Origin of the sequence: Sinomonas terricola, from assembly GCF_034931225.1 — a bacterium.
In the GTDB taxonomy this organism is placed as follows: Bacteria; Actinomycetota; Actinomycetes; order Actinomycetales; family Micrococcaceae; genus Sinomonas; species Sinomonas terricola.
On the sequence record NZ_JAYGGQ010000005.1, the window covers coordinates 111,892 to 169,562 of the forward strand.

The 57,671-nt window shown below is 70.4% G+C and carries 23 protein-coding genes and 1 tRNA gene (1 of these 24 running past the window's edge); 12 read left to right on the forward strand and 12 right to left on the reverse strand.

Annotated features, from left to right (window positions below; translation table 11 throughout):
- Positions 1 to 377 precede the first annotated feature (377 nt).
- Positions 378 to 2,936 (forward strand): LuxR C-terminal-related transcriptional regulator, encoded by a 2,559-nt coding sequence (locus SPF06_RS08810; RefSeq protein WP_323278664.1) that lies wholly within the window; start codon positions 378 to 380, stop codon positions 2,934 to 2,936.
- 185 nt (positions 2,937 to 3,121) lie between these two features.
- Here the strand turns inward: SPF06_RS08810 and SPF06_RS08815 are convergent, their stop codons facing one another.
- The gene (locus SPF06_RS08815) at positions 3,122 to 3,769 is read right to left on the reverse strand and encodes a hypothetical protein (RefSeq protein ID WP_323278665.1); all 648 of its coding nucleotides are present in this window, start codon (positions 3,767 to 3,769) and stop codon (positions 3,122 to 3,124) included.
- A 158-nt stretch (positions 3,770 to 3,927) separates the two neighbouring features.
- Between SPF06_RS08815 and SPF06_RS08820 the strand changes: the two genes are divergently transcribed.
- The 3 genes from SPF06_RS08820 to SPF06_RS08830 all read left to right on the forward strand — a co-directional run bounded on the left by SPF06_RS08820 (position 3,928) and on the right by SPF06_RS08830 (position 5,074).
- Positions 3,928 to 4,000: transfer RNA gene (locus SPF06_RS08820), tRNA-Lys, on the forward strand.
- A gap of 4 nt (positions 4,001 to 4,004) precedes the next feature.
- Entirely contained in the window at positions 4,005 to 4,424 is a 420-nt protein-coding gene (locus SPF06_RS08825; protein ID WP_323278667.1) for a transcriptional regulator, read from the forward strand.
- On the forward strand, positions 4,421 to 5,074 hold the full coding sequence (locus tag SPF06_RS08830) for a nucleotidyl transferase AbiEii/AbiGii toxin family protein (RefSeq protein WP_323278668.1): 654 nt from the start codon (positions 4,421 to 4,423) through the stop codon (positions 5,072 to 5,074). Before SPF06_RS08825 ends, SPF06_RS08830 begins: the two co-directional genes overlap by 4 nt.
- Before the next feature lie 93 nt (positions 5,075 to 5,167).
- On the opposite strand, the gene SPF06_RS08835 is transcribed toward SPF06_RS08830, so the two are convergent.
- A complete protein-coding gene (locus SPF06_RS08835; protein ID WP_323278669.1) occupies positions 5,168 to 5,779 on the reverse strand; it encodes a TetR/AcrR family transcriptional regulator in 612 nt (203 codons plus the stop codon).
- An 86-nt stretch (positions 5,780 to 5,865) separates the two neighbouring features.
- Between SPF06_RS08835 and SPF06_RS08840 the strand changes: the two genes are divergently transcribed.
- The 3 genes from SPF06_RS08840 (at position 5,866) to SPF06_RS08850 (ending at position 9,344) form a co-directional block, all read left to right on the forward strand.
- A complete protein-coding gene (locus tag SPF06_RS08840) occupies positions 5,866 to 7,293 on the forward strand; it encodes a DHA2 family efflux MFS transporter permease subunit (RefSeq protein WP_323278670.1) in 1,428 nt (475 codons plus the stop codon).
- 356 nt (positions 7,294 to 7,649) lie between these two features.
- Positions 7,650 to 8,408, forward strand: a complete 759-nt coding sequence (locus SPF06_RS08845) for a DUF427 domain-containing protein (RefSeq protein ID WP_323278671.1) — start codon at positions 7,650 to 7,652, stop codon at positions 8,406 to 8,408.
- Positions 8,409 to 8,684: 276 nt separating this feature from the next.
- Positions 8,685 to 9,344 carry a ScbR family autoregulator-binding transcription factor gene (locus SPF06_RS08850; protein WP_323278672.1) on the forward strand — a complete coding sequence of 220 codons (660 nt, stop codon included), beginning with the start codon at positions 8,685 to 8,687 and terminating at the stop codon, positions 9,342 to 9,344.
- Between the two features lie 136 nt (positions 9,345 to 9,480).
- On the opposite strand, the gene SPF06_RS08855 is transcribed toward SPF06_RS08850, so the two are convergent.
- From SPF06_RS08855 to SPF06_RS08870, 4 genes are all read right to left on the reverse strand, one after another.
- Positions 9,481 to 10,368: an NAD-dependent epimerase/dehydratase family protein gene (locus tag SPF06_RS08855; RefSeq protein ID WP_323278673.1), complete on the reverse strand. Its 888-nt coding sequence runs from the start codon at positions 10,366 to 10,368 to the stop codon at positions 9,481 to 9,483.
- A complete protein-coding gene (locus SPF06_RS08860) occupies positions 10,365 to 11,237 on the reverse strand; it encodes an AfsA-related hotdog domain-containing protein (RefSeq protein ID WP_323278674.1) in 873 nt (290 codons plus the stop codon). Before SPF06_RS08860 ends, SPF06_RS08855 begins: the two co-directional genes overlap by 4 nt.
- Before the next feature lie 516 nt (positions 11,238 to 11,753).
- Positions 11,754 to 12,155: an ImmA/IrrE family metallo-endopeptidase gene (locus SPF06_RS08865; protein WP_323278675.1), complete on the reverse strand. Its 402-nt coding sequence runs from the start codon at positions 12,153 to 12,155 to the stop codon at positions 11,754 to 11,756.
- A 95-nt stretch (positions 12,156 to 12,250) separates the two neighbouring features.
- Positions 12,251 to 12,460 (reverse strand): dodecin, encoded by a 210-nt coding sequence (locus SPF06_RS08870; RefSeq protein ID WP_323278676.1) that lies wholly within the window; start codon positions 12,458 to 12,460, stop codon positions 12,251 to 12,253.
- A 58-nt stretch (positions 12,461 to 12,518) separates the two neighbouring features.
- Between SPF06_RS08870 and SPF06_RS08875 the strand changes: the two genes are divergently transcribed.
- Complete coding sequence (locus tag SPF06_RS08875) at positions 12,519 to 13,394, forward strand: putative protein N(5)-glutamine methyltransferase (protein ID WP_428985738.1); 876 nt, start codon at positions 12,519 to 12,521, stop codon at positions 13,392 to 13,394.
- A 351-nt stretch (positions 13,395 to 13,745) separates the two neighbouring features.
- Positions 13,746 to 47,993 (forward strand): hypothetical protein, encoded by a 34,248-nt coding sequence (locus SPF06_RS08880; RefSeq protein ID WP_323278677.1) that lies wholly within the window; start codon positions 13,746 to 13,748, stop codon positions 47,991 to 47,993.
- A 28-nt stretch (positions 47,994 to 48,021) separates the two neighbouring features.
- On the opposite strand, the gene SPF06_RS08885 is transcribed toward SPF06_RS08880, so the two are convergent.
- Positions 48,022 to 48,576 (reverse strand): TetR/AcrR family transcriptional regulator, encoded by a 555-nt coding sequence (locus SPF06_RS08885; RefSeq protein ID WP_323278678.1) that lies wholly within the window; start codon positions 48,574 to 48,576, stop codon positions 48,022 to 48,024.
- Positions 48,577 to 48,677: 101 nt separating this feature from the next.
- Here SPF06_RS08885 and SPF06_RS08890 point away from each other — a divergent pair, with 101 nt between their 5' ends.
- Positions 48,678 to 50,126 (forward strand): MFS transporter, encoded by a 1,449-nt coding sequence (locus tag SPF06_RS08890; protein WP_323278679.1) that lies wholly within the window; start codon positions 48,678 to 48,680, stop codon positions 50,124 to 50,126.
- A 3-nt stretch (positions 50,127 to 50,129) separates the two neighbouring features.
- Here SPF06_RS08890 and SPF06_RS08895 read toward each other — a convergent pair whose 3' ends face one another.
- Positions 50,130 to 51,335: a beta-ketoacyl-[acyl-carrier-protein] synthase family protein gene (locus SPF06_RS08895; RefSeq protein ID WP_323278680.1), complete on the reverse strand. Its 1,206-nt coding sequence runs from the start codon at positions 51,333 to 51,335 to the stop codon at positions 50,130 to 50,132.
- A 179-nt stretch (positions 51,336 to 51,514) separates the two neighbouring features.
- Between SPF06_RS08895 and SPF06_RS08900 the strand changes: the two genes are divergently transcribed.
- Positions 51,515 to 52,273, forward strand: a complete 759-nt coding sequence (locus SPF06_RS08900) for an SDR family NAD(P)-dependent oxidoreductase (RefSeq protein ID WP_323278681.1) — start codon at positions 51,515 to 51,517, stop codon at positions 52,271 to 52,273.
- Here the strand turns inward: SPF06_RS08900 and SPF06_RS08905 are convergent.
- A complete protein-coding gene (locus SPF06_RS08905; protein ID WP_323278682.1) occupies positions 52,239 to 53,231 on the reverse strand; it encodes a D-2-hydroxyacid dehydrogenase family protein in 993 nt (330 codons plus the stop codon). The genes SPF06_RS08900 and SPF06_RS08905 overlap by 35 nt on opposite strands.
- Positions 53,232 to 53,267: 36 nt before the next feature.
- On the opposite strand from SPF06_RS08905, the gene SPF06_RS08910 reads away from it, so the two are divergent.
- Complete coding sequence (locus SPF06_RS08910; RefSeq protein ID WP_323278683.1) at positions 53,268 to 53,930, forward strand: pentapeptide repeat-containing protein; 663 nt, start codon at positions 53,268 to 53,270, stop codon at positions 53,928 to 53,930.
- 186 nt (positions 53,931 to 54,116) lie between these two features.
- Here the strand turns inward: SPF06_RS08910 and SPF06_RS08915 are convergent, their stop codons facing one another.
- The 3 genes in view from SPF06_RS08915 to SPF06_RS08925 are tightly spaced (at most 51 nt apart) and all read right to left on the reverse strand, a layout consistent with a single transcriptional unit that may run on beyond the window.
- A complete protein-coding gene (locus SPF06_RS08915) occupies positions 54,117 to 54,395 on the reverse strand; it encodes an HPr family phosphocarrier protein (protein WP_323277429.1) in 279 nt (92 codons plus the stop codon).
- A 51-nt stretch (positions 54,396 to 54,446) separates the two neighbouring features.
- The gene (gene ptsP / locus SPF06_RS08920; RefSeq protein ID WP_323278684.1) at positions 54,447 to 56,159 is read right to left on the reverse strand and encodes a phosphoenolpyruvate--protein phosphotransferase; all 1,713 of its coding nucleotides are present in this window, start codon (positions 56,157 to 56,159) and stop codon (positions 54,447 to 54,449) included.
- Between the two features lie 25 nt (positions 56,160 to 56,184).
- On the reverse strand, positions 56,185 to 57,671 hold the 3' portion of the coding sequence (locus SPF06_RS08925) for a PTS fructose transporter subunit IIABC (RefSeq protein WP_323278685.1). The gene runs 541 nt beyond the window's last position; only the last 1,487 of its 2,028 coding nucleotides appear in the window; its start codon lies off the right edge, out of view; it ends in the stop codon at positions 56,185 to 56,187.

The window sequence follows — 57,671 nt, forward strand, 5'->3', positions numbered from 1 at the left end:
TGACGCGTCCTCTACGGGGAGCGGCACGGAATCTGGGTCATCGGCACGGAGATGAAACACCGCGAATGCGACGATTATGGGGAGGCACGGCGAGGTGGCCGTGCGTGTGGTGCTGAGACACCCTCGTCGGCCGACACTGAGATCAGGGAATTTCTCCACTGAGGCGCTGAATCGGAGTCATACCCTCAGTTGTTGGCTGGAGGAGCCAGCATGCCCGAATTCTGGGGCATGCACGGCTCCTCGCAGCGAAACGATCCTTGATACCGAAGTGAGACAGCACTACGGAGTCGCCGCGGTGGACCCCGCTGAGGCTCGTGGCGGTTTCGCGGAGGCCGAGGGCTGCATGGGGGCAAGCAACGCAAGAAAGGTCTTCGGAGTTGTTTGAGCATGAAATCGCCCGTGTTCTCGCGTATGCGGAACGCGGACTCGGTGTCCGAATCGTCGGCGCGCCCGGAAGCGGGCGCACGAGCGTGGCACGGAGGGTCATCGACGAGCTCGAGGATGCGGGTACCCGCGTCTACGGTATCTTCGGCGCGCCGTCGCTCCTGTCCGTGCCGTTCGCGGGGATCCTCTCGCTCGGGCTCGACCTGAGGTCGCGGGCCGTCGGGATCCTTGGTGTGTCCGACCTTCTCTCGGAGCAGCTCTCGCGACCGGGGCCGCGGGTGCTCGTGGTTGACGACGCCGAGAATGTCGACCGCGAATCGCTGTCCGTCATCGACGTCGTCCAGAGGCGCACGCAGGTGCCGCTCATCGTCACGATGGGCGAGTCGCCGCTCCAGCTGACGACGCCGGCACTCGCCTTGGGCCGCCTGCCCCAGGCGACCGTGCCGATCCCGCCGCTCCGCTACGACCAGATCAACGCGCTCGCCGCGACAATGCTCGGCGCGCCGGTCGACGTCGACGTCGCCGCGCGCATCCTCACGAAGTCCGGCGGCAATCTGCGGCTCGCGGTGCGCATCATCGACACGGCGGTGCTGAGCGAGCGGCTTGTGCTCCGCGACGGCAAGTGGCGCATGTCCGGCCAGACGCTCCTCAACGAGCACCTCTCGAGCACAGTCGAGGAGCTCCTGCAGGGCATCAGCCCCGAGGAGTTCACGGCACTCAGCACCATCTCCCTGCGCGGGCCGAGCGGCGTCGACCACCTCGTCCACTCGCTCGGCGCCGAGGTGCTCGACGGGCTTGAGCACCGCGGCCTCATCTCCGTCGTGCCGGGCCCGGACGGGACGCTGCTCGCCTCGGTGTTCCCGCCCGTCGTCGAGGACTACCTCAAGGGGCATATCGGGAACTCGCGCCAGATCCTCCGCAGCGCCATCACCGAGAACTTCCTCGCGCCGTCGCCCGCGCCCGAGCGCGCGGCGCCGGACGAGGCCTCGGCCGCGTCAGTGATCGCCGCGCTCAGGGCCGAGGCGAAAGGCAACGACTTCGCGACCACGCGGTACTTCCACCGCCGCCTCGAAGCCCTCGAGAAGCTGTTCTACGGGCGGTGGGAGTCCGAGCGCAGCATGGCGAACGCGGTCGCATTCCTGAGGGTCTATTGGGGCGCGCCCATCGACAAGTTCCGCATTCAGAACGTGTTCGAGCATACCGACCCCGCCTACCTCGATCCCGGGGACCTCCTGTTCTTCACGGTCACGCGGGCCCTGTGGGAAGTCGTGACCGGAGGCGACATCGACAACGCGCTCTCGCTCGTGCGGCAGGTGGCCGAAGCCGAACCGGAGTGGGCCGCGGAGGTCGAGGCGTCCGCGCTCTTCATCGAGGCCTCTTATCGGGGCATCCCCCGCAACGCCGACAAGATCCTCGCGCGCCTCACGAGCGGGCACGCGACGACCGGCATCGTCGAAGCGGTCAAGGGGATCGTCTCCGTCTATCGGTTCGACCCGGCGGCCGCGCTCGAAGCGCTCGACGCCGCGGAAGGCTTCGAGATGCTCCCGCGCGTCGAGCCCGTCATCCGCGGCCTCGCGCTCTTTGCCGCCGGCCGCGTGGACGAGGCGCTCGTCCATGCTCTCGAACGGCGCCGCGAAGCCCTCAAGACGACCGACCAGTTCGGCCTCGTCGCCCACAGCTACGTCGCCGCCCAAGCCCTCATCTACCGCGGGCTGTTCGACGAGGCCGAATACCTTATGGGGTGGGTCTTCTCCCTCCGCAGGCCGGGCTTCCTCGTCGACTCGCTGCACAACGCGATGCTGCGGCTCGCGTCCCTCCGCGACGGCCCCGGAGTTCCCCCACTCGCCTCGCAGGCAGACAAGGCATCGCCGGCCGTGGGGCCCCTCCCCGGGACGGGGACCGGGGTCTACGACCTTGTGTCGCGGCGACCCGTGAGCGCCGATTGGTTCGACGACGCCGCCAGCCGGCTCCTCGACGAACAGATCGAGCACGGCTATACCTTCGAGGCCGCGATGTCCGGGCTTTTCTTCCTGTGCCTCCTCCCGGGGCACCGGCTCCGGGAGCGGGTGGAGCGGCTGCACCGCTCCACGAAGGCGTGGCGGCACGATCAGCTCATGGCCATCGCGGACGCCGTCCTCTCGCGGGACATCCGCAGGCTCGAGGGCCTCCTGCTCGGCTATCGCCACGACGGCGACGCGTATCAGGCGACCATGCTCCTCCGTGGTGCGGTCAAGCGGTACCGGCTGGCGGGGGAGTCCGTTGTGGCGCTCGCGATCGAGCGGGCAACCGATTCCTTCGTGGCCCGGTTCCCGACCGATGCGCAGTTCTTGGCGTTCGAGCCCGAGGTCCTGGGGCTGACCCTCACCGGGCGCGAAGCCGAGGTGGCGCTGCTCGCGGGGTCGCGGAGCAACCAGGAGATTGCGGAGCAGCTCGGGCTGAGCATCCGGACGGTCGAGAGCCACATCTCGAACGCCCTGCGCAAGACGAATACGACGACGAGGCGTGCGCTCTACGAGGTGGTGCGGGACGCGCGGGACATGAATGCTCCGTGAGGAGCCGATTCATGGGGAGAAGCTTGGAGCGTCGAACCGGGACCGCCTCTCGGCGGAAGGCCGCTCTAGGCGGCTAAAAGTTGGAGCCCGGGGGTGCCGCGGTCCGACGCCACCTTCAGTCTTCTACGGGCTTCGCCTGTAGTCAATCTTGACGCGGTGGGGTTGGACGCGTTACGAGGGGCCGGTCAGTCGAGCTGCCCGCGCCGCCACGCGCTCGCAGAGGCCTCAAGATCCTCCGCGGTTTTGACGAGCTGGTGCGCGTTTCGCGTGAGTTTCGACGCGTGGGCCGAGTTCCCGAGCTCGGCACTGTCCGCGAGCGTCGCCTGGCCGAGTGCGATGACGCGGCAGAACGCCGCTGAGCGTTCAAGCGCAACGTCGAAGTCGCCGTCGAACGCGCCGGACAGGATCGCGTCCGCCATCGCGGTGAGCTCGTCCGCGCCGGGCGGCTCGGCGACGCCGGCGACGACGTGGGAGACCTGCGCCGTGTCCTTGCCCGCCTTGAAATAGACAGAGATGCGCTCGGGATCGCTGCGAGTGGCAGCGCGTAGCGCGTAGAGGCGCCACAGCGCGCCGGGCAGCGAGCGGGCCGGGCTCTCCGCCCACATCTCCGCGATCGCGTCGAGGCCCTGCTCGTCGGCGAGCCGGACAAGCCTCCGCGTGATCTCCGGGTCGTCGCTCTCGCGGCCGCGCCGCACGAGCGCCTGGGCCGCGAGGTGCGCGGCCTCCGAGACCCGGGCGGGGTCCGCTCCGCCGGCGAACGGCTCGAAGTCGATCGGCGCGAACGGCTTCGGCTTGTGCGGCCTGATCGGTCCGTTTCCTGACTGTTCGCTCATGCCTTGTACGGTACTCCTCCGGTCGGCTCGTGCCCATGCACTCGGGGGGCTTCCCGGGCGCCCTCGGGGCTGCCTCTTGGGCGGCCTCTCTGGCGGCCTCGAACGACGTGGCGGGGCCCGCTGCGCTAGAGTACTTGGTGACCGGTCAGGCCGGTTTGGGGCCTTTAGCTCAGTTGGTAGAGCAGCGGACTTTTAATCCGCGGGTCGTGGGTTCGAGACCCACAGGGCCCACCCAATGGCCGATGTTCTCGAGTGGCTCTCGGAACCTCTCGGTGGGCTGGCCGCGCTGGGAGCCACGCGCAGATCAGGAGGGTGGGACATGTCGGGTTCGGATCCTCGAGTCTTCCTGAGGGATGTGAAGCCCTATGAGGTGCCAGAGAGCCTTGAGTCGCTTCACGGTCCTGTGCACGGTGTCGTGGTCCTACGCCACTCGGTCCTTTGGTCACCTGGCGGAGGCGAAGTTGACCTTGACGAGGCCGGGGGCATCAACCTGGCCTACCGAGCCGTGATCGCTGAAGGCAAGGTGGCGGACCAGGTCGAGGTTCTGAACAGGGGGAGACTCATAGAGGTTTGGGGCGAACTCCTGCTCCCGCGGCGCGCACGTCTGATGTGGGAGCACCGGTTTCCGGAGCTGAAGACGTCGGCGGCTGCGTGAGCCGCGAACTCGACGTACAGCGCGAGGTTGCGCGCATAGCCTTGGCCAGCGCTGGAGATTGTGGCTTCGCCCTCGCAGGATCCGGCGCAATCCGGGAGCACGGGATTATTGACCGGCCCACCCAGGATGTGGACCTTTTCACTACGACGGCCCATGTCGAGCAGGTCGAGCGGGCGGCCGAGCGTGCCGCCGCGGAGCTCCGATCGGCCGGGTACCACGTCGAGGAGGTTACCAAGAGCCCTTCTTTCACCCGCCTGCAGGTGCGGAGCGGGGACGCGCACAGCCTCGAGGTCGACTTCGCGATCGACTGGCGCAAGAGTGACCCGGTAATGCTCAACGTCGGCCCCGTGCTCAGTCTGGAAGACGCGATCGCGAACAAGGTCAGTGCGCTCTACAGCCGCGGCGAGCCTCGCGACTACTTGGATGTCGATGCGATCCGGGGGACCGGCAGATTCACCGATGAGGAACTCCTGGGCGCCGCTGCCGAGCGTGACCCCGGTTTTGAGACGGGCATGTTCGCGGACCAGCTTGATGCGTCGCGCCACATCACGCCGCGCGACGTGCGCATGTACGGTGTCGACGACGATCAGCTCGAGCTGATCAAGGAACGCATGGGCCAGTGGGCCCGGCAAATCCGCACTCCCCGGTAGGCCACGGCGGCGTGCTGAGCCGGATCAAGGATGTTCAGCAACTTCGAGCAGCCGGGGCGGTAGCCCTCCGCGGGATCGGCAGCGCGAGCTGGCCTAGTACCGCTCGGCCGCCGTCGGCAGGCTGTCCTTGAAGACGTCGAAGCTGCAGGGGAACGCGACGGTGAACATGGCGTCGATGTCCGGGTCGGCGCCGTACGCGTCGCCGAGCCGAAGGGCGACGAGCGTGTTGATGAGCATGCCGTTCGCGATGAAGCTCCGCGCGTCCTCCTCGCTCATGCCGGCTTCGTCGATCGTGAGCCGCCAGATGCGCAGGAACGACGCGCGAGCCTCGGGGCCGACGACGGGATCGCCTCCGAGCAGGAACGCCTGCATGAGCACTTGGTGCAGCCCGCGCTCCGCGATGAGCCCCACGTAGGCCATGCCCATGCGCTCGCGCCGCTCGTGGCCGTCGGGCCCCGGGATCGCGGCCCGGAACGTCTCCGCGAGGATGCGCTCGGCGCGCTCGAGCACCGCGAGGAACAGCTTCTCCTTGGTGCCGAACATCCGCACGACGTAGGGCTGGCTCACGCCGGCCGCCTTGGCAACCAGGTCCGTCGTCGTCCCTCCGTAGCCGTTCGACGCGAAGACGGCGGTGGCGTCGCGCAGGATGAGCTCACGCCGCTCGGCGGCCGGCATCCGTGTCCGGGGAACCTCGTCGATCTCCATGCTTGACATGTTATCGGATGATTACTTAGCTTTGTAAGTAATCGATCGATTACTTACCCCCAAGCCTCCCGAGCCAAGGAGTCATTATGGCCCTTCTCGATTCCCGCACTACCAGGCCCACGCGTCCGACAGCGCGACCCGTCTGGGCCGTCGTCGCGGCCGCCTCCCTCCCGATGTTCATGGCGACGCTCGACAACCTCATCGTCACGAACGCCCTCCCCACGATCCGCACAAGCCTCGGCGCAACGATCGACGAGCTGCAATGGGTCGTCAACGCCTACACGCTCGCCTTCGCCGGGGCGATCCTCCTCGCGGCCGGCCTCGGCGACCGCATCGGCCGCCGCACGGTCTTCCTCGCGGGCACCGCGCTCTTCACGGTCGCGTCCGCGCTCGCCGCACTCAGCTCCGACCCGGGCCAGCTCATCGCGGCCCGCGCCGTCCAGGGCATCGGCGGGGCGGCCATCGTCCCGCTCTCGCTCGCGCTCATCACGGGGGCGGTGCCCGTCGAGAAGCGCGGGATCGCGATCGGCGTGTGGGGCGGGATCTCGGGCCTCGGCGTGGCCGTCGGCCCGCTCATCGGCGGGCTCGTCCTCGGGGCGTGGCCCTGGGAAGCGATCTTCTGGATCAACGTCCCGGTCGGCGTCGTCGCCGTCGCCTTCGCACGCTTCGTGTTCCCCAACGCGAAGGGCGCGAAGGAACCCCTCGACGTCGTCGGCGCAGCCCTCGGCAGCGGCGCGACGGTGGCGCTCGTCTACGGGATCATGCGCGGGGGATCAATCGGCTGGGGCGCGGGCGAGACCATCCTGTGGCTCGCTGCCGCGGCGCTCCTCCTCGTCCTCTTCCTCACGTGGCAGGCGCGGGCCCGCTACCCGCTGCTTCCCCTTGGCATGTTCCGCAACCGCCCGTTCACGGCGTCGAACGTCCTCGGCTTCGGCATGAGCTTCGGGATGTTCGGGGCGATCTTCATCCTCATCCAGTTCCTCCAGCTCGTGCAGGGGAACACGGCCCTCGAGGCGGCCTGGAAGACGGCCCCCTGGACTCTCGCGCCCATGGTCGTCGCGCCGACGGCCGGGCTGCTCGTGTCGCGGATCGGCGCGCGGCCGCCCATCGCCGTCGGCCTCGTCCTGCAAGCCGCCGGGCTCGCGTGGATCGCCGCGGTCCTGAGCCGCGGCGTGGACTACCCGGCACTCGTCCCGCCGTTCATCCTCGCGGGCGTCGGCATGGGCCTCGTGTTCGCGCCGCTCTCGACGGCGCTGCTCGCCACGCTGCCCGAGCTCGACCACGCGAAGGCGAGCGGAGCGAACACGACGCTCCGGGAAGTCGGCATCGCGCTCGGAATCGCCGTCTCGACGACCCTCTTCACGACGTGGGGCGGCACCCTCACGCCGACGGGATTCGTCGACGCGGCCCGCGGCGTCATCGTGGTCTCCGCCGTTGTGCTCGCGGCGACGGCGCTCGCTGCTGCCGCGGTTCCGGGGTCGGCGGGGAGGGTCGCCGCGGGGCGCGACGGGTAGCCCAGCCTGTTGGCGCCAACACCACCATCAGGCCGTACTGTCTCCCGCGCGAGGTTCCCCCGAGGCTGAAACCACGACGCCGAGCGCTCGACGGCGAACGCCGGGGGTTCCCCTACGACGCCCGCGAACGGGGGACCGAGCCCGGTGCGCGCGAGTTCCTCGGATCGCTTCGCATGCCCTCTCCCACGTGAGGCGGCACCTTCCGGACCTCGAATTCCTGTGCCCGCGGCCGCTCTGACGACGGTCCATTCCGGCCAGCCATGGCGTAGGAGCCCTGCTGCCCGGGAAGGAGGAGTGTCGGGACGTCTCGCTGACACGGCCGGACGGGCGCACGATAGTCATGGAAAGGACAATCCATGGCGCTTCGCATGCAGAACGAGATGCGCAGGCTTCTCGAAGAACTGCGCTACGAGCCGATCGCTAGCAGGATCCGCGCCGAGGCGGCAGGCCGGGTGGTCGTGGATTCCAGACGGGCGGTGCTCGTCTGGGAAGCTCAGCGGATCATTCCCGCTTACGGGGTTCCGCCAGAGGACATCGCGGCCGAACTCGTTCCCGCCGAGCCGATGGTCCACGAACCCAGTTCGGCGTTCGGCCGTCACCACGGGCCGGGGCAGGACTTCACGATCAGGCTGCCGGGACGTGAGCTGACCGAGGCCGCCTTCCGGCCGGACGACCCGGAGCTTTCCGAGTACCTCGTGCTCGACTTCGCCGCGTTCGACCGGTGGTGGGAAGACGAAGAAGCGGTCGAGGGCCACCCGCGGGACCCGTTCCACCGCGTTGACGCGCGGCTGGGCTCGCAGCGGGTCCGGGTCGAGTACGACGGCGTGATCCTGGCTGAGACCGTGAAGCCGGTTTTCGTCTACGAGACAATGATTCGAGTGCGCACGTACTTCCCGCGCGACGACGTCGACCTCGCGCTCCTCGAGCGCACCGACCATCAGACGATCTGCCCCTACAAGGGCCGCGCGTCCTACTGGTCTGTCCGCGGTGCGGGCGCCCAAGGGCAGAACATCGCCTGGAGCTACGAGGACCCCCTGCCCGATTCGAGCCAGATCAAGGGCCTCATCGCGTTCTACGACGAGCGCACGGACGTGCTGGTCGAGGAGCCCCATTAATGGGTGAGGACCCGCCTCTCCCCCCAGTTGGTAGAGGCGGGCCCTCGCCCGCACCGCCCGTCCCCCGACTTGCGATGCACCCCGTTGCGCAGTTCCATCCCCAGAGAGAACCATATACCGGATGTCCGGTATGTTACTACGATGTCTCGTGGTTGTATAGGGCTTAGGTCACATTTGTGGCGCAGGGGGTGCCAGGCGCCGCGGCGGGAGGGCTGAACCAAAGCCGCCAGTCCGATTAGCATGGCTCGTGGTCACGGGGAATGGAGGAGATCGAGGGTGTCGCTGCAGGAACGGGCAGTCATCACGAGGAATGCGATCGTCAGGGGCGCTGCGGAGGTCTTCGCCGAGCATAGTTACGCCCAGGCGGCGCTGAGTGACATCGTCGCGCGGGCCGATGTCACAAAGGGCGCTCTGTACTTCCACTTCAAGTCCAAGGAAGAGCTTGCGAGCGCTGTCATCGACGAGCAGCACAAGGCAGTCCTGGAGGGGGCCGTCATCGTGGCCGGCATGGGCCGGCCCGCTCTCGAAACCCTCGTGCTGCTCTCGGTGGACTTCTGCCGCCAGCTGCTTGACGACGTCATCGTCCGGGCGGGCATCCGCCTCACCCTCGAAGGGGTCGACGTGGGGCGCGACCTCCCGGCGCTGTATTCCGACTGGGTCGCCTCGACCGAAGGGATCATCGCGCGGGGGATCGACGACGGCGACCTCCGCCCAGGCCTGCCGGCCGCGGACCTCGCGCGCTTCATCGTGGGCGCCTTCACGGGCGTGCAGCTCGTCTCCGAGATGCTCGAGGGCCGCGCGGACCTGCTCCGGCGCGTCGAGCATCTGTGGACCTTCCTCGTGCCCGCGATGGTGACTCCCGACCTGGTCGACGCGGCCCGCTCCGTTCCCGCGGCGCTCTTCGCCGAGTTCGGCGTCGAAGGCATCCGGGACTAACAGCCGTCGATTCCGCAGGCCTGGCCGGCCAGCTCGTCGTCGGCCTGCGCGAGGGCCTAGCGCGGTGAGCGCCCAGCGGATTTCCGTTTCCTCGAGCGGAGCACCGCGAGAAGGGGCCGGGCGGGGAGAAGGTTCCCTAGCCGGGCTGGCCCGCGAGCGGCCAGATCGCCTCTGACGCGTACCAGTGGTCCCACGCGACCATCGAGATCTGGTGGCGTGTGAAGCCGAGCGGCCGCGCGAACTCGACAGCCTCCTCGAAGGGAACAGATCCTGCCCACGGCATGAGTTCCGGGTCCGGGGCGAGCTGGGCGAGCAGATCCCGGACTGTGATCGGCTCCCGGTACGCGGCGTGCAGGACGCTCCCCGCGGGAACGCCGCGGACGGCCAGCCCCGCGAGGAGACTCCCCAGGTCCGCGACGGAGATCGCGGAGATCCGTGCCGTTCCGCCCTCGATGAGCCCGCCAAGCCTGAGCACGAGGCTCACGAGGTGCGGTGCGAACCACCGGTCGCCCGGGCCGTGGACGATGTTGGGGCGGACGACCGCCCCGCCGGCTCCCAGGACAAGCTTCTCTGCGGCGAGCCGCGACGCACTCGCCGGGGATTCCGGGTGGTGCGGCACGCCGTCGACCGCTATGCCGCGATGAGGCCCGGTGCCGTACACCGCCGTCGTGCTGACATAGGCGACTTGCGCGACGCCGGCGCTCGCCGTCGCCTCGAGGAGCCGCCGCGTGCCGTCCACGTTGACCTGGACGCATTGCTCGGGATCCGAGCCCACGTAGCTCGCCGCGTGGATGACCGTGGCGACGCCCTCGCATGCGGCGCGGAGCGACGCCGCGTCGTCTAGGGAGCCGGCTACGAGCTCGACGCCGCCGCGGTCGCGGCCGGTGCCGTAGCTGTCGTCCGCCTCGGCGGGTTTGCGGACGAGTCCGCGGACGGGATGGCCGGCCTCGGCCAGCGCGCGGACCGCGGCCGAGCCGATGAACCCCGACGCCCCGACCACGAGCGTGTGCCCCGGGCCGATCACGAGGCGGCCCTCGGTGGGACGAGGTCGACTCGCGCGCGGTGCTCGCCCCGCTGGAAGAAGTCGACGGTCATCGACTCGCCGCCGTCCGCGAGGCGCACCTTGGTGGGCTCGGCGAGCTCGACGAAGCCCTGGAAGGAGGCGTCGATCGAGGTCGGCTCGGCCTCGGGGCGCCCGAGGGCGGCGCGCATCGCGGACCGGGCGGCGTCGAGGAGGAGGGACCCTGGAACATGGTCGAGCGGGTGGTCGAAATGCGACGGATGCGCAGTGTTGACCACGAGGCGCCACGTATTCGGCTCGCCGTTCCCGGAGGCGAGGACAGTGTTCGACGACGGCGCGCGGCCGGCGTGTGCGCCCGGGGCCGCGGCGGGGCCGCTTGGGGCGAGGCCACCGCGCACCCTCCGATAGATCCGCTCCGAGAGGATCGCGCCCGACGCCGTGAGCGACGCCCGGAACGCCCCGGGCAAGGCGATCTCTCCCGCGACGCGCACGGAGGCCGATTCGGACTCAACCCGCCCGAGTTCGACGATGTCGACGGTCACCGTCGGCGCGACGGGCACCCTCGGGCCGCCGAGGAGGGAGACTCCGGAGAGCGCCATGTGAGAGAGGAGGAATTTCCGCCCGAGCGGCACCCCGCGCTGCATGTGGCACACGACGTAGGAGGCCTGCCGGAACGTCTCGCACAGGAGCAGGGCGTCTGGGGGGTGAGCGCCCATGCGGTACGTCCCGTGCACGCGGGGCCACACGGCCGGCACGCTGAAGCGGTCCCGGCCAAGAGGCGAGGCCTCGCCGACAAACGTCTCCGACGCCGAGACCCGGTGAACGTACCTGCCATCGACAGGGCCGATCGACGGGTCATTTGTCTGGCGCATGTCATTTTTATCTCACGCGGGGCCCGGGACTGCATCTTGAGAGAGGCAGTTCCGGTTATTCCGCCGCCGCGGCACGGGAATGACACGAGAAACCGGACGACCCGTCTGGTTTCTGCCGCCTGATGGATCGATTTCGCTGGCGAATTTGCGGGTTGTGGTGCGCGCGGCGCGGGAGCTGGGCTATATTGGCTATTGCCCACACGGACGCAACCCCCCAAGTGTCCGTGTGGGCTTCTCTGTTCCCGGGAGCCGCCGACGGGCCCGTGCGCTCCACGTGACCTTGCGTGACGTCCTTGGGCGCCTCGCCGGGACGCGCCACTGAGTCCGCATCGTGGGCAATACGGAGATTGTCACAGCACCACCGAGACGAAGGTGTAGGCTAAACGAGGCGCGCCCGGGCTTGGTGCGAGTGAAAAGTGCCACGTCCCCCACGTGGCACCCCGGGCGCGTCTTAACGTCGAGAAGGTCCCCACCTCATGCTGAGGTCGGGGACCTTCTCGTCTCTTCCGAGTGGCGTCACGTCTGGCCCGCGACCACCGCGAGCCGCGCGCGCTCCTCGTCGGTGAGCGCCTCGAGCCGGTCGAGGACGACGCCGGAGGTCACCCAGAGCTCGTCCGCGAGTTCCGCAGGGTGCTGGGTCCAGCGGTAGGCATCCTCGAGATGCTCGAACCTGATGAGCCGTCGGGCCGCTTCCGCGCGGACTCGGCGCTCGACGCGCGGGCCCTGGCACCTCGTGTGGCCGTGCTCGAGGTGGACGAGCTCGTGCGTGAGCGCACAGCGCCGCTCCGCCTGCTGGAGGCGCTTGTCGAGCCAGATGCGGGCGACGCCGTCGGTGCGGCCCGCGGCACCGTCCGGCATGACGACGAAATGGAGCGTGACGTGCGTCAGTTCGCGCAATGCCCCCCAAGGACTGAACACGGGTTCAGGTTAGGGGGTGGGGCGGACATTTCGGGTGGTGGTGGGTGAGAGGGGGTGGGTGGGTGAGAGGGGGTGGGTCGGGCAGGTGAGAGAAGTCAGCGTTCGAGGCGGAAGCCGAACTTGAGCGTGACCTGCCAGTCCGCCACGTTGCCCTCGTCGATGTGCCCGCGGATCGACTGGACCTCGAACCAGTCGAGGTGGCGGATGGTCTGTGACGCGGTCGCGAGGCCGTTCCTGATGGCCTGGTCGATGCTCTCGGGGGAGGTGCCGACGATCTCCGAGACGCTGTAGGTGTGCCCTGCCATGGTTCCTCCTGAGAAGTCGGGGCCGCACTGGCCCGATGGGTGATGGCAGACTATCGCCGTGACCACCGATGGGCCAGAGTTCGGGCCGTCCTCGCGTGTGACAGATGAGGGCGATCCGCTCGTCGCACGGCTGCGCGCGGCGGGATGTGTTTTTGCCGAGGACGAGGCGCGGCTCCTTCGGGAGGCGGCTGGTTCGGGCCCGCAGCTGGAAGCGCTTGCTGATCGGCGGATGGCTGGGGAGCCGCTCGAGTACGTCCTGGGCTGGGCCGAGTTCCTGGGGCTCCGCATCGCCGTCGAGGCCGGCGTGTTCGTTCCGCGGCGACGCAGCGAGCTGCTCGCGCGCGAGGCCGCGGCTCTTGCGGCTGCCTCTCGGAGGGCCGACGACGCCGGCGCGCCGCCCGTCGTCGTCGACCTGTGCTGTGGGAGCGGTGCCGTCGGCGCGGCCGTGGCGAGCGCGGTGCCGGGCATCGAGCTCCACGCGGCCGACGTCGACCCGCTCGCCGTCGCCGTCGCGCGTCGCAACGTCGAGCCGTTCGGCGGCCGCGCCCACGAGGGCGACCTGTTCGCCGCGCTCCCCCAAAGCCTGCGCGGCCGCGTGGGCGTCATCGCGGCAAACGCCCCCTATGTGCCGAGCGCCGCGATCGCCCTCATGCCGCCCGAAGCGCGCGACTACGAGCCACTCGCGGCGCTCGACGGCGGCGCCGACGGCCTCGACATCCAGCGCCGCGTGGCGGCCGGTGCGGGGGAGTGGCTCGTGCCTCGCGGACACGTGCTCATCGAGACGAGCAAGCAGCAATCGGCGGTGACGGCGGCGCTCCTTGCCGAGGCGGGATTCCGCACGCGCATCGTGCGGGATCCCGAGATCGGCGGGACGGTCGTCATTGGAGAGTGGGAAGCGCTTTCAGACCCCACACCAACAATTCCGTTTTTATGACAAAACATTTGTTTGTATATAACTAAGATCGTCAATAGCAGTGATTTTCATGACTCGTTTTGACGACCCTTGACGAGCTGGCTCACGGGGGTTTAGCTTCATCGTCGGAATCGCCAAAAAGCGGTTCCAACCCGCAGCCGAGGAACTCACATGGGGGATCCGATCAGCGGGTGGTCTCGCAGGCCGCATGCCTTATGGGGGCGGGCGGTTGTCGTCGGAGTGCTGGCGGAATTCTTCCCTGCCGGCCGTCGACACACAGGTACGTAGTGGGGAATGTTCTGTGGTCGACGATGCGTCGCATCGTCTCGAGTGATCGGTGGCCGATCCGTGATTTCGTCTGCGCTCTGGAGGGTGGTTGAGCGGCTTGTGGCCGTCTCGGCGGCCTTTGCCATGGCGTTCGCGATGTCCACGCCGAACGGAACGTTCAACGTCAGCACGTTCAACGCCAGCGCGTTCAACCTCGCGGCCTTCCGATCCGGGCAGTGGTCGCTCAGCGGCCCAGAGCTCGAGAATCACCAGGACGCATCCTCGCTTCCAGCAACCCCCGTCACGACGGCGATCACGCTTGCGGACATCCAGGCCGTCTTCGGCGCCGCGTCGGCGTCGTGGTCCGGCCACGACGTGAGCGCCGCGACCTTCGCGATCGCCCCGCTCTCGGGAACGACCCTCGCCGTCACGAACGGGAACGCCATCACGGTGAGCCCGAACGCGGCGGGGTGGGGCTGGAGCATCGGCTCGGTCGTCTCGAACCGGATGGACCTCCAGACCGTCATCGCCCATGAGCTCGGGCACGTCCTGGGCCTCGGCGACATCGAAGGCGGCACGGACCTCATGAGCCGTGTGCTCAACCCCGGCGAGCGGCGGACGACGACGGTGCTCACCGTCCCGGCCCCGGCGCCTGCCCCTGCACCCGCCCCGGCGCCTGCTCCTGCACCCGCCCCGGCTCCTGCGCCGGCCCCGGACCCGAGCACGACGACCACGGACACGACGACGACCGGCTCGACGGCCACCGGCTCGACGGCCACCGATCCCGCCACCTCGTCCACGGCGGCGGGGTCCGCGGCACCGAGCACCACGACGGGCACAACGGGTTCGACGACGGGCACGACGGGATCGACCGACACTGCGTCGGCCGGCAGCACCTCGACTGGAACCCCGTCGACGGCAACCACCTCGACCGGATCGACCTCGGCGACAGGTACCACGGGCACCACGACCACGACGGCGACGACCGCTCCCACGGCGGGGTCGCCGTCGTCCGCGTCCGCGGGCACTGACCCGACGGCGGGCACGGGCACCGGCTTGATGGCCCCCGCTACGACGATGGCTCCCGCGAGCACGACCGCCACTGCCCCGACCGCGACGGCCCCGACCCCGTGGGCCCTCCAGATGACCTCGACCGCCTCGACCCTCGCGTTCCGCGCCGACGGCACGGTGACGTTCGAGGGGCAGAGCCGTGCGCTCGCGACGATCTCGAGCATCTCGGTCATGGGCACGAACGGGAACGACACGTTCACGGTCGATCGCGGGGCGGTCAACCCGGCGATCACGATCAGCTTCGACGGCGGCCCGGGCTTCGACACGCTCGCCACGGCGGGCACGGTCGTGAGCGCGCGGTCGACGGCGGTCAACGGCTCGACTGGGACGCTCTACCTCGACGCGACGACGATCGGCTACACGAACATCGAGCCGATCACGAACTCGGGCACGGCGGCGGACATGGTGTTCACGCTCAGCTCGGGCGACGATCAGGCCACCCTGACCCAGTCGGGCGGCCTCCTCACGCTCGCGAGCACCAACAGCAGCTTCGAGTCCACGACGTTCTCGGCCCCGACCACGTCCCTCACCATCGACGGCGGAACGGGCTGGGACGCGATCACGCTGAGCGGCCCGATCTCGCTCGGCACGGCGGCGTTCACGCTCAAGCTCGAGAAGATCACCCTCGCATCCGGGACTGTCCTCACGGCCGGGAACGTGACCCTCACCGCCGCGGACAACGTGACCGGCGGTCCGAGCAACCCGCTCTCCAACCCGCGGAGCTGCGCGACCCTCGCGACGCACTGCGGCGACGTCGAGATCACGCTCCAGGACACGCAGGTCACGTCGGGCGCCTTCGCGGCGCAGGCGACGGCGACCGTCACCCCGGACGCGACCGACACTCTCGCCTACGCGGTCAACGTCTCCTCGAAGGCCCTCGTCTCCCTCCTCGGCGCGACGCAGGTCACGGCGACGGGTGACGTCGTCCTCTCCTCGCAGTCGACCGTCGGACCCGTGACGCTCGTCAAGAAGTACGCGGACGCCGCGATCGTCTCCTCCGACGCGGAGGTCACGATCGGCGGGACCGCGGTCGTTACGGCGAGCGGCAAGACGACGGTGAGCTCGGCGTCGTCGGTCGACGCGGGCGCGACCCCCGGCTCGGACGCCGCGAAGAGCGAAGGCTCGGCCGACTCGAGCGGCGCGGCGTCGAACGACGCGTCGGTCGCCGTCATCACCGTGAGCACGACGGCGGTCAGCAAGGTCACGAACACGGCCCACCTCGTCGTGACCGGGGACCTGACGATCGGCGCGACGAACCACGCTGGCCTCAACGGCGTCGGCGACGCGAGCCAGGCCGCCTCTGGCGCGGGCATCGCCGTCGTCAGCCTGAGCCAGACGACCCAGGCGGTCATCGACTCGACGAGCGCGACCCCGACGAGCGCCGCGAGCATCACACTCACCGCGGTCGCCGACGGCGCGAACACCGCGAGCGCGAAGGCCGGCAAGGGCGGTTCGACGGCGAACGACAAGCCGGTCAACGATCCGTCCCGCGCGAACGGCCAGGCGAACACGGCCGACGGCGCGATCGGCCTCGCGGGCGCGCTCGCCGTGAGCGTCCTCAATGCCGTCACGACGGCTGCCATCGAGGCCGCCAACCTCGTGACGGCCGGGGCGCTGCTCCTCAAGTCCACGTCGCAGGCCGCGTCGACGGCGACGGGCGACGGCAGCACAACCGATGGAAGCGGTGGCAGCAGCGGAAGCGGCATCGGGGTGGGCGTCGGCATCGGCGTCGCGACCCTCGTGACGGAGGCGTTCATCGCGGGCGGCGCCCAGATCCAGGCCGGCTCCGTCACCGTCGAATCGGACGAGACCCGCACGGGCGGCTCGAACTTCTCGTCGAGCGCGACCTCGGGCCGCGCGTCGTCGGGCAGCTCGGGCGTCGGCGCCGCCGGCTCGTTCGCCCTCACGCTCGTGAACGGCAAGACCCTCGCGGAGATCCGGGGCACGGGCAACGCCGTTGCCGGTTTCGGCGGGGTCGCGGCACCCGCCGTCGCCCTCAAGGCCACCGGCGCCCACGTCGACTCCGCGACCGCGAATGCGGCCGAGTCGGGCGGCTCCGTGGGCATCGGCGCCTCGATCGCGCTCGGCATCATCGACGCGGTGGTCGCGGCACGCGTCGCGAAGGACGCCGAACTTGCCGGCGCCGGGGCCCTCACCCTCAGCGCGACGGGCAGCGATACGACGACGACCTCCGCGACGGGCGGCGCCCAGGGCGGCAGCAACGCGTCCCTCATGGGGGTCGTCGCCATCACGATCTCGAACGTCCAGACAATCGCCTCGATCCTCTCCGGCCCCGCGCTCGCCATCGCGGGCGCGCTCACCGCGACGGCTGTCCAGACCGCGGCGGCGACGACGACGGCGACCGGCAGCACGACGGCGGGCAGCGGGGCGGGCCTCGCAGCGGGCATCAGCTTCGCGCTCACTTCGGCCACGCACACCGTCGACTCGACGCTCTACCGGAACCTGACTGTCACCGCACCTGCGGGCGCAGCCGACGTGAGCCTGAGCGCCGACGGGACGTCGACGACGTCGACGACGGCGAACGCCTCCGCGGCGGGCGCCGAGGGCGGCTCGTCGAGCAGCCCGACGAGTACGGACAGCACGGGCAAGACCGCGAACCAGAAGGCCGATTCGCAGCTCGGGTTCGCGGGCGGCAAGTCGTCCGCGAACGGCGGAAGCGGCTCGGGCGCGGGGAGCACGCCCGCGGCGAGCGACAGCAGCGGAACCCCGATCACGGTCGCCGCGGCCATGGCCTTCAATCTCGTGAACTCGTCCTCGACCTCCGAGCAGGCCCCCGCGACCACGACGAGCACGCCCGGGAAGGCCTCGTTCGCCTCGGCCAACACGACGACCGCGCAGGCCAGCGCGGACGGCTCCGCCACGACCACCGCGAGCGGCAACGTGATCGGCGCCGCAATCGCGGTCAACCGCGCGACGGTCGTCAACGAGGCGTCGATCGGCGCGGGCGCGAGCCTCACCGCGACGGGCCTCACCCTCTCGGCCGTCAACCACGCCGACCCCTCGGCCCCGAGCACCCCGCTCGCGGGCGCCACGGGTGCGACCGCGAAGTCCGGCGCGAGCAGCGCGGGCGGCAGCCTCGGCATCGCAGGCTCGCTCGCGCTCAACATCGCAAACCTTTCGACGATCGCCGCGATTCACGCCGCGACCGCGACGCCGAGCGACCCGCTCGGCGGGGTCAACCTCGGCGGCTCGGGCAACGCGGCCGCGACGGCGTCGTCGTCGTCCGCCAACGGCGCCTCGGCGACGTCGGCGCAGTCGACCGGCGGAAGCGGCGGGACGTTCGGCATGGGCGCCTCGATCGGCCTCAACCTCGTGACGGACCAGGTGTTCGCGGGCGTCGACGAGCTCGCGCTCGGCACGCGCGGGCCCCCACTCGCGGGCATCAAGGACTTCACCATCCAGGCGACCAACAGCGATACGCTGACGACTGCGATTGACGGTGGAGCGGGCGGAGCGAACATCTCGCTCGCGCCGGCCATCGGGATCACGCTCGCGAACGTATCGACCATCGCCGGAATCGGCGGAGCAGATCCGAGCCTCGGCACCACGACGTTCTCCGGTGCCGTCCACGCGACGGCAGACCAGACGACGAAGGCGACCACGACCGCGAAGGGCGCCGCGACCGCGGCCTCGGGCGGCACGCTTGCCCTCGGCATAGCCCTAGCGCTCGCGGTCATCGACTCGACGGCCTCGGCCCCGCTCGACCGCACGCTCTCCGCGGCGTCCGCGAGCTTCACGGCGCACCACACCGAGTCCACGACGACGACCGGCACGGCGAGCGCCGCGGGCGCCCAGGGCGAAGGCAGCGACACGTCCGGCCAGGACGTCAACGGCAAGGCCGATTCGGCCCTCGGCGACGCGAAGACCAAGCAGACCGCGAACGGCGGCAAGGCCACGTCCACGAGCGCGACGCCCAAGACGACGGTCGACAAGTCCTCGGGCGGCTCGGGCAGCATCAGCGTCGCCGCGGCGATCGCGATCAGCATCGTGGGCGTGACGACGACGGCGCAGCTCGCCGCGGGCGCGACGCTCACGACGACGGGTGCGGCCTCCTTCGCCGCCGACACGAACGCCGACTCGATGACCACGGCGAAGGGCGACGCGACGTCGCCGTCGTCCGCTGGCATCGGGGCTGCCGTCGCGATCAACAAGGCGACCATCACGACCCTCGCGCTCGTCCCGGTAGGGGCGACCGTCGCAGCGGGCTCGCTCGCCCTGTCCGCGACGGAACGCGCGGTGGGCGCCGATTCGGTCAACACCCTCTCCGCGTCGGCGACCTCGGGCGCGACGGCCGGGGGCGACATCGGGCTCGCGGGCTCGTTCGCGCTCAACCTCGTCAACGTCACGGCCACGGCGTCGCTCGCGGGCACTGCGGTGCTGCCGACTGTGTTCGGATCCGCCACAGGCGATCTCACGCTCACCGCGGGCTCGAGCACCGCGAACACGGCGGCGGCGACCGCGGCCGCGAATATCTCGGGCGGAACGCTCGGCCTCGGCGCGTCGGTCGCACTCAATCTCATCACCGACTCCGTGGCGGCCATCGTCGCGGCGGGCGCGACGCTCACGAACGGGCACGCCGCGGCCCTCACGGCCACCAACCACGACGCCGCGACGACCACCGCGGAGGGCGGCGCGAAGGCGACCGGGCAGACGACGCTCTCGCTCGCGGCGTCGCTCGCGCTCACCATCAGCGAGGTCTCGACGACGGCGAGCATCCTCGCCGGCCCGGCGCTGAGCCTTGCGGGCGGCATCGCGGCCCACGCCGACCAGACCGCGACCGTCACCGCGACGGGCAAGGGCGCGTCCTCGGGCGGCTCGACGCTCGGCCTCGGCCTCTCGCTCGCCCTGACCATCGCGGACCACGTCGTCGACTCCTCGCTGTACCGGAACGCGACCGCGGGCGCGAACGTCTCGTTCGCCGCGGACGGAACCTCGCAGGTGACCTCGACGGCGACGGCGAGCGCCGCGGGCGCCGAGGGCCAAGGCGCGTCTGGCAAGGACTCGACGGGCAAGGACGTCAACGAGAAGGGCGACGCGACCCTCGGGACCGCGAAGAACCTCCAGTCGACGAACAGCGGCGGCAAGACGACGTCGAGCTCGTCGACGCCGAGCACGAAGCAGGATTCGGGCGGCTCGAACGTCTCGGTCGCGGCCGCCGTCGCGATCAACCTCGTGACGTCGACGACGACGGCGCTGCTCGCGCCCGCGGTCTCCCTGACCGTGACGGGCGGGACGGCGAGCTTCACGACGACGAACAACACCGACGCGAGCGCGACGGCGAGCGGCACCGCGAGCAACAGCACGACCGTGGGCATCGGGGCGGCCGTCGCGATCAACCTCGTGACGATCCGCAACGAGGCGAGCATCGGCGCGGGCGCCCAGCTCTCCGCGATGGGCCTCACACTTTCGGCGACAATGCGGACCCTCGGCGCGGACGCGACCCACACCATCACGGCCGACGCGACCGCGGGCGCGACCAACACCTCGGGCACGCTCGGCCTCGCGGGCGCGTTCGCGCTCAACATCGTCAATGCGACGACGCTTGCGACGATCCACGCGAGCACGACCGGGCCGGTGGGCAGCGTGCAGCTCATGGGCGGCGCGACGGGCATGACGGCGGCGTCGGGCTTGAACAGCATGACGAAGGCCAAGGCCAAGCAGGAGGGCACGGGAACGGTCGGCATCGGCGCGTCGGTGGGCATCAACCTCGTCAACGACACCGTGTACGCGGGCATCGACCAGGTCTCCGATCCGAGCCGCGGGCCCCCGCTCACGGGCGCGGGAACCGTGACGCTCACCGCGACGACGACGAGCACGATCGACAACGAGGTCGATGCGGGCGGCAAGGGCGGCAGCGTCACCGTCACGCCGGCTGTCGCCGTCACGATCGCGACCCTCCGCACGAGCGCATCCCTCGGCTCCAGTGCAACTGCCCTCACCGCGCGCGGCGCCGTCCAGGCGACCGCGACCCAGAACGCGACGACCACGACCATCGCGAAGGGCGATACGACGGTCGGCTCGTCGGCAGGCTTCGGCATTTCCCTCGCGCTCGCGATTGTCGACGACGGCGTCGACTCGGGGACGGCGCGCAGCATTACCTCTTCCGGCGCTGTGTCCTTCCAGGCGCTCGGCACTTCGGCGACGACGACGACGTCGGACGCCGCCGCCGAGGGCGCGGAGGGCCAGACGACGAGCGACGCGAGCGGCAAGGACTCGTCCGGCACCGACGTCAACGGCAAGGCCGATTCCAAGCTCGGCGCCGCGAAGCAGACCCAGAGCGACAACAGCAACGGCCAGACGACGAGCACGTCCTCGACCCCGAAGGCCGCGAGCAACGACAACGGCGGTGCGTCCGTCTCCGTCGCGGCGGCCGTCGCGATCAACGTCGTGACCACCGCGTCCCGCGCGTGGTTCGCGAACGGCGTGGTGATCTCGGCGGGCGGGGTTGTGACGCTCAAGAGCACCGCGGACACGGACGCCCGCGCGACCGCTCACGGCGACTCGACCGCGGACGCGAGCGTCGGCATCGGGGCGGGCGTCTCGGTCAACAAGGTCGACATCACGAACACGGCCCTCACCGGGACCGCAACGATCACGGGCACGGGCCTCGTGCTCTCGGCCGGCATGACGCCTGGCGGCACTGGTGACGTGCTCCGGGTGTGGAACGCGGCCGACGGCGCGTGGAAGACGATCGATTCGGGCGCGCAGCTCCCTGGCCCTTCCGACGGCGACCTCGCGGCGGCGAAGGCGAAGACCTCCAGCAACAACGCGGGCATCTACAAGTACGACGGCGCGAGCGCGAAGTGGGTCCTCCAGACGGATGCGGGCGCGTCGATCGCCTCGGGCACCGACTTCCCGACCTCGCCGGCCGACGGCACGCTCTTCGTCCTCCAGGCCCCCAAGGACGGCCACCCGACCGGAAGCGTGTGGAAGTGGGATGCGGGCAGCTCGGCGTGGGTCTTCGTCACGAAGCTCGCGTACGACGACTTCGACTCGCTCCCCTCGGACAGCATCGAGAAGGACACGCTCTTCAACCTCACGGCGCAGGACGGCTCGAACGCGCCCGGCATCTACAAGCGCACCGCGAGCCACACGTGGACCGCGACGTCGATCACGGTCACCGACGGCGACCACCTCCCCGAGAGCCCTGCGGACGGCCAGGTCTTCCGGCTCTGGGAGCACGAGGCTGCGGCCACGGCCTATGCGGGCGTCGGCAAGGCAACGTCGGTCGGCGTCGCGGGCGCGCTCGCGATCAACATCGTCACCGAGCACACCGCGGCGCTTCTGCAGGCCGGCGCCTCCGCGACCCTCTCGAGCGCGGGCAACTCCCTCACCGCGCTCGAGAACTCGTTCGACCTCGCGAAGGCCACCTCGAAGGCCGAGGTCGGCTCCGCGACGGGCGTCGGCGCGTCCGTGGCCCTCACGGTCCTCCCGGACAACACCGTCCGGGCCGGCGCTGAGGACGGCGCGACCCTCACGGGCGGGACGTCGCTCACGATCGACGCGATGGGCTTCCGCGAGCTGCAGACGACGGCGGAGGGCGGCACCTCGGGCGGCACGGCGGTCACGCCGGTCGTGGCGCTCGTCGTGAGCGTCGGGGACACGGTCGAGGCCCGCCTGGGTATCCCAGCCTCCGGCAGGCCCGGCTACTCTGCCTCTGCCGGTGGCACGCGCGCCGTCGTCGTCCACGCCACGCACGTCAACCGCATCGCGACGGAAGGCAACGCCGAGGCCGCAGGCAAGAGCACTGCGGTGGGCATCGACGTCGCGGTCAACGCGGTCGTGGGTTGGGGTACGACCGCGACGATCGCGCGGGACGTGAGCGCGGGCTCGGTCGACGTGCTCGCCTCGTCGGAGCTCACGAGCGAGGCCAAGTCGGTCGCGAGCGCGAAGGGCTCGAGCGACTCCGACAGCCAGAGCGGCGACTCGAAGGCCAACGAGCAGGCCAACGGCAGCAACCCGAACACGCAGTCCACGAAGTCCTCGACCGCAGGCATGCCCTCCTCCTCGGGCGGGACGAACGGCTCGAACGGCGCGACGGGCGCGAACTCGCAGTCCGGCAGCCAGTCCGGCAGCTCGGGCGGCGGCACGGGCGTGGCCGCGGCGATTGGCGTCAACTGGGTCGTCGCGACGACGTCGGGCAGCATCGCGGCGGGCGTGACCGTCACCGCGACGAGCGGCGCGGTGTCCGTCCAGGGCCTCATGCTCGCCGAGGCGACGGCGCGCGGCATGGGCAGCGCGATCGACTTGGAGAAAGATACAGGCGTGGGCGCGGCGATCGGCCTCAACGTCCAGGTCCTCACGACGACGGCGACGATCGGCGCGGGCGCGCACGTCACCGGCCAGACCGGCGTGAGCGTCGTGGCCGGGACGCCGGACTCGAAGCACAACACGTTCGTCATCTGGGGCATCTCCGCCGGTGCGGGCAACAACTCGGCGGGCGTCGCGGCGTCGGCCGCCGTCCAGATCCTGCTGCTCACGACGACGGCGTCGGTCGGGCTCGGCGCGGTCGTGTCGGCCCCAGCGGGCGGCATCACGGTCTCCGCGACGGACGCCGTGATCTTCCAGAACATCGCGCTCTCGGGCGGCTTCTCGAAGGGCAACGGCACCGCGATCGGCGGCGCGATCTCAGTCAACTACTTCGAGATCACGACGAAGGCGTTCGTCGACTCCTCCGCTGGTACGCCGACGTCCCTCGACGCGTCCGGCGTGATCTCGGTGACGGCCGCCGCGAGCCTCGCGGGCCAGGAGCCCGAGACCCCGCTCAAGGGCAAGATCACCCTCCCGAACGTCACGAATGTCGCCGCGGGCGGCGGGGCGAGCAGCGGCGGGGCCGCCGTGAGCGGCTCGTTCGTCATCCAGATCTTCTCGATCGACACGCAGGCCTACCTCGCGGCCGGAACCAAGGTCAACCAGACCATCGGCCTCGGCGGCGCCGGGCAGTCGCTCACGGTCAAGGCCACGAACAGCCTGACCCTCATCGACTTCGCGGGAGCCCTTTCCCTTTCCAAGAGCTCCGCGGCCGTGGGCCTCACGGTCATCGTCGACGTGTTCAACCTCAATGCCGCGGCCTCGATCGGCGCGGGCGCACTCGTCACGGCGGGCGGGACGGTCACGGTCGACGCCGAGTCGGCGGAGAACCTGACCGAGGTCTCGGTGGCCGGCGGCGTGTCGGGCAGCTCGGCCGCCGTGACGGGCGCGGTCGTCGTCCTCGTGCTCAACCAGGGCGGGTCCTCGCCCAAGGTGTCCGCGGCCATCGGCTCGGGCGCCTCGGTGACGGCCTCGGGCGGGGTGGCCGTGACGGCGTCGAAGACGGGCACCGTCGACCTCGCGGCGGGCAACCTCGCGATCGGCGGCGGCTCGGCCGGGGTCGGCGCATCCGCGGTCGTCGTCGTGCGCGACTCGACCGTCGAGGCGTCCGTCGGGTCCGGCGCGACCGTCCACGCTGGCGGGACGGGCCTCGTCGTCTCGGCGACGCAGGATGCGCACTACCTCTTCCTCGCGGTCGGCGGGGCGGGAGGCAACTCGGCCGGCGTCGCGGGCTCCGTCGTCGTCAACGTCACGAGCGACACGACCAAGGCGCACCTCGACGCCTCGTCCACCATCACGCAGGGAACCTCGACCGCGCTCCTCGCGCAGGACACGACGACGGTGTTCAGCCTCGCGGGCGTCCTCACGGTGGGCGGCACGGCCGGCGTCGGCGCGGGCGTCGACGTCGAGGTGCTCACGAAGGACACCGAGGCCTGGACCGGCCACGCGACGACGATCAGCGGGTCCGGCAACCTGAGCGTCGACGCGATCTCGAGCGAGAAGATCACCTCGATCTCGGTGGGTGGCGGCTTCGCGGGCACCGCGGCGGTCAACGTCAACGCGGCCGTCCCCGCGATCAGCATCAGGACGAAGGCCTACCTCGAGGACGGCTCGGCAGTGGGCGACGGCGTGAGCGCGACCATGGGCGGGTCCGTGCGCGTCAACGCGAACGAGACCCTCACCGTGAATGTCATCGCGGGCAACATCTCGGCGAGCGGGACCGCCGCGGTCGGTGCCGCCGTCGCCGTCCCCGTCATCACGAAGGAGACCCACGCCTGGATCGGCAACTATGCGGTGGTGAGCGGCGCGGGCGCGACGGGCCTCGACGTCGCGAGCGGCTCGTACACCGTGACCCCCCACGATCCGCGCTTCGCGCCGAGCGACATCGCGGGCGGCACGACGATCCACGTGGACAACCACGGCTTCGCGAACGGCGACCAAGTCCAGTACGACGCGGGCTACGGCACGGCGATCTCCCCGCTGACCCAGGGCGGCCAGTATTACGTCAAGGTCATTGACCCCAACCACTTCCAGCTCTTCTCGACGCCGGACCTCAGCGGCTCGCCCATCAGCCTCTCGGGCGGCACGGGGGAGAGCCACCGCCTCTTCAAGACGACCGAGGCCAACGTCACCCAGGACACGACGCCGCGCTTCAACCCGGACAACGCCGTGGACCTCGTGGGCAACCGGATTCAGCTCCCGTACTCGCTCGGCTCGATCAGCGACAACGACGCGGTCGTGTACTCGTCCGGCGGCGGCGCTCCCATCGGTGGCCTCGTCGACGGCGGCACGTACTACTACAAGGGCCTCGGCGGCGGCTGGTTCCAGCTCCTCGACAAGCCCTCGGACAAGGGCGGCCACGTCATCACGCTCGGCTCCGGCTGGACGGGCAAGTCCCACAGCCTCGTCCGGCAGGGCGACGCCCCCGCGGGCGACGCGAGCGCGATGGGCCCGCGCGACATCTCGCAGGGCACGACGACGGGCTTCCGCGGCGTCGCGGTGACCGCCAACAACTCGGACAGCGTCGGAGCGTTCGGCATCGGCCTCGGCTTCTCGGGCACGGCCGCCGTGACGCTCGCGGGCGCCGTCGCCGTCGTCACCGTCCACACGTCGGCGCACGTCGGCGCGAACGCCGAGGTCAACTGCGGCGCGACGTGCGCGAGCAACGTCGCGGGCGCCGACGCGGGCCAGTCGGTCCAGGTCTCCGCGGCCAACCAGTTCTACCAGCTCGGCATCGCGTTCACGGTCGCGATCGCGGGCACGGCCGGGGTCTCGATCCCCGTGGCCGTCCGCGTCGTGCACCTCGACACGTACGCGTATATCGGCACGGGCTCGGCAGTGAACGCGCGCAACTCGATTTCGGTGACCGCCGACGGCAAGGACGCGGTCCTCTCGTTCGCGCTCGGCGCGGGCGGCGGAACCGTCGGCGTCGCGGGCACCGTGGCCGTCACGGTCCTCACGGTCCACACGTTCGCGTGCACCGGAACGCCGGGCGGCTCAGACCCGTTCGCGTGCACGGGCAACGGCGCCGCGCTCTTCGCGGGCAACAACGTCGTCGTGACCGCGACGGACGCAACGAAGCTCCTCCTCATCACGGTCGCGCTCGCGGGCGGGTACGTGGGCGTCGGTGCCGCCGTCGGCGTCGCGACGCTCGACAAGCAGGTCCGCGCGTACCTCGGCGCGGGCAGCACGGTCGACGCGCTCGCGCAGGGCGCGCCGGTTGCGGGCATCCCGAATGGGACGCTCGGAGGATCGCAGAGCTTCTCCGGCGTGATCGTGCACGCGGGCTCGAGCGAGGACGTCTTCGGCCTCGTCCCCGCGATCGGCGGCGGCTTCGTGGGCGTCGCGGGCGGCGTGCAGGTGACGCTCCTGACGACGTCGACGGTCGCGTCGATCGGCGGGTACAGCTCTGTCAACACAGCCGGCGGGGCGGCTGGCGCCCAGGGCGTGAGCGTCACCGCGACGGACGACTTCACGTCGCTCACGATCGCGGGCGGCGCGGCCGGCGGCTTCGTGGGCGTCTCGGGCGGCATCGACGTCGGCACGGCGAACAGCTCGGTGCTCGCCCACATCGACGGCCCGTCCACGGTCAAGGCGCGCGGCAACGTCGAGGTCTACGCCCTCTCGACGAAGCACGTCAGCACGTTCGCCGTGAGCCTCTCGGGCGGTGCGGTGGGCGTCGCGGCCTCCGTCTCGGTCTGGAGCGTCGGCACGACCCCGACCACGACGTACCAGGACAGCAACGGCGGCAACTTCCGCGACGCGTGGAGCTCGTCCAACTCGTACAACAAGGGCGACGTCGTGACGTTCGGCGGGACGCAGTACACCGCGACGTCTGACATCGCCGCGGGCGGCTCGAACCCGACCATCGACACCGCGAACTGGCGCGGTCCGTCCGACGCGATGAGCGGCGACGCCGGCAACAGCGTCACGTCCGCGGGCAGCACGGCGCAGGGCGACGGCTCGGGCGGCTATGGCAGCCACACGCTCGACGGCACGACGGCGGGTACGGCCACGGCGTGGGACTCTGGGACGAGCTATTCGAGCGGCCAGCTCGTGACGTACAACGGCAACACGTACTCGGCGACGACGAATATCTCCTCGGGCGGCGCCGACCCTGAGCACAACAGCGCGTGGCGCCTCAACTCCGGCACCGAATCCTCGACGAACGCGCGCCTCGCCGCCCGGCTCTCCGCGGCGAGCGCCGCGATCGCCGCGGCAGCGCCGACGTCGAACCTCGGAAGCCAGGCGCTCAGCACGGCGCCGACGGGCGGAACGGGCGCGACGATCGACGCGACGGTCATCGCGGGCGGCCACGTGCACGTGTGGGCCATCGACCAGCTCCACGTCCTCGGCGTTGCCGGGGCCGGCGCGGCCGGGCTCGGCGGGCTCGGCGTCTCCGTCCTCGTCCTGAACGTCGACAGCGCGACGAACGCGGGCATCGGCGGCACCGCGACGATCCAGGCGGGATCCGGCGCGGGCGGCCAGGTGAGCGTCAAGGCGCGCATGGACGACGAGACCGTCACGGGTGTCGCGTTTGTCGGCGCCGCGGGCGCGGTCGCGATCGGCGCGCAGGTCGTCGTGATCAACGACAGCAGCCAGCAGAACGCGCACATCGACTCGAGCACGAGCGCCTCGACCCTTATCGGCACCGTCACGGGCCAGGGCGTCACGCAGGCGGGCGGCGGCATCGACGTCGCGGCGTATGCGAAGCGCACCGCGAACAGCTACGCGATCGGCGTTGGCCTCGGCGCCGTCGCAGTCGGCGTCTCGGCCGCCGTTGTCAACGTCACGGGCGGCGCGAGCGCGACGGTCGGCAACATCGCCGTCGGCGCCGCGGGTCCCGTGGACCACCTCAACGTCTCAGTCGTCGACAACGCGACGAACGACCTCCTCGCGATCGCGTTCGAGGCCGGCGCGGGCGGCGGCTTCGCGGGCGACCTCGCGTTCGTGACGCTCGGCGGCACGGCGAGCGCGTCGAGCGGCGCGCACGGAACCCTCGGCGCGGGCGGCCTGAGCGTCACGGCCGACGGCGTCCACACGGCGACGGCGAAGACGCTCAACGTCGCGACGGGCGCGCTCGCGATCTCCGTGACCGTGGCCCGCGTGACGAACTCCCGCGCGACCGAGGCCCTCGTCGGCCCGACCTCGGCGATCACCTTCAGCACGCCGGCCCCGTTCCTCGTCAAGGCGACCGCGAGCAACACCGCGACCGCGACGGCGCCAGGCGGGGGCGGGGGCGGCGTTCAAGTGACGGTCCTCCTCGCGTTCGCGACGGTTTCGGGCCACACGACCGCGGAAGCCGACGGCTCGGCGTCGAACGCCAGCACGATCACGGTCCAGGCCTTCGCGGACAACACCGCGACCGCGAGCTCGACGACGGTCGGCGTCTCCGTCGTCGGCCTGAGCGGCGGTGTTGCGACCGCGGACGTCACGCAGGACGCGAAGATCGAGGCGACGATCGGCGCGGGCGCCTCGCTCAGCGGCGCCGGCCTCGTGCTCGTCCAGGCCGGCACGCGCAACGCGGGGAACCAGGCCGTCGCGACGGCGACGCTCGGCCAGTTCGGCGGCATTGCGGCCCTGAGCATCATGGTCGCCGCCGCGCATGACAACTCCGCGGCCCGCGTCCGCATCTACGGCGCGGTCACGACGACGTCGACGGCGACGACGCCGGGCGCCGCCGCGATCGAGGTCAACGCGAACGGCACCAACCTCGCGACCGCGGACATCCTGGGCGTGGCGGCAGGGGCCTTCGCCGGCAACGGCAGCATGGCCTTCGCCGAGGTTGGCTCGAACGCGGACGTCGAGGTCCTCGGCCAGTCTGGCGGCGCGCTCCACGCGGGCGGCCTCGTCGAGGTCACGGCGACGTCGAACAACCACGCCGAGGCGAGCACGGTGCTCGGCGCGGGCGGCGTCGCGGCGCTCGGCGTCTCGGTCCCGACGGCGAAGGTCGACGGCGGCACGGACATCGGGCTCGGCGGCACCTCGATCTCGGGCTCGGCCCTGACCGCGAAGGCCCAGAGCTCGAACCTCGCCGAGGCGACGACGAAGGCCCTCACGATGGGCGCGATCGCGGCGCAGATCGCGTCCGCGAAGGCCGAGGTGGGATCCAATGCGACCACCGAGGCGGGCATCGGCTCGGCGAACGTCGGCTCGGGCGCGATCACGCTCACCGCGACGTCCTCGGACACCGCCACGGCCGAGTCCGGCGGCGCCTCGGGCGCGGGCCTCTCCGTCCAGGTCTTCACGCCGGACGCCGAGGTCCACGGCTCGACACGCGCGTACATCGCGGCGGGCAGCACCGTCGTCGCGGGCTCACTCACAGTCACGGCGACCGCAACGCCGAATGCGACCGGCACGGCCAAGATGCTCGGCCTCGCGCTCATCAGCGGAACCGGCGTGACCCCGACCGCGACGATCGACGGCACGACCGAGGTCTACGTCGGCGCGGCCAGCACGGTCTCGCTCGGCACCGGCGCCGCGGACCTCGAGGCGAGCCGCACCGCGAACGCGACGGTCACGAACACGGACATCGCGGTCGCCGCGGTCTCGATCGCCGTCGTCGACCTCGAGGCCACGACCGCCGGCACGATCGCCGCGCACGTCGACGACGGCGCGACCATCACCGCGGGCTCCCTCACCCTCCACGCGGGCGGCACGAGCACGCCGACGGCGACGAACGCCCCGCCGTCGGGCTCGAACATCACGGTCGGCCTCGCCTCGGGCGCGTTCATCACGACCCACGCGACGGATTCGACGACGGTCAAGGCGTACGTCGGGCCCGAGGGCGCCGCGGCGGACGCGAGCCACCCCACAACCGTCACAGTGAGCGGGACCGGGACCGCGGCGTCGGTCACCGCGAGCCTCACGTCCGCGCCCAAGGCGCTCACGGACATGATCAGCGTGGGCCTCGGCTTCGACCTCGTGATCGTGACCGAGACGACGACGTCGGCCCCGACCGTCAAGGCCTTCCTGGGCGGCTCGGCCAAGGTGCTCGCGACGGCGGGCGCGGTCGAGTTCATCGCCTCGTCGACCGCGACGGCCATCGCGGACGGCCGCGGCATCGGCATCGGCGGCGCGTTCAGCGCCGGGGCGACGACGACGACGTCGGACTTCCGCCCGACGCTCCAGGCGTTCACGATCGGCGGCGGCGAGCTCCACGGCACGGGCGTCACGGTCTCGGCACGGCTCAACGTCGACTCCGGCGGGACCCCGATCCGGCCGACGGTGACCCTCGCGGGCGACTCCACGCCGTCGACCGTGGACCCGGCCTACGCCCGGGTGCGGCTCACGGGCATCGCGATCGGCGGCTCCGTCACGGCCGCGAGCGCGACCGCGACGAGCAAGCCCGAGGTCTCGACGACCGTCGCGAGCGGAACGCTCCTGAGCGGGCCGGGCTGGGTCACCGTCATGAGCGTCGCGCTCAACGCGGCGACCGCCGCGGCCGACAGCCTCGCAGTCGGCGTCGCCGCGGGCATCGGACTCGCGCAGCCGACGGCAGAGGCGGGCGGCCACGTCACCGCGGACTTCAACGGCACCGCGAGCGGCGTCACCAGCGTGACGGTAGGCTCGACGGCCGATTCGTCGGCGGTCGTCCACGGCCACGCGGCTGGCGGCGGCGTCGGGGCCGGCGTCACGGATGGGACCTACTCGGCGACGACGGACATGGGCGTCTCGGCCGGCGTGGGCGGCAGCATCAGCGGCACGGGCGATGTCACGATCCAGGCCGTCGAGCGCAACTCGACGATCGCGGACTACTCGGCGGTCACGTTCGGCGTCGGCGGTGCGGTGGGCGTCTCGACGGTGTACGCGACCGACTCCTCGAGCGTCGCGACGACCGTCACGGGCTCAGTCACGAGCGGCGGCACGCTCTCGGTCCTCGCCTACCACAACTTCGACGGCAGCAACTTCCTCACGGACCACGTCGTGGACGCCTCGGGCAGCGCGCTCACCGCTGCGCTCGGCCTCGCGATCTCCTCCAACAACCTCTATGCGAAGGCCGCCTCGACGACGACGGCGACGCTCGCCGCGGGCGGCACGCTCGCCGCGCCGGGCGGGGTCGTCATGGTCCGGGCCATGAGCGGCAACTTCGCGCACTCGAAGCTCAAGAACGCGAACGGCGCGATCCTCAACGTCTCCGTCGACTCGAACCCGGACGCCGAGGCTTCGGGCACGACGACGGCGTCCGTCCTGGGCAACGTGCGGGTCCTCTCCGGATCGACGAGCAACCCCGGCGCCGCGACCCTCACGGTCCTCGCGAAGGGCAACGACACCGCCGTCGCGGGCATGGACGAGACGGGCGGCGGCCTCCTCTCGGTCACGAACTCGACGTCGTCGAGCCACGGCACGCCGACGGTCGGCGTCGTCCTCGGCGGATCGACGTCCGTCATCCGGGTGACCGGGGACATCAGCGCCCAGTCGATCGGCCTGAGCGACTCCGACGCGAGCACGTCGAGCGCGACGGGCGGCGCGATCAACGTCGGCTCGTTCAGCGCGACGGCGACGATGTCCCCGACGTCGACGGCGTCGGTGACGGGCGGCGCGAGCATCAAGGCCGCGGGCTCGATCACCGTCGACGCATCGGCGAACCCGCCGCTCCCGCCGGCCTCGGACGGGACATTCGACGGCGTGGGCGGCGTCTCGGACGCGGCGAACACGATCACGTTCACCGCGAACCACAACGCCAACACGGGCGACGTCGTGACGTACGACGCCCAAGGCCACCCCGTCGTCGCGGGCCTCACCGACGGCGCGCAGTACTCGGTCATCGTCACGAGCCCCACGAGCCTCGAGCTCGGCGCGGTGTTCACAGGAACGAACGTCGACGCCGCGAACGACGTCATCGACTTCGGCCTCCGCCAGCACCACCTCCACGAGGGCGACGTCGTGTGGTACTCGGCGATCCCGCTCGGCGCGGGCGGCGTGACCTCGGACGTCGGCGGCCTCACGAACGGCACGCGCTACCGGGTCCACGTGCTTGACGCGTACCGCATCAAGCTCCAGCCCATCGGCTTCACGTCGACGAGCGTGTCCGTCAACGCGGGCAGCATCAACGGCGGCACCGGCGTCATCACGGCCACGAACACGTTCCACGACGGCGACTTCGTGACGTACTACCAGCCCACGCCGGCCGCGACGTTCAGCTCAGGCCAGGTCAACGTCCTGTGGGACAGCAGCCAGAAGAAGTGGGTCGCCGCGACGGGCAGCGACGCGAATGACGTCTTCTTCGCGGTCGAGGACCCGTCCAACCCCGGCAACTTCCTCGACATGGGCTTCTCGACCGGCACGCGTGTCTACTACGCGCCGAAGTCGGGCAGCACGATCGGCATCGCGGCCGGCTACTACTACCTCATCCGCATCAACGGCCAGGAGTACAAGTTCGCCGACTCGCTGTGCCACGCGACGGGCCTCAAGGCGGACTGCGGCACCTCGACGAACCAGCCGCAGGTCGCGCTCACGCTCACGCCGAACACGACGACAGCGGGCAAGGCCGTCGTCCAGCAGCTGTGGTACGCCGCCAACGCGCCGATCCAGGGCCTCACGGACGGCCACGGCTACTACGTCGTCGGCTGCGGCGGCGCGTGCTCGTCGTCGTTCTCGCTCTCGGACACGCCGGGCGGCGCGGCCAAACCCTACACGATCGTCCCGGGCCAGACGGGCGGGCTTCACACGTTCGCCCGCGACGGCATCAACCTCTCGACGCCGACGCTCCCCTCGGGCGTCTCGGGCCTCGGGAGCCTCGTCTACACGCTCGTCGAGGACATCGCCCCCGCGAGCGGCGCGGGCACGCAGCGGCTCCACGGCATCGGGGACAACATCCCATTCGGCGCGACGAGCGGCGACCTCGTCGTCTCGGCGTCCGCGACAGGCGGGGGAGGCGGCGCGATCTCGGTCTCGACGGCGGCCTCCCTCGTCCAGGTCACGTCGACCCTGAGCACGACCGTGGGCAATGGCGCAACGCTCGACGGCGGGTCGGTCACCGTGACGACGCACGGCATCGTCTCGGGCAAGACGGTCTCGTCCAACGACAGCGGCGGGCTCATCTCGGTCAACTCGGCGAGCGCGGACACGCACCTCTACATGGGCAACACGATCCTCGTCGACACGAACGCGGCTCTGAGCGCGGCGCAGGGCGTGACGGTCTCGGCGAACTCCGAGCTGCACCCGACGATGATCGCGTCCTCGAGCTCGGGCGGCCTCTTCGCGGGCGGCGGGTCCGGCGAGACGATCCTCACGGACTACTCGACCACGGTGACGATCAAGGGAACGGTAACGGCCGGCACGGCCGCAACGATCGAATCCCACACCGCGGTGTACGCGTACGGCCAGGGCACGGCCGATGTCGGCGGCCTCGGCGTCGACGGCACGACGAACCTCGCGATCCGCGTGGGCCGCGGCGACGCCTCGTGGGTCCCCGGCTCGGGGGCGGTCGCGACGACGCAGACGACGGTCGCGGGCAGCGTGAGCGGCAACTCGATCGCCGTCGGCTCCTACGTCGACGCGCTCCACCTCGTCGGCACCTCGAGCTCGCGGGCCACGGCATTCGGCGCGAACTCCGAGGCGACGACGGCCGTGGACGTGAGCGGCCTCACCCAGACGGTCCTCGCGGGCAGCGCGAACCTCACGGGCAACGTCTCGACCGCGCTCAACGCCGAGTACCGCGGCATCAACATCGACAGCTACGCGTCCTCGACGTGCCACTGCTTCGGCGGCCGCACGTCCCCGACGGCGAGCTCCGACGTCAGCACGACGGCCCAGGTCGCGGGAATGAGCGGCTCGACGATCACGACCTCGGACCTCACGGTCACGGTCAACCAGCTCGTTGACCACTACCTGCGCCACACGGACCGCAGCGGCGGCTTCCTCGACTTCGGCGGCTCGGACAGCAGCGGCGGCGGCCAGAACCTGAGACGCTGGATCTTCTGGGAATCGACCGTCATCATGCTCGGCGAACCGAATCCGTGGGTCGAAGTGGACGCGGCGGGCAACGTCACGAAGCTCGTCAACGCGACCGTGCGCGACCTCAACGGCCACGTCTTCACGGACGATCCGTTCAACGGCATCCACACGGTCGGCCAGCTCACGGGCACGCAGTTCAGCGTCGACGACATCCTCTACAACCACGGCGCAAACGCGCGGTTCCTCGCGAACGTCCCGACGTTCACGGACGGCTCGTCGGCACCCCAGGGCGAGATCTGGGGCGGCTTGGGCCAGTTCCAGTTCCAGCAGACGTGGAACTACGTCAAGCTCCTCAACGCCTCGAACCTGAGCATGATCGTCAACAAGATCGACGTCGTGAATACCGTCAACTCGCCGGTCATCGAGGTTCGCGTCCAGGACATCAAGCCCGGCACGGGCCACAGCGTGAGCGGCCTGAGCCCCCCATCGGTCGGCGCGAGCTTCGACTTCGACATCAAGTACACGTTCCCGCCGACCCTTGTCCTCATCAAGAACACGTGCGCGTACACGTGCCCCGTCCGGAACCCGTTCATCCGGCTCGACAACTTCATCGAGAACCCGATCGGCACGACCGACATCGAGAACGCGAGTGGAGACATCCTCGCCGGACCGTTGGGTGCCGTCGCCACCAAGGTCATCCGCACCAACATCCTCACGCTGTCCGCCCCGCACGGGAACGTGGGCCACCAGGCCGCCCAGCACCCGGTGCCCGGGACGCAGGACGCGGAGCGCAACCCGATCGCCGTCGAACTCGTCCGCTACCAGAGCGTGGACGGCGCCTACCACGACTTCTCCATCACCGCCGACGCCGGCGCTGACCTCGTGCTCGACCTCACCGCGAACCGCCGCACCGATGAAGCCCTCGGCTCCGCGCTCACCGTCACCGTCACGCGGCTCACCGCGGGCGACGACCTCGACGTCGTCGTCAACGACAGCAAGAACGGCAACGACCTCGCGAGCAACGTCCTCGTGACCGTGAACGCGTACCACGCCGCGACGAGCAACTACCACTACGTCTTCCCGACGGGCTACAACCCCGGCGTCGGCGCCGACGGCGGCCCGTACGGCTCGACGGCCACGAACCCGGGCAGCGGCCAGTACCAGACGCACTACGAGCCGGACACCGCCGACCCGAACCTCGCGCGCATCCTCCGGGCGTTCGGGACCGCGACGTCGACGCTCGACTCTGCGTACGTCTTCGCCGAGGCCCGCTCGGGTGACGAACTCGACATCTGCCACGTCTCGACGTCGTCCGCGTACGCCGCCCAGGAGCCCAAGTACTGCGCGACGACGGCGATCGACGACGGAACGCACGTCGTGAGCGCGGCGACGCCGACGACGACGGTGACGTTCACCATCAACACGGACGTCGCGTGGACCGGCGGCTCGCCGAGCCACAGCCCCGTGGACGATCCGAGCATGGCCGGCGGCTACCTCGCGGCCGACGTCGCGCAGATCTTCCTCACCACGAACGGCAAGATCACCGCGACCGAGCTCGCGGGCGACATGCTCGTGGGCCACATCGACTCGACGCAGAACGACGTCGTTCTGACCTCGCCGCAGCGCATCCTCGATGCGAACCACGAAACGTCGGTGGACGTCTCGGGCGTCAACATCAAGCTCACGGCCGGAACCGGCGGGGCCCTTGGCGGCATCGGCCTCCCGAGCGACTTCCTCGAGATCAACGTCGACGCGCTCCGGACCAACACCGGCGTCCTCACGGCCATCGACACGGCGTCCGCGAACACGCTCGGCGTCTTCGTGACCGAAATCGGCAACAGCAACCCGGCCAACACCGACGATCTGAGGATCCACCTCGTGCGGACGCGCGGCGACGTCTCGCTCGTGAGCGTCAAGGGCTCCGTGATCGACGCCAACGGTCCCACCGGGGACACCGCCGCCGACGTCATCGGCAACACGATCGACATCAAGGCCGTAGGCGGATCGATCGGCGCGGCCGATGGCACGAACGACCTCGACATCTCCTCGGGCCGCTTCACGACCCCGTGGAGCGCGTCCTCGACCTCGCCTGCCGCGACGGTCGCGTTCGAGGCCGACACAGGCATCTTCGTCACCGAGATCCCGGACTCCGCAGACCCGAGCGACTTCGGCACACCGGCCCCGATGAACGTCGTCCTCGCGCGGACGTTCGCGGGCAACGTCCGGCTCACCGTGGCGGAGACCGCGGCGCAGGGCGAGGACCTCAACCTCCTCCCGTGCGCGAGCACGACGGCGGGCGGCCGCCAATTCTGCAGCCTCCTCTTCGTCGAGAACGCCCCGCGCACGACGGCGAACGGCCAGATCCAGCGCGGGCTCATCCAGGCGGACCAGGGCTGGGTGCTCCTGCGGGTGGGCGACAACATCACGACGGACGGCTACAACGCCGCCGGCGGAGGCTGGGTCGCGACGGACGCGAACCCGTCGCTCGTCGCGAGCATCCGCGCCGCCCAGTGGATCGACATCTACGGCGACTTCTCCAACACGGCCGCGGGCTCCGCCGTCGGCGTCCCCGACCCGGGCTGGGGCACGGTCATGCACCTGCACGGCGAGCTGTGGTCCGGCACGGCCCAGACCACGAACGGAACCGTCAACTTCGGCGGGACGCAGACGAACGCGTGCGTGAGCCAGCTCGACAAGGATGGGCACGCGTGCCACCTCACGCGCATCTTCGGCAACGCCGACGCCGACATCGTCAGCCTCGACCAGACGTACCTGCGCAACATCACGCGGGTCTATGGCTCCAACACCCCGACGGCGGGCGGCTCGTACGCCCCGGCCGGCGACGGCGAAGACTTCATCTTCGTCAACCAGCTCCAGACCATGGACGTCGCGGACGGCATGACGCTCACGCTCGACGGCCAGGGCGGAACCGACACGTACGTCATCACCACGACAGGCAGCCAGCCGTGCTTCGCGGGCGACCCGACCGGCTCGACGTGCCACAACTACGTCATCAACGTCCTCGACACCGGCGCGCCCGCCGACGGCACGGACTACCTGACCGTCAACGGCTACGACAGCGCGCTCTCGGGCTACGACGCCCAGGGCAACCCGTACCCGACGGACGACATCTTCCTCCTGCGCCGCTCGCGCTTCATCGCCTCGACGCCGACGTCGAACACGGCCGGCGAGCGCTCGGACGATCCGGGCTTCGTGGCCCTCCTGCACGGCCAGTTCGGCGCGCGGACGCCGCTCTTCACGGGCAACCTGAGCCTGTGCTTCACCTCGACGGGCTGCGGTGCTGGCACCGCGCCGGGCCGCACCCTGATGGGAGCCCCTGTGGGCACGTTCGCGGCCAGCCTCGTGGGCCTCCGCGTCCACCTCGGCGGCTCGACCGCGGGCGTGTGGGCAGGCGATTACACGGTCTCGAGCGTCGACCCCAACGGCACGTGGATCACGTTCGCCGAGACCCTCCCCGTGGGCGTCTCCCTGACCACCGAGCAGGTGCCGACGTCGAACGTCGCCCTCGCCAACGTCACGGTGAGCCTCCTCACGAACGACGTCACGACATCGGACCCGACCGGCAACCCGGCCCTCCGCCCCCAGTCCTACGAGCGCATCAACTACGACACGGGCATCAACGGACGGCTCACCGTCAACGGCCTAGGCGGCAACGACGTCTTCGCGTCCGACGACGTCACCGTGACGACGACGCTCGACGGCGGCGCGGGCAACGACTCGTTCCAGATCGGCCAGATCTACGGCCGCCAGCGCGACGCGAACGCGTTCTCCTCGAACCTGGGCGTCTCGGCGGACGGCATCACGCGCGACACGAGCGGAGGCGACCTCAACCCGCAGGACGTGTTCGGCACCGTCGCGACGACGCGCGGCTGGGTCTCCGCGGGCGCCTCGGCCCCGCTCGTCGCGGTCGGCGACGCGGGCGACGACACGTTCTCCGTCTACTCGAACCAGGCCCCGCTGCGCCTCGAGGGCGACGATGGCAACGACCTCTTCGTGGTCCGCGCCTTCGCGCTCGCCGAGGTCCGCACGGGCCACGGCCTCCCGGCCTCGATAGGGGGCAAGAGCTGCACCGACCCGAGCGTCTCGCTGACCGACGCCGAGCGCGCGACGTGCGACATCGTGTGGATCAACGCGCAGGACCAGATCGCGATGCCGCGCCTCACGAGCGGCTTCTCGACCGCGGCCGAGAGCGACATCCGCACGGGCGCGGGCCAGAACCAGGTCGAGTACAACCTCAACGCGCCCGTCTCGATTGACGGCGGCACGGGCTTCAACAAGGTCGTCATCCTCGGCACTGAGTTTGCGGACCACATCGTCGTGACCGCGCACGCGATCTACGGCGCGGGCCTGTCGGTCTCGTACGTCAACATCCAGATCCTCGAGATCGACGCGCTCGAAGGCGACGACACCATTGATGTCCTTTCCACCGCGCCCGGCATGGCCACGCGCGTCATCGGCGGCCTCGGGAGCGACACGATCAACGTCGCGGGCGACGTGGCCGGGGACGTGTTCGCCCTCAACATCCAGGGCACGAGCAGCACCGTCAACCACGGCGTCGTCTCGACGGACCCGGGCTACAACGGGCTCGTGGCCGACGGCGTGCCGGTCACCGTCGCGCGGCCGGGCCAGGGCCAAGTGGTCATCACCGAGAGCGGCGGCTTCACGGCCGTGTACGAGGGCGGCTGCTATCTCCTGAGCCCGACCTCGTCGCTCTGTGGCGGCACGCCGCCGCTCCCGTCGCTCGACTCGTACACCGTCCACCTCGCGGCGCACCCGGTCTGCGCGGGCCTCACCGACGCCCAGTGCAAGGTGTACGTGACCGTCTCGGCCGCCTACCCACCGTCGACCGAGCACCCGCAGCTCACGGTCGGCACCCTGCCCGACGGCGCCCCGACGGGCAACGCCGGGGACACGATCCTCCTCGCCGCGAACCTCACGGGCAGCGCGCTCGCGGACTTCTACCGCCAGATCCTCCTCGGCGGCGCGTCGAAGAGCGTCTCGGACCGCTCGCTCGTCCTCGTCTTCGACGGCACGAACTGGAACAGCGACCAGACCGTGTACCTCTACGCGGTCGACGACACGCGGCCCGAAGGAACGCGCATTGTCACGGTCAACCACTCGGTCATCAGTGCCGACCCGAACTTCGACGGCGCGATCGTGCGCAACGTCGAGGCGGCGATCTACGACAACGACCAAGCGGACGTCCTCGTCGGCCAGACTGACCCGACCACGGGCCACCTCGACAACGACACGACGGTCCTCGCGGGCACCGCCACGACCGAGGTCTCGGACCAGCTGACGGTCCAGCTCGCGAAGGCTCCCGCCGCCGGGAAGACCGTCGTCGTCCGGATCGTGCCGAGTGACAACATGGTCTGCCTCGCGAGCGCCGACGGCCGCTTCGCGATCGCCCAGGGCGCCGCGTTCAGCGACCCGACCGCGTGCGGTGCGACCCCGTACGTCTACACGGTGACGTTCACGAGCGCGAACTGGTACGTTCCGGTGATCGTGACGGTCCACGCGCGGAACATCATCGCGGCGATGGACCCGCACAACACGGCGATCATCATGACGATCGACCCGTCCACGACCGACGCCGCGTACCTCGCCGCCGCGTCGCGCATCAGCTCGCGCGTCGACGTCCAGGTCATCAGCGACAAGACGCCGGGCGTGTTCGTCGAGCAGAGCGACGGCTCGACGGTTGTCCAGGCGTGCGGCAACGCCGCGTGCACGGTCCCCGGCACGGGCGACTCGTACACCCTGCGGCTCAACTCCGCGCCCGCGGCGCCCGTGACGGTCTTCGTCCTCACCGACGGCCAGGTGGACGTGGCGCCGTTCGGCGGCGCGTCGTACCAGCCGTACGGAGGCCAGCGCGCGGCGCAGGCGTTCAAGGGCTTCCTGAATGTCTCCGGCTCGACGGTCACCCGCGGCAACGGCTCCGACCTCGGCAGCTTCCTCGACGAGGGCTTCCGGATCGGCCAGAAGATCCGGATCAGCGGCACGGGAACGGCCGACGACGGCGACTACCAGGTCCTCGGCCTCACCGCCGGGTCCCTCACCCTCGACCGCCCGCTCCCCGTGGCGCGTGCAGACTGGGCGAACCCGTTCGCGGGCGTCATCATCAGCCAGCTCCAGGACGCCGGCATCTTCACAGGCACGGCCGGCCACACGCTCTCCTACAACGCCGCAACCGGCGCGCTGACCCGCGACGACGGCTCGAGCTGGCTCGACAGCGGCTTCACCGAGGGCATGGTCGTCAAGATCTCGGGGGACGCGACCTTCTACAAGATCCAGGCCTTCGGCTCGGCGAACGGCGGGACGCTCAACGTCCTGTACTTCACGAGCGCGGCCAAGCCCGCCGCCGTCGGCCAGCTCGCGACCGTCACGCAGTGGGCCGCGTCAGTGACGTTCACGCCGTCGAACTGGTGGATCCAGCAGACCGTGAACCTCGTCGCGGACGTCAACTGGGTGGTCCCCGCAGGCCGCTCGAACCTCGTGACGTTCCCGAAGCAGGCCCATCGCCTCGACCAGATCCGGGGCCCGCTCTCGGTCGAGGGCGGCACGACGGCCTCCGACCGTTCGCTCAAGGCCGCGATCCTCCTGCCCTGCGAGGGCAACACGCCGCCGTTCCGCGTCGCCGCGCAGGTGCCCGAGTGGCAGCAGATTGACACGCTCAACATCTATGACGACGGCAGCCACCAGAACCTCACGGGCAACCTCACGTCGACGGCCGTCACGGGCCTCAACATGGGCCCAGGCCTCGACTTCAGCAACCTCGCCGACCCCGTGACCCACCGCCTCCCGTGGGGCGAGCCCCTCACGTTCCCGGGCGGCATCAGCTACGGCTCGCTCAGCGTGGACCCGAACACGGGCCAGTACTCGACCGACGGCGCCGTCTCGACGATCGAGATCCTCAACATCATGCTCGGCCAGGGCAACGACCAGTTCACGGTCCAGAGCACGCTTGTCCAGGGCGGCGACTTCAACCCGATCACGGGCCAGCGCGGCGAGCTCGCGCACCACGGCGGCATCACGGCGGTCCACGGCGGCGGCAACAGCCCGCTGCTCGTCACGGGTACCTTCGCGGTGCTCACGGTCGGCGGCAGCCAGGGCCTCGTCCGCGCCGACGGCCTCGCGTGGGCGGACCTCGGCTTCCGCGCGGGCCAGCTCGTCGAGGCCCCGGACGGCCGCCTCTACACCGTGACGGGCTTCGCGAACAGCGGCAACGCGGGCAGCCTGCCCGGCGACGTCATGCTCCTCGCGGGCGCGACTGCGCTGGCCGCAGGCCCGCTCACGGGCCAGGTCTCCGTTGTCGACGAGCTCGCGGCGGGCAACGGCGCCGTCCGCACGCCGCTCCCGGCGGGCTGGGCCCCGACGCACAGCATGCTGAGCATCGTCTCCGGCAACGGCGTCCTGATCTCGAACGGCCAAGCGTGGCAGGCCCTCGGCTTCCGCGCGGGCCAGCGCGTCTACATCCCGGGCGTCGGGATCCGCACGATTGTCGCCTTCGCGAACAGCAGCGCGCTCAACGCCGACGGCAACCCGTCCGACGGCGCCGTCATGATCGTCGACGGCGCGGCCCTCACGCCGGGTGCGCTGACCGGCGTCGTGAGCGCCGTGAGCCGGCTCTGGGTCGCCGGAAGCGGCTCGATCACGCCGACGTCCGACGGCGGCGTCGTCGCCTTCACGGGCCTGCCCGCTGGAACACTCGCGGGCTCCGGCCTCGCCGTCGGCATGCTCGTCCGCATCGACGGAGTGACGGGCTACCGCATCATCACAGCCATCGACCCGGCCGCGGGCACCATCACCGTCAACGGCGGCGCGCTCGCCGCAGCAAGCTCGTGGACCGGCCTCGTGAGCGCCGTCCGTCTGGGCGGCGACACGATCACCGTGACGGGCGGCGGCGGGCCGGCCTCGCCGCTCGTCCTCTACGGCGACACGTCGCAGGACGGCGTCTGGTACGGCGGCGACCCGACGCACCTCACGCTCCACAACTTCGGCCCGAAGCCCATGCCGCACATCGAGGGCGCGAACGTCACGCTCGCCCTCTCGAGCGACGGCCACACGGGCACGATCACGCTCAACTCCTGCACGGGGGCGTGCACGGGCAGCGGCTCGTTCCTCCACGACGGCTTCGCCGTGGGCCAGGAACTCGCGCTGAGCCTCGCGACGCCGATCGTCCAGACCGGCTCGATCCTCCTCGGCACGGACCGCATCACGCTCGCGAGCGGCACGTGGAGCTCCGCGTTCGCGACCGGCATGCAGGTCACGATCTCGGGCCTCACGGGCGTCTGGACCGTCACGGGCTTCGACGTGAGCCGCCAGACGATGCTCCTCAACGGCCCCGTCATCGCGCCCATGCCGTGGCAGTCGCGCACGGTGACCGCCATCTCGCAGTACGTCGGCATCGTCAAGGCGGTCACGGCGTCGGCCATCTCGGTGAACCTCGCGCTCTCGCTCGCCGACTTCCCGGCCGGCCCCGCCTTCCCGGTCACGACGCCGGGCGCGACGACGACGGGCGTGTACAGCGTCGTCGTCCTCAACCGGGTGGGCAACAGCGCTCCGTTCTTCGTCTTCCCGCTCGCGAACCCGTTCCAGTTCAGCGGCAACGACGTGATCGACGCCCACGTGCTCGCGGGCACGGACGCCAACGGCAACCTCCTGAGCGTCGGCGTCACGATGTACGGCGGCGCGGGCGACGATACGCTCATCGGCTCGCAGACGGGCGACCAGATCGCGGGCGGCTCGGGCTCTGACACGGTCTTCGGCGAGCGCGGCGAGGACTTGATCTACGGCGACTCGGGCTTCAACGTCGACCTCATCACGCGGCTCCTCACCGTCGCGACGGCGGGCAACGGCCCCGCCGGCTACCCGGCCGCACAGTACCCCGACCGCGACCTTCTCAAGGCCGCCCCGGACCTCCTGTACGGCGAGGGCGCCGGCACCATCGCGGGCGTCACCGGCACGACGATCGGCCAGGACGACAGCATCATCTTCGGCGACCTCGGCGTCGTGACCCAGGACGTCTCGGGGGCGCGAGACACGACGAAGCCGGTCCCGGGCAAGCTCCAGAAGCTCCAAACGACGCTCCTCACCGGCGGTTTGGGCACGGCCGGCACGCAGACCGACGGCGGCATGGGCGTCCTGAGCGTCGACTCGAAGGCGCTCCAGAACGGCAGCGACGACTGGATCTATGGCGGCGCGGGGCGCGATCTCCTCGTCGGCGGCGCGGGCAACGATGCGATCGACGGCGGCGGCCAGGACGATATGGTCTTCGGCGACAACGTCTCGATCCAGCGCAGCTACGGCGATTGGACCAACGGACGCTTCCAGTCGCTGTGCGGCACGCTCCTCTACAGCCGTTCCGACCTCGCGAACCCGTGCGGCGGCACGGCGTCTAATCCAGTAGACGCCTACAACTCCGGCACTCTGCTGACCAACGGCATCGCCCAGAACTACCGCACCAACAATGACGTCCCGTGGTGGGCCGAATACAAGGTCTCCAACCTGTGGCAGGACTTCGCGGCGGACGACGGCGCCAAGTGGCTCGGCTCGTGGGGCAACGACTACCTCGCTGGCGGCGGCGCGAACGACGTCATTCTCGGCCAGATGGGCGACGACACGGTCCAGGGCGACGGCTCGATCGACTGGGTCGCCCCCGGAAGCCCGACGACGGCGCTCCAGCGCGTGGGCGCGTTCCGCATCCCGACGGGCTGCACGGGCGCTCCCGGGACGGTCGTGTGCGACCCGGTCGGCCCGCTCACGGTCTACCCGTCGGTCGAGCGTGCGACGGACGGCTCGGACTACATCGAGGGCAACGCCGGCAACGACGTGATCTTCGGCGGCCTCGGCCAGGACGACCTCGTGGGCGGCAACTCGGACTTCTACAGCCTCACGAGCCCGTACCAGCGGCCCGACGGCGGCTCCTACTCCGTGGTGAGCGACGCCTACGGCAACCCGACCTACGTTCCGGCCTCCGCCGTCGTCGGCGATCTGGGTCGCAACCTCATCTTCGGTGGGGCCGGAACGCAGATTGATCTCAACAACGAGGTCGGCGAGAGCGGCGGCCTCAACGCGACCGCGAACCGGCAGCTCGCCGACGGCACGCTCAACCGGGACATCCACTCGCGCGACGCGGACACGATTGTCGGGGCGAACGGGGACATCATCCGGATCGTCGGCGTCAACGGCACGGACACGTCGGGCTGCCGCGCGGCGACTGTGGCAGGTTCGGGGTCTACCCCGTCCGCCGACTGCCACCTGCTCCTGAGCAACCCCGACACGATGCGCTACGTGACCTACAACTGGGACACGTACGACCTCACGCGCTGCACGCTCGACGCGACCGGCCGCCCTGTGTCGTGCAAGTACAACGCGGACGGCCAGCAGGTGGTTCGCGGCGTGAGCCTCCTCGACTACACGCCGGGCGGCCCCGACTTCCGGCCGGACCTCTTCTTCCCCGCGGGCACCACGGGCACGTGCAACACTTCGCCCACGCAGCCCGTGTGCAGCCCGATCCTGCCGAGCGCCCACAGCCTCCTGTTCGCGGCACAGCTCGCGGCGTGCGCCCCGACGCTCGACGCGAACGGCAACCCGGTCTACAACCCGAACTGCCGCCTGTACGACATCGGCGGGGTCAACGAGATCCACGGCGAGTCCGGCGACGACACCGTGTACGCGGGCCCGGGCAGCGACATCGTCTTCGGCGACGCGCAGAACGACCAGATCGTGGGCGGCTGGGGCAACGACTGGATCTCGGGCGGCGCGGGCGACGACACCGTCCTCGGCGACGACGGCCGGATCTTCACGAGCCGCAACAGCGCGACGGGCGTCGCGTGGAACGGCAGCGCGTGGGTTGCGACAGGCTGCGCGCCCAACACGGTTACTGCCTCCGGCGGGTGCTTCTCCGAGCCGCTCTACGGCGTCCTCACGCTCCTGCCCACGGACCCGAACACGCGCATCGCGAACGGCAACGTCCTCGACGAGTTCATCTACACGCCGGGCATGGTCCAGCAGGCCACGATCAACCACAACGGCGCGCTGACGACCGCGGTCGACGAGACGCCGTTCGACCTCACCCCGCGCTCGGCGGGCGCCGCGAACCCGGCCTACGACGCCAACAACTCCGACGACGTCATCTTCGGCGGCCTCGGCAACGACCAGCTCCACGGCGGTGCGGGCGACGACGCGATGAGCGGCTCCGAGGCCCGCGCGGAGAGCTACGTCCAGGCGTTCGACGCGAACGGCAACCCCGTCGGCGTCACGCGGACCGACTTCAACCACCCGTGGAACCCGGGCGACATCCTCCACTTCGGCGCGGACACGAACGCGTGGCACTCCAACCACCACGTCGCGAGCCGCCTCGGCGAGTTCCTCCTCTACGACGAGTACGATCCGCGCCGGATCATCCTCTTCAACCCGGACGGGACCGTGTGGAAGGGCGGTACGCCGCTCAAGAACCTCCAATTCTTCCTCAACAACGACGCAACCCTCGGCGACCCCGTCACGGCGTGCACCGCCGTCGACAATCAGGGCAACTGCACCCAGACGAGCACCGTGGCCTCGGACGGCAACGACGTCCTCTTCGGCGACCTCGGCAACGACTGGCTCGTGGGCGGCACCGGGAACGACACGATGTATGGCGGCTACGGCAACGACCTTCTCCAGGCCGACGACGACCTCACGACCGGCACGAGCTACGGCCTCAACGACGTCCCCGACGGCCCGAACTCGAGCTTCGAGGACCGCGCGTTCGGCGGCGGCGGGCTCGACATCCTCATCGGCAATACGGGCGGCGACCGGCTCATCGACTGGGTGGGCGAGTTCAACAGCTACATCGTCCCGTTCGCGCCGTTCGGCATCGCGACCGTGAGCCGCCAGGTCGAGCCGCAGCTCCCCGAGTTCCTGTACGCGCTCTCGCGTTCGCAGGGCGCCGACCCGACGCGGGCCACCGACACGGGCGACGATCCCGCCCGCAATGGCGAGCCCGACGGCGAACTCGGCCTCGTGACGCAGCACGACCACGGCCTGTGGCAGCAGCAGACCGGCGGGCCCACCGACCCGCAGGCCGGCAACCTGCCCGGTGGGAAGCGCGACGTCCTCCGCTCGGCCGACTTCAACGGCGGCACGCTCCAGGGCTTCGCCGTCGACTCCGGTTCGTTCCAGGTCGCGAACGGGCAGCTCCAGGTCGCCGCGGCGTCGCTTGGAAAGGACGCTGCCGCCGTCTGGTACGCCGACGCCTACCTCCCCATCTATTACGAGGTCCGCGCGTCGATCTCCGTCCAGAAGCCGACGGCGGGCTGGAAGGCCAACTCGTTCGTCATCTTCGACTACTGGAGCCCTACGGACTTCAAGTTCGCGGGCATCGACGACTCGATCAACAAGATGGTCATCGGCCACCGCGACGCGGGCGGCTGGTGGTATGACGCGCAGGGCTCCGTGACCGGCTCGCTCTCGCCTGGGACGTTCTACGACCTTCTCGTCGCCGTGAACGGCACGGTTGTGACAGTGACGATCAACGGGACGAAGGCGTTCTCCTACACGTTCGCCGCGCGGGTCCTGCCCAACGGCGACCAGGTGGCGCTCAACAAGGGCTTCATCGGCTTCGGCTCGAACGACTCGCAGGGGCTCATCGACAACATCGCCCTCCAGGTGCTCCCGCCGCAGGTGACCCTCGACCGCACGAGCTACTTCGACGACGGCGCCGCCGACTCGTTCACCTCTGATCAGACCGGCATCTGGAACGTCGCGTACGGGCGGTACGGCACGGCAGCCGGCTCCTCGCCGGCCATCTCGACGACGAGCTACACGCCACAGGGACAGCTCATCGACCCGATCTCCTACGTCGAGGCCGTCGCGGTGCTGAACACGAACGGCGTCGCGGGCCTCGTCTTCGACGAGTATGCGCCGAACGACTTCAAGTTCGTCGCGCTCGACGTCCCGGGGCAGCGCGTCATCGTGGGCCACGCCGACCCACGGCGGGGCTGGCAGGTACAGCAGTCCTTCGCCGCCGCCCTCACCGCCGGCAAGGACTACACGCTCGACCTCGTCTTCAAGGGCACGGTCGTCACGGTGACGCTCAACGGGACCGTGCTTGGCAGCTACGTCTTCAACGCCGCCTTGACGGACGGCCGGGTGGGCACGCTCGCCCAGTCCGGGTCGGCGTCGTTCGACTCGTTCCACTTCCTGACCGACGACGCGCTCTTCACCGGCGCCGCCCCGCCGCCGCCCACGGTCTCGATCGCCGACGCCGCGGTCACCGCCCCGACGAGCGGAAGCACGACGGCGACGCTTACCATCACGCTCTCTGCCGCGCCGACCGGCCCGCTCACCCTGAGCTGGACCACGCTCGACGGGCCGGTCGCCACGGTCGCCGCCGGCGACTACGTGGCGGCGTCCGGGACCGTGACCGTCGCGGCCGGCGCGACGTCCGTGACGATCAAGGTGACCGTCAACGGGAGCGCGAAGTACGAGCCGGTCGAGTTCTTCTGGGTACAGGTCTTCCCGGTGTCCGGCTATAACCTCGCGCGCGGCTTTGCGGCCGTGACCATCACGAGCGCGGTCGCCCCGCCGGCCGGCGCCACGACGACGACGGCCACGCCGACTGCCACCGCGAGCTCGGCCAGCTCGGCGCCCGCTGTGGCTCCCGCGGCGAACACGACCACCGCGTCCACTACCAGCACGAGCACGACGTCCACGAGCTCCGGTACGACGAGCCCGACCGCGAGTACGAGCGGCCCGAGCATCGCCGCGGTCCCCGCGGCGGGCGGCAGCACGGTGACGGCGGCGGGCGGCGTCTACTTCAAGGTCACGGGAGCCAACAACCGGGACTTCTACCAGGTCATGGTCGTGTGCACGGTCAACGGTGCGGCCGTCTACAGCACCACGCTGACCGTCGTCATCGGCGCCGACGGCACGGGCCGAACCACCACGATCTACCCACCGGCGGGGAGCTCCTGCACCGCGTACCTCCAAGTCCCGAAGCAGATCGACCGCCCCCACACGGTAGGCCAGACGACGTTCACGGTGACGTAGGGCTGGGCTGACACCCAGGCTGGTCCCGTCAGGCCACGAGGCGCCGGACGCTTTCTACCACGATCTCGCGGCACCGTTCCCGGCTGGGTCGAGGCACGACGGCGAGTTCCGGCGTATGGAGGTGCCAGCTCATCGCCAGCGCCCGAACCTCAGTGAGCAATTCCAGCGGGCTGTACGCAGTCGTGAGCTGACCGGCGGCCTGCGCCTCGGCGATCTTGCGCAGCTTGTTCGCGTTCGACTCCACGATTGCCGGGATGGTTCCTTCTGCCCGTTCGAGCTGGTACCACGTCGTGAGGCGCAGGGTCCTCGGATAGCGCTCATAGAGATCGAAGGAGCGGCCGGCGTACCCGGGCAGATCAGCAGCGTCGAATTCCACCTCGTCGACGAAGGCCAGAGCCCGCTGTGCGAAGACGGTGTCGAAGAGCTCTTCCTTGTTGCCGAAGTACTTGTAGATGAGCGCCTTGTTTGCCGGGGCAGTCTCCGCGATCCGGTCCACGCGCGCGCCGGCAATGCCGTACGTCGCGAACTCCGCCTCGGCGGCGTCGAGAATCCGGGCACGGGTCGCATCGGGGTTTCTGGCCATGCAGCCATCATAGTTAATAACCGGTTAGTTGCTAACTGGCCAACGGTGTGCTCAAATGGAGAAACTAACTCGATAGTTAATTCAGAGCGGAGACCACCCCCATGTCCCAATCAGCCATCTTGGCCAGACCGGACGCCCTCAGGCGCTCCATCGTCCTCATCGTGATCTTGGGCTGCCAGCTGATGATGACGCTGGACGCCTCGATCGTCACCACGGCCCTGCCCCACATCCAGCGTGAGCTCGGCTTCAGCGACGCGTCGCTGTCGTGGATCCAGAATGCCTATGTCTTGGTCTTCGGGGGGCTGCTGCTCCTCGGTGCCCGTGCCGGTGATCTCCTCGGCCGTCGCCGCGTGTTTATCGCCGGGGTGGCTGTATTCACCGTCGCCTCCCTGATGGCGGGAATCGCCCCGACCGCCCTCGTCCTCGTCGCGGCCCGCGCTCTTCAGGGCTTCGCCTCGGCATTCGCGATCCCATCGACCCTCGCGCTGCTCGTGACCACCTACCCCGCCCCGGAGGAGCGTTCGCGGGCTATCGCGGTCTACAGTGCGGTCATCGGCGCCGCCGCGAGCGTCGGCATCATCGTCGGAGGGGTCTTCACCCAGTTCCTCTCGTGGCGCTGGGGTCTCCTGATCAACGTACCGATCGGCGCCGCGGTGCTGGCCTGGGCTCCGCGCGTGCTCCCCGAGACCGAGCGTCGGAGAGGCCGCATCGACCTTCCCGGTGCGTTGACGATCACGCTCGGAATGTCCGCGCTCGTCTACGGTCTCGTCGAGGCCGCGTCAGCGGGATGGGGCAGCCCCAGCACGTTGGTGCCGCTCGCGGCGGCCGGTGTGCTGATCATCGGATTCGTGCTCGTCGAGCTGCGCCAAGAGCACCCCATCACGCCCCTGCGGCTCTTCGCGCACGTGCAGCGCTCCGGCGCGTACCTCTGCCGCATCCTCATAGTCGGCGCGATGTTCTCGACGTTCTACTTCCTCAGCCAATATCTGCAGAACGTCCTCGGGATGAGCCCGCTCGCGACCGGCGTGGCCTATATCCCGATCACAGCGATGTTCTTCGCCATGGTCTACGTGGTGCGTTACCTCGCCCCACGCCTGAGCAAGGCCGCGCTGCTGGTCGCCGCCCTCGGGCTCGCCGTGGTCGGGATGGGGTGGCTGAGCAGGATCGACGTGGGGACGGCGTACTTCCCTCAGATTCTGCTGCCGTTGCTTGTACTCGGCATCGGCCAGGGCATCGCCATCATCCTGCTGACCGATTTCGGCATGGCCGACGTGGACGCGGCCGACGCCGGCGCTGCCTCGGGCCTGGTCAACACCGCCCACCAGCTCGGCGGGTCGATCGGCCTCGCCCTGCTCACGGTGGTCTTCGGAGGTGCCGTGCATCACGAAGCGAACCCCGACGTCGCGACTGTCGCCCGGGGGTACGCCGTCGTCTTCCAATTCGCCGCTCTCTTCTACGTCGCCGCGCTGGCCGTCGGAGCGCTCATCCTGCTCGCCCAACGCCGCGCCGTCGGTCGGAGCACGGTGACCGGCGCCGTCGCGCGCGACTAGGGGCTACGCCTTGCTCAGCACGAGCGCCGCGTTGTGCCCCCCGAAGCCGAACGAGTTCACGATCGCCGCGCGGAGGGGGGCCTCGCGCTTGACGTTCGCGACGACGTCGACCTTGATGGCGGGATCGAGCGTGCCGATGTTGGTGGTCGGCGGCACGACGCCCTCTCGGAGCGCCATGATCGACGCGATCGCGCTGAGCGAGCCGGAAGCGCCGAGGAGGTGGCCCGTCATGGACTTCGTCGAGGTCACGGGGGCGTGGATGCCGGTCTCGGCGAGGGCGTCGGACTCGTTGACGTCACCCGTGGGGGTCGACGTCGCGTGGGCGTGGACGAAGTCGATGTCGCCGGGAGCGAGGTCCGCGGCCCGCAGTGCGAGCCTCATGGTGCGGGCCTGGTTCGACGGGTCGGCGCCGACGATGTCGAACGCGTCCGAGGTCACGGCCGCGCCGTCGAGGTACGCGAGGATGTCGGCACCGCGGGCGCGCGCGTGCGACTCGCGTTCGAGCACAAGCAGCGCCGCTCCCTCGCCGAGCACAAAGCCGTCGCGGTCGGCGTCGAACGGCCGGGACGCAGCCTCGGGATCGTCATTGCGCTTGGAGAGCGCCCGGATCTGGCCGAACGCGGCGAGGGTGAGGCCCGTGATCGCGGCCTCGCTTCCTCCGGCGACAACGATGTCCGCGGAACCTGCAAGGATCATCTCGCGGCCCATCGCGAGGGCTTCCGCGCCGGAAGCGCATGCGCTCGTGGGCGTCCGAGCCCCGGCCCGCGCACCGAGGTCGATTGAAAGCCACGCCGCGGGGCCATTCCCCATGAGCATTGTGACCGTGTGCGGCGAGACGCGGCGCGGGCCCGAGTCCTCGAGGACGTGCTCCTGCGCGATGGTCGTCGTGATCCCGCCGATGCCGGTGCCGACGACGACGCCGAGCCGCTCGCCCGGAACCTCCGGCGTGCCGGCCATGGCCCAGGCCTCGCGCCCGGCGACGAGCGTGAACTGCTCGCAGCGGTCAAGCCGCTTGATCTCGCGGATGGCGAGCGATTCTGCAAAGGCGTCGGGCACGGTCGCGGCGATTCGCGTCGGCAGGTCCGTGGCCCAGTCCGCTTCGAGGCGGGACACGCCGGACCGGCCCTCGCGGAGGGCTTCCCAGGTCGACGGCGCGTCGGTCCCGAGGGGGCTGACGGCCCCGAATCCGGTGATAGCAATGCGGTCCATGGAATTAAGTATTCCTCTTGACGTACTTTTTCGGCGCTCACGGAGCGGTCAAGACCGCCAAGCCGGATTTGGTGGGTTCCTACAGATCATCGGCACCGAGGCGCCTCACCGTGCGTCCAGATTTGTGTTTGTTCGACAAAGCCAGCCGGGGCTCAGCCCGCGAGGCTAGGCTGGGGCGTATGACGACGGCGCTCATCACGGGCGCGAGCTCCGGCCTTGGTGCCGAGTTCGCGCGTCAACTCGCGGCCCAAGGTCACGCGCTCGTGCTCGTGGCGCGCGACCGCTCGCGACTCGAGCGCTTCGCCGTCGAGCTGCGCTCCCGCTCCGGCGTCGACGTCGAGGTGCTCCCCGCGGACCTGACCGACGCAGACGAGCTGGCCGCCGTCGTCGGCCGCGTTTCCGACTCCGCTCGCCCGGTGGGAATCCTCGTGAACAACGCCGGAATCGGCCTCCTGCACGACTTCGACCGAAACCCGCTCGAGGACGAGGTGCGCCACCTGCGCCTCCACGTCGAGGCAACAATGAGCCTCTGCCACGCCGCGCTCCGCTCGATGACCGAACGCCGTGAGGGCCGCATCATCAACGTCTCGTCGGTGGCCGCATTTGTGCCGCGCGGCAGCTATTCGGCGGCGAAGGCGTGGACGCTCGCGTTCAGCCGCTGGGCCAACATGCACTACAAGCGCGACGGCGTGCTGGTGACCGCGTTGTGCCCTGGGTTCGTCCACACCGAGTTCCACGAGCGCATGGGGATGACGACGCGCTTCATCCCGCCGTTCATGTGGCTTCGCGCCGAGCGCGTCGTGCGGGAGGGGCTGCTCGACAATCTGCGCGGCAAGGCCGTCTCGATTCCGTCCCGCCGGTACAAGGGCATTGTCGTGCTGAGCCACATCGCGCCGGCTCGCCTCAAGCAGGGCCCGCGGCGCCGCCCGAAGGGCTGACAATCGTCGGAGGGAGCTCCATGACCCGCACCGGCGAACCGGCCGCGAACGCCGCGATGTCCTCGACGGCGTCCCGGTAGAACACCTCGTACTGCTCGCGCGTCACGTAGCCGATGTGTGGCGTGAGCACCGTGCGGGGCGTGGAGCGCAGCGGATGGTCCAGGGGGAGAGGCTCGACGTCGAACACGTCGAGCGCCGCGAGCCCGAGCCGCCCGGCGCGCAGCGCGCCGAGGAGCGCGGCCTCGTCGATGATCGGTCCCCGCGAGGTATTGACAAGGATCGCGTCCGGCTTCATGAGCCCGAGCTCGGCCGCCCCGACGAGGCCGCGCGTGCGCTTGGAGAGCACGAGGTGGATCGTCAGGATGTCGACGGTCGCGAAGAACTCGTCCCGCGAGACCCGCCGCACGCCGACCTCGGCCGCACGCTCGTCGGTGAGGTTCTGGCTCCACGCGACCACGTCCATCCCGAACGCGAGCCCGACCTTCGCGACACGCGAGCCGAGGTTCCCAAGCCCGAGCACCCCGAGCCGCGCGCCCTCGAGCCCGCGCCCGACGGTGGTCTGCCAGCCGCCCGAGCGGATCGCCCCGAGCTCGATGTCGAGCCGCCGCGTCGCCGCGTGGATGAGCGCCCACGTGTGCTCGGCGGCGGGTGCGGGCACGTAGCCCGTGTGGCACACCGTAATGCCGCGCGCGGCGGTCGCCTTGAGGTCGATCGACGCGTTGCGCCGCCCGGTCGAGACGATGAGCTTGAGCTCGGGAAGTTGGGCGAGACGCGCCGCCGTGAGCGGGGTCCGCTCGCGCATCGCGACGACGACGTCGTAGCCCGCCAACGCGGCGACCACGCCGTCGTCGTCGTGCCCCACATGCTCCGGGAAGAAGGTGACGTCCGCGCCAAGCGAATCCCAGTTCGCGTAGGAGGCCGCGACGCCCTGATAGTCATCGAGCACAGCGATTCTCACGGGCTCAGCTTAGATGCGCCCCGCTAGGATCGGCAGATGAGCCCCCGCAAAGAGAGCACCCGGCCGCGCCTGAGCGAGCTCCGCCTCGACCGTCTTGAGGCAGGCTTCGCCGGCGACGTCGAGGCAGGCGCGCGAATCGAAGGCCTCGCGTTCGACGGCGCAGACCTCGCCGACCGCGGGCTCGCGGGGATCACGTTCGTCGAATGCCTGCTGCGGGATGTCTCGTTGCACAACGCTGATCTCACGGGTGCCTCATTCGTCGAGACCCGCATGGAGCGGCTGAGCGCGCCCGTCCTCTCGGCGCAGCGCTCGCGCTTCCGCGACGCCGAGATCGAGGGCTCGCGGATCGGCTCGGCCGAGCTGTACGACGGCGCGTGGGACGGCACCCTCGTGCGCGGCTGCAAGCTCGGCTTCGTGAACCTGCGCGGCGCGAAGCTCGCAGACGTGCTCTTCGAGGACTGCGTCATCGAGGAGCTCGACCTCGGCCGTGCGAACGCGGCGCGCGTCGCCTTCGACGGCTGCACGATCGATTCCCTCGACGTGACTGGGGCGGAGCTCGCGCACGTGGACCTGCGCGGCTCGCGAATCGGCCGGATCGGCGGAATCGAGGGCTTGCGCGGCGCGATCGTGAGCCCCTTCCAGGCGGCTGAGCTCGCCGAGGCCCTGGCCGAGCACCTCGGCATCGCCGTCCAGGACTGAGACGTCCGATAGGCGTCGCGTCCCGAAAGCAGTTGCGCCGTCACATCAGCGAGGTGCGGGATCTGGCCACGCGTCGTGCGGGATCTGGCCACGCGTCCTCAACGGGTGGCCAGATCCCGCACGATGCGTGGCCAATTCCGAGTCAGGCCCTGCGGAGGTGACGGCGCAACTAGAAGGTGCGCTGAGCTATTCGGCGTCGTGGTCGGTTTCGAGGACGGTGGCGAGGTGGTCGAGGGCGGTGTCGGCGTCGGGGTGGTCGGCGCGGAGGATGACCTTCTGGCCGTATTCGGCGCCGAGGGACATGAGGGAGAGGATGCTGGAGGCGTCCATGGCCTCGTCGGCGGGCTCGCCTTCTTTGGCGATGGTGATCTCGAAGTCGTATTCGCCGGCGGCTTCGGCAAAGATCGCGGCGGGGCGGGCGTGGAGGCCGACTCGGGAGCCGATGGTCGCGGTACGTTCAGCCATGGAGGCTTCTCTCCTTCTGTTCTCTTCTGTTCTGTTCGTGACGCGGATGGTTCAGAGGCCGAGCTCGTCGAGGATGGGCAGCGCGGCTCGCACAGCCTGACGCGCGGCTTCGGCACTCGGAGCGGCGAGCGCCTGGCGTGCGAGATCCTGGGCCTGGGCCATCGTGACAGTGGCCAAGACGTGGGCGACGGCGGGCAGGGCTCGGGGCGTCATCGAGAGTGTCGTGACTCCGAGCCCGGCAAGGACGACGGCGAGGCCTGGGTCGGCGGCGGCCTCGCCGCACACGCCCACAGACTTGGGGGCGCCGGTAGCGGCGCGTGCCGTGGTCGCGCCGTCGCAGGTGGCCTTGACCAAGTGCAGGACGGCTGGCTGCCAGGGGTCGTTGAGGGTCGCGAGGGGGCCGAGCATCCGGTCGGCGGCCATCGTGTATTGGGTGAGGTCGTTGGTGCCAAGGGACGCGAAGTCTGTGTTCGCGAGGATGTGGGAGGCCGTGAGGGCGGCGGAGGGAACCTCGACCATGACGCCCGCGGTCTTGAGCCCCGCGCTGTGCGCCATGTCCGTGAAGGCGGCGGCCTCGTCGGGGGTCGACACCATGGGTGCCATGACCCAGACGTCTGCCTCATGCTCCTTGGCGGCTTGAGCGATCGCCGCGAGCTGGCGGGCCAGCACGCCGGGGGATGCTGCATCGGTTCGGTACCCGCGCACGCCGAGAGCCGGATTCGGCTCTTGGGTGTCGGTCAGGAACGGGAGGGGCTTGTCAGCACCTGCGTCGAGGGTGCGGATGACGACCTTCTTGCCGGCGAAGTGCTCGAACACAGCGCCGTACGCGGCAACCTGCTCGTCGTGGGCGGGTTCGGTATCGCGGTCTAGGAACGCGAATTCGGTGCGCAGCAATCCGACGCCCTCGGCGCCGGCGGCGGCGGCCTTCGCTGCATCAGCGCCGGTTGCCACGTTGGCGAGCAGCGGCACGGGGTGGCCGTCGGCGAGGCGATTGTCCCCGGCGAAGCTTGCGAGGGCCGTCGCCTGGGCGGCCCACGCTGCTGCGGCATCTCGTTCAGCCTGTGCAGGATCCGTGAGGATCCTTCCGGCCGCACCGTCGACAAAGACCTCGGTTCCGTCCGGGATCTCGTCAACGCCCTCGGCTGCCACGACTGCAGGCAGGCCGAGCGCGCGGGCGAGGATCGCGGTGTGCGACTGCGGGCCACCACCCGAGGTGACAAGTGCGAGGACCTTCGAGGGGTCCAGGGTCGCGGTGTCAGCGGGGGCGAGGTCCTCGGCGGTCAGAACGAACGGGACGTCGGACGTGGGGACGCCGGGGGCGGGAAGGCCGCGCAGTTCGGCGACGATCCGCCCCCGCACGTCCAGGACGTCCGCGGCGCGTTCGGCCATGTAGCCGCCGAGTCCCCGGAGTTTTTCGGCGACAGCAGCCCCGGACTCCCACACCGCGCGCTCGGCGGTGCGGGGGCCGCCGTCGGCCTCGGGATGGAGCAGTTTCACGGCGCCCTTGACGAGCATGGGGTCCGAGGCCATGAGCGCAGTGGCCTCGAGGACGCTCTTCGCGTCCCCGGTCGCCGCGGCCGCGCGGGCCCTGAGCTCAGTCTGGACCGCCTTGGACGCGGCCTTGATGCGTTCGGTCTCCGACTCGACCGTCACCCCCGCCGGCATCGCCACGTTCGCGTGCGGCTCCCGGACGGGGGCCGGCATCTGCCGAACCGGCCCCACCACTCGTCCAGGCGTCACACCCACACCGTGAAACTGCTGCATCTTCGACCTCGAACTTTCTCCGCGACTATGCGGCGACAGGCTCAGCTTCGACGGCCACGGGGGCCTTCCGCCCAACGTAGCGCTTGAGCCCGATCGTTGCCAGAGCCGTGACGACAACGCCCACCGCAATCGAAACAACCCACATGATGAAGTTGTCGATCGCGAAGAAGACGAAGATGCCGCCGTGCGGAGCCTTCGAGCCCGCGTTGAACGCCATGCTGAGCGCGCCCGTCACAGCACCGCCGACCATCGAGGCCGGGATGATGCGGAACGGGTCGGCAGCGGCGAACGGGATCGCGCCTTCGGAGATGAACGAAGCGCCGAGGAGCCACGCGGCCTTGCCGTTCTCGTGCTCGGCCGCGTTGAACGTCTTCTTGTCGAGGACGGTCGCGAGGGCCATCGCGAGCGGCGGGACCATCCCGGCAGCCATGACGGCTGCCATGATGTGGTACGGCGCAGCGTTGGTGGCAGATGCGGCGCCGAGGCCGGCGACGGCGAACGAGTACGCAACCTTGTTGACCGGGCCGCCGAGGTCGAAGCACATCATGAGGCCGAGGATGATGCCGAGGACGACAGCCGCGGCGCCGGACATGCCCGAGAGCCAGTCGTTGAGGGCCTTGGTGACGAACGCGATCGGGCCGCCGAGGACCACGAACATGAGGCCGGACGCGATGATCGAGGCCAGGAGCGGGATGATCGCGACGGGCATGAGGCCACGGAGCCAGCGCGGGGCCGAGAGCGAGCCGAGCCAGTGCGCCGTGTACCCGGCGAGGAGGCCGCCGACGATGCCGCCGAGGAAGCCCGCACCCATGAACCCTGCCACGGCACCCGCCGTGAAGCCGGGGGCGATGCCGGGCCGGTCGGCGAGCGCGTAGCCGATGTAGCCCGCGAGGGCTGGCACGAGGAAGCCGATCGAGAGGGCACCGATCTTGAACAGCACCGCGCCCAGGTAGGCCCCGAGCGGGCCCCACGCCTGCGGGCCGAACTCGGTCGGCAGGTTGAACACGTTGTTCTTGATGACGATCGTGTCCGCGTACTTCGTGATGTCGTAGCCGCCGAGGAGGAAGCCGAGGGCGATGAGGAGACCGCCGGCTGCGACGAACGGGATCATGTAGCTGACACCGGTGAGGAGCACGCGCTTGAGCTTGCCGCCCACGGATTCGCGGCCCTCGGGCTCGGCAGCCGCGGCCGGTCCGCCCGCGGCGACGAGGCGGCGTCCGTTCGGGTCGGATGCGACGGCGAGTGCCTCGTGGAGCATGACGAGCGGTTCGTCGATGGCCCGCTTGACCGGGGACTGCACGTACGGCTTGCCCGCGAAGCGCTCCTTGCCGCGGACGTCGACCTCGACGGCGAACACGACCGCGTCCGCGGTGTCGATGACGGTCTGCGGGATGGGCGTCGCGCCGGCCGAGCCCTGGGTCTCGACGATGACGTCGATGCCGCTCTCCTTGCCCGCGGCGACGAGCGAGTCGGCGGCCATATAGGTGTGCGCGATGCCGGTCGGGCACGCGG

Excerpts from the sequence above, each read along its gene's own strand:
- SPF06_RS08815 (WP_323278665.1), bottom strand. The coding sequence starts at position 3,769 with ATGAGCGAACAGTCAGGAAACGGACCGATCAGGCCGCACAAGCCGAAG.
- SPF06_RS08825 (WP_323278667.1), top strand. The coding sequence starts at position 4,005 with ATGGCCGATGTTCTCGAGTGGCTCTCGGAACCTCTCGGTGGGCTGGCC.
- SPF06_RS08835 (WP_323278669.1), bottom strand. The coding sequence starts at position 5,779 with ATGGAGATCGACGAGGTTCCCCGGACACGGATGCCGGCCGCCGAGCGG.
- SPF06_RS08840 (WP_323278670.1), top strand. The coding sequence starts at position 5,866 with ATGGCCCTTCTCGATTCCCGCACTACCAGGCCCACGCGTCCGACAGCG.
- SPF06_RS08845 (WP_323278671.1), top strand. The coding sequence starts at position 7,650 with ATGGCGCTTCGCATGCAGAACGAGATGCGCAGGCTTCTCGAAGAACTG.
- SPF06_RS08860 (WP_323278674.1), bottom strand. The coding sequence starts at position 11,237 with ATGCGCCAGACAAATGACCCGTCGATCGGCCCTGTCGATGGCAGGTAC.
- SPF06_RS08870 (WP_323278676.1), bottom strand. The coding sequence starts at position 12,460 with ATGGCAGGGCACACCTACAGCGTCTCGGAGATCGTCGGCACCTCCCCC.
- SPF06_RS08885 (WP_323278678.1), bottom strand. The coding sequence starts at position 48,576 with ATGGCCAGAAACCCCGATGCGACCCGTGCCCGGATTCTCGACGCCGCC.
- SPF06_RS08890 (WP_323278679.1), top strand. The coding sequence starts at position 48,678 with ATGTCCCAATCAGCCATCTTGGCCAGACCGGACGCCCTCAGGCGCTCC.
- SPF06_RS08895 (WP_323278680.1), bottom strand. The coding sequence starts at position 51,335 with ATGGACCGCATTGCTATCACCGGATTCGGGGCCGTCAGCCCCCTCGGG.
- SPF06_RS08900 (WP_323278681.1), top strand. The coding sequence starts at position 51,515 with ATGACGACGGCGCTCATCACGGGCGCGAGCTCCGGCCTTGGTGCCGAG.
- SPF06_RS08910 (WP_323278683.1), top strand. The coding sequence starts at position 53,268 with ATGAGCCCCCGCAAAGAGAGCACCCGGCCGCGCCTGAGCGAGCTCCGC.
- SPF06_RS08915 (WP_323277429.1), bottom strand. The coding sequence starts at position 54,395 with ATGGCTGAACGTACCGCGACCATCGGCTCCCGAGTCGGCCTCCACGCC.
- ptsP (WP_323278684.1), bottom strand. The coding sequence starts at position 56,159 with ATGCAGCAGTTTCACGGTGTGGGTGTGACGCCTGGACGAGTGGTGGGG.